This is a genomic window from Formosa sp. S-31 (assembly GCF_051172795.1).
Lineage (GTDB): Bacteria > Bacteroidota > Bacteroidia > Flavobacteriales > Flavobacteriaceae > Formosa.
In genome coordinates this window covers 922,744-980,414 of sequence record NZ_JAENDK010000002.1, presented here as the reverse complement: position 1 = coordinate 980,414, position 57,671 = coordinate 922,744, and the positions used below count along the sequence as shown (strand labels likewise).

The following is a 57,671-nucleotide window of genomic DNA, read 5'->3' as shown; positions in this document are numbered from 1 at the left end:
AATAAGCTGTTTTTTGATTTGACTTTGGTTTTATTTTTTTGAATTCTTTTAAGTCAATTATTTGTCCACCAATCAATTCAAAATTTTCAAACTCTGAATTTCCAACACGTTTTTTTAGATACTCAATAGTATTCTTTTGAATAAATTTGGGTAAATCTTGCAGGCTAGTTGGTTCTCTAGGAGTGTAACCAAAAAAACTATAAGTCCCGCATATCGATTTTAGTACTTCTTTAGAAGTGTCATAAAAGAATCTACTCCTTTCAAGGTATATTCTCAATGTGTCTTTTTTGTTTGGATTTAATTCTTTCCAAATTGGTTTATAATTCACATTGTCATTAAATTGTAAATAGTATTTTGATTGATAATCTAATTCTTTTATTCTTATTTTGAAAAAGCCTTTGTTATTTGAACCTCCACAATTTTCAAATGTGTCTTCATTTTTATAAATGGTTGAATAAATTCCACATATTGGTAATTTCGATTCCGAGTCAATAAATTCAATTACTGATTGAGAAAAACAACTTATTGAAAATAGAAATATTATTAAAGACGTAATCTTTTTCATAAGTATTTACATTATATTGTATAGTTATTCTTTCGATTAAATATAAACATTCAGCAGGAAAACTTGTATGAAAAAGCTGTCTTTTGATAATGTAACGCCATCCAATACAAGAAAAGCTGCCAAAGGCAGCTTTTCAAAGGTTTTACATATACTATTTATATCATTAAGAAGCCTTGGCAACTTCTACCGGTTCTTTAGCCTGAATCTCTTTCGCAACGTCCTGAACTTCGTCTAAAACGCGAAGTAAGTTTTCGCTCCATAGCTTAGAGATTTGTTCTTCGGTATAGCCACGTTTTACAAGCTCCATAGTTACATTAAAGGTTTCGGAAGCGTCATTCCAAAGGTAAATACCGCCACCGCCGTCAAAATCGGAACTGATGCCCACATGGTCTATGCCTATTTTTTCAACCAGATAATCGATGTGATCTACAAAGTCTACTACCGATACAGGATCTGAAATTGCTTTTAGCGAGTCAATTTCTGTAGCAGCCATATCTCGGATACTCATGTATTTCTGGTAGTATGCGGTTTTAAGAGAATCCGGCAGAGTTCTTACACTATCTCTAGGAATCATAGTAAACCCGATTTCCTTGGCTTTTTTCTCGTAAACCGATTTGGCAATCTCCTGAAAGGCTTCGTGTTTTTTCGTGTTCACATAAGAACTGAAGGCCACAGTCTGTACCACGCCGCCGTTGGCTTTCATCCATTCCAGCTGCTCGTCGTCCAGATTTCTGCTGTGATCGCATAAGCCACGTGCCGAAGAGTGAGATGCAATTATTGGCGCTTTAGACAGTTCGATAATCTGTTTCATGCTTTCTTTAGAGGGGTGAGACACATCGATCATCATGCCGTAACGGTTCATTTCCGCAATTACAGCTTTTCCCAGGTCGCTTAAGCCACCATGCAGCCATTCGCCTTCTGCTTCACCGGTATTGGAATCTGCCAGCTGACTGTGTCCCTGATGGGCTAGAGACATATAGCGTCCGCCTAAATCGTAGAATTTTTTCACATTGGAAATATCTGTACCAATAGGATAGCCGTTTTCAATACCTATCATGGCTACTTTTTTACCGGATTTCTGGATGCGTTTTACATCGTCCGAAGTCAGCGCCAGTTCAATCTCGTCAGGAGCAATATCTTCAGTAAGTTTATGGATGGCTTCAAATTTACTTATCGCATTCTCATAGGCCTTTTTATAACCGTCGTCGTCCAGTTCTCCCTGTCCGGTATATACAATAAACCAGGCGACATCCAAACCGCCTTCCTTCATTTTAGGCAGTGTAATCTGGGTGTTCAAATCCTGAGTGTAGTTTAAAGAATCGGTGAAATTACTAACGTTGATATCGCAATGGGTGTCCAGCGTAATCACACGTTCGTGAATGCCTTTTGCTTTGTCTAATAAAGATAATTCTTTTTTGGGCTCCTCCTTACAGGCAATAAGAAGTAAGCTGAGCATGGGGATGGTAAGCAGAGTTTTTCTCATAAAGTTAAGTTTTAGACTGGAAAATACGTATAAAATGCAAGATGAAAAAGAAATATTATTTTTCTGAAACTGAATTATTTGTTTGTAAAAATAACGGGGTTTAAACTGTAAAATTGAATTAAATCCTTAGTGGATTTTATGAAATGTGCAACCTGAGTTTTAAGGTGCACAATAGTGCCGGGTATGCTTTGAAATGTTTTACAGTTACCTGTGGTTTTCTGAAATAGCGGAACTACCTAGGAAAAAAACGGTAGTGAAATGTATAAGTTGATTTATATCAGTAATAAAGTGATGTGTAAATCTTAACTTTAATAGCAATTAAAGCTAATGAGACAATGAAAACTGAAAAGACAATGACGAATAGGTTTTACCAGAATCTGGGTAAGTTGTTTTATGCGGTAGCTGCTGCAGATAAAGCCGTTAAACCGGCAGAAATTAACAAATTAAGAGATATCGTGAAAACCGAATGGCTGGAAGTTGATGCCCTTGAAGATGAATTTCACACCGATGCCGCTTATCAGATAGAAATTGTTTTCGATTATTTAAATACTGAAGCGCCTTTAGATTCTGAGCTCTGTTATACCGCTTTTATGGATTATAGAAAGGAACAAGCGCATTTATTTACAGAAGACATCACGCAACTGATATTAAAAACAGCACGTGCTATAGCATCGGCTTTCTCAGGTTTAAATAAATCGGAACTGATTATGCTTGCTAAACTTGAAAAGGCGTTAAAAAATAAATAACTTAGTAAAGATGTAAGTGAGCAGTATTACGACTTTTAATCTGGAAAAGTCTCTGAAAATCTAACCATATATGAGTAAAATTAAAGTATTAAGTCTATTACTTGTAATTATTTCCTGCACAAAAAGCGAGGATAAGATATTGCCACAGACCAGGATGTTAACAGAATCTGTATACGCATCTGTTACCATTCAGCCGGATAGCCTGTATCAGGTTTATGCGATGGTTTCCGGAATTTTAGATAAAAATCTGGTGGAAGAGGGGCAGTTGGTGTCTAAAAATGAAGACCTGATTCAGATTATAAATAACACGCCCGAACTCAATACCCGCAATGCTAAACTGGCTCTGGAACAGGCTAAAGACAATTATTTCGGAGATGCCACGGCGCTTAGCGCCATTCAGGATCAGATTGGAGCAGCCCAACTTAAGTATCGGAACGATTCCATTAATTTTTTCAGACAAAAACGCTTGTGGGAACAACAGATCGGATCTCAGTCGGCTTACGATACCAAGAAACTGAATTACGAGCTGTCTTTAAATAATTTAAGAACGCTTCAGGATAATTATAACCGAACAAAGAACGAGCTGCAGACGGTTTTAAAACAGGCAGAGAATAATTATCAGATGGCGTTAATAAACACTAAAGATTTTACCGTTAAAAGTGCCATACAGGGTAAAGTCTATGCTTTGAATAAAAATCCCGGTGAGATTGTAACAACGATGGAGCCTTTGGCAAGTATAGGAAGTGCCGAAGTGTTTTTAATAAACATGCTGGTAGATGAGGTTGATATTGTTAAAGTGTCTTTAAATCAATCGGTAGTGGTGAGTCTGGACGCTTATAAAGAAGACGTGTTTACGGCCAAAGTGTCTAAGATTTACCCTAAAAAGGATGAGCGTAACCAGACCTTTGTGGTCGAAGCGGTGTTTGATACCGCACCGGCTACATTATATCCCGGACTTTCAGGAGAGGCCAATATTATAATTGCGGAAAAAGAAAACGCTTTAACCATTCCTAAAAGTTATTTGATACAGACCAACCAGGTAAAAACAGATAACGGGATAATAACCATACAAGCTGGGCTTCAAAGTATGGAATTTGTAGAAGTGCTGTCTGGGCTTTCTAAAGACACATATATTTATAAACCAGAGTAAATGTCTGCTTTAAACCTAATACTGCCCATTGCAAAAACACATCTGCTGTCTAAACTAAAGCAGACTTTTATTGCTGCTTTAGGGGTTACTTTTGGTATCGCGTCTTATATCACTCTGGTAAGTTTTATGACGGGCTTAAATAATATGCTGGACGATTTAATCTTAAATCAGACGCCGCATATTCATATTTATAACGAAATAGAACCCTCGAAAACTCAGCCTGTAGAGCGTTTTGATTTGTATAAAAACAATTTTAATGTGATACATTCGATAAAGCCTAAATTGAGTCAGAAGAAAATACATAACGCTTTTCCTGTTATCGATTATTTAAAACGAGATTCTAATGTGCTGGGCGCTTTGCCTCAGGTGAATGCTCAGATATTTTATATGGCAGGTTCTATAGAGTTGGGCGGAAATTTATCGGGCATCAATCCTCTGGATGAGGTTAAGTTCTTTCATTTTAACGATTATGTAATTAAAGGCAGTGCTCAGGCACTTAATACAACAGATAATGGTATTCTGTTAGGGGTTGGTCTGGCCGATAAAATGTCTTTGGATTTAGGTGACAGGCTGCAAGTAAGTACGATACACGGCGATGTGTTCTCTTTAAAAATTGTAGGTATTTATCAAAGTGGTGTTGCCGATATCGATAATATTCAGAGTTATGCAAATTTAAAAACGGTACAGCGTATTCTGGGAGAAACACAGAATTATGTTACGGATATTAAAGTGAAACTGCGGGATATTGATCAGGCGCTTCCAATGTCGAAAACCATCGAGAAACAGTTTAATCTTACTGCTGTCGATTTAAATACGGCCAATGCGCAGTTTGAAACAGGTACAACGATACGAAATTTAATAACCTATGCGGTTTCAATCACGTTGTTAATTGTTGCCGGCTTTGGCATATATAATATTTTAAACATGTTTATTTATGAAAAAATGAATGATATCGCTATTTTAAAAGCCACCGGATTTTCGGGTAGTGATGTGCAGCTTATTTTTATGTGCCAGGCTATGATTATTGGGATTGTAGGAGGCGTTTTGGGCTTGCTTATAGGCTATATCTTAACAAATATTATTAACCAGATACCGTTTAATACCGAAGCCTTACCAACGGTAAAAACCTATCCTATTAACTTTAATTACTGGTTCTATGTTATAGGAATTACATTTGCTTTGGTGTCTACGTTTATGGCGGGGTATTTACCGTCTCAAAAAGCAAAGAAAATAGATCCGATAAAAATTATAAGAGGTCAGTAATATGAGTGTCGTTCTGGAAGCCAGACATATCGATAAATATTTTAGAAAGCCTGTTTTGTTTCAGGTTTTAAAGGACATTAGCTTTCAGATAACGAAAGGTGAGTTTGTATCTATCATGGGGAAATCGGGCTGTGGTAAATCGACGCTGCTGTATATTCTTTCTACGATGGATACCGATTATGAGGGCAATTTGTTTTTAAATAATGAACTTTTAACCGGAAAAAGTAAAGATCAGCTTTCATACGTACGAAATAAACATATTGGTTTTGTTTTTCAGTTTCATTATTTGCTTCCGGAGTTTTCGGTTTTGGAAAACGTGATGTTGCCTGCAAAAAAGCTGGCAGAAAAATCGCTGCCTGAAATTGAGCACGATGCCTATGCGAAACTTAAAATGTTACGCATCGATCATCTGGCAAAAAAGCGGGCGTCTCAAATTTCAGGAGGAGAAAAGCAAAGAGTCGCTATTGCACGGGCGCTTATTAATAATCCGTTACTGGTAATGGGCGATGAGCCTACAGGAAATTTAGATAGCCATAATTCAGAAAATGTATTCGACATTTTTAAAACCCTGTGCGAAGATCAGGGGCTTTCACTGCTCATTGTAACTCACGATGAGGATTTTGCTAAACGCACGAATAGAATTATTACCATGGAGGACGGTAAAATTATTCTGTGATAGAGTATTCAGGTGTAAAACCAGTGCTTTAGATTTTGTTTTAAGTATGAAGTTGAAACATTCAAATTTGTGATTTTTTTGTGTTTTAAATTCAAAATAAATAACTAAATTAATGTATTGAAAATCATGTGTTAAATCACCGTGTTTTAGAGTTTTAAGATTGTTTTTTTTGAACGCCGGAATACAGTGGTTTTTTAGTTTTCAATATCTTCTTAATGGTTCTGCCGCCTTTTAGTTAATAGCAATAAAAAAGGTTTCAAGCTACGAACATAGCCATTACTTAATAAAATTAGGCAGGCCATGGGACAGGTGTTAATTAAGGCGGGATTACGTAAAGTAATTAAAAGAGGAGGATTGGTAATGCTTCTTTTTTTATATTCATTTCATTGTTTAAGTCAGAAAGAAACAGCCATCTGGTATTTTGGGGACAGGGTGGGACTGGATTTTAATTCAGGACGCCCGGTAGAATTACTTGACGGAAAAATGTTAGCGGTAGAAGGGTGTTCTGTTATTAGCGATAAGAAAGGAAATCTGTTGTTTTATACCAATGGGGTAACGGTATATAACAGGAACCATATGCCCATGTTAAATGGCGATGGACTATTTGGTCATATATCCAGTACACAGTCGGCTTTTATAGTTCCCGATGTTGAGGTAACGAGCCGGTATTATATTTTTACAGTAGATGGGATTACCGGTGGAGGAAAAGGCCTTCACTATTCTGTGGTTGATATGCGTTTAGATCAGGGGCTTGGTGCTGTATTATCTGATGAGAAAAATGTAGTTCTAAGAAAAGAAAGTCAGGAAAAAATAACAGCTGTACGTCATAAAAATAACAGGGATATCTGGGTTGTTACCTGTTCGTCATTAAAAGGTGTAAATCAGTTTTATACCTATTTGTTGACTGAAGACGGTGTGCAAAATCCGATTGTGTCAAGGGTTAATAAAATCAGTTCAGGGGTGGGGTACCTTAAAAGTTCCCCAAATGGTGAAAAACTGGTTGCTGCTAATTCGTCTCCTGATGGCTTTTATATTTTCGACTTTGATAGCGAATGGGGAAAGGTGTCTAATCAGCAAATTATAAGTGGTGGGCTCGTAGGAGGTTTTATAAGTTTAGATCAGGTTTATGGTGTCGAATTTTCTCCAGACAGCAGTTTGCTTTATGTTAGCAATTTTCCTGATGGCGTATATCAGTTCAACCTGACATCAGGAAATCAAACAGAAATATTTAATTCGGGAATACCGATTTATCAAGATCCGGAAGAAGGCCATTATTGGGGGGCATTGCAATTGGCGCTGGATGGTAAAATATATGTGTCTTTATATAATTCAGAAGCGCTTTCGGTTATTAATAATCCAAATGTTTATGGTCTGGGGTGTAATTTTAAACCCGATGCTGTAAAGCTGATTTCTGGTGTCTCTAAGCTGGGGTTGCCCCAGTTTGTACCAGGCTATTTTTATCCGGGAACGATCCAGGCCTCTCAGGTCTGTCTGGGAGCTGCAACTACTTTTACACAGGAAATCAGCACAGTTTATGATAAAGTGTTATGGGATTTTGGAGATGGAACCACGTCCGGTAAAATAAATCCTGAGCATGAGTATAAAGCGACCGGAGAATATGAAGTCAGTTTAACCATGCATATAGGCAGGGAGGTGGTGGTAGAATATACTAAAGCAGTCGTACATGCCACGCCGAATGTGAGGACTGAAATAAGCTATACCCAGTGTGATGACAATCAGGACGGATATGCCTTTTTTAATTTGAAAATATTGTCTCAGGATATCCGTCTGGACGAACAGGAGTTGAATATTTCGTATTACCATAACAGGTCTGATGCTGAAGCGAAACGTAATCCCATTGATAATACAGCTAGCTATGAAAATGCAATTGCCGGAGAAGAAGTTGTTTTTGCACGCTCGGAGAATGACGGAGGCTGTTTCCGGATAACTGAAATTAAATTGCAGGTAACAACAACTACCATTCCTGAAGACTTCGAAGTGGTATTGTATGGCTGTGATACAGGTGAAGGTTTTGGTGAGTTTGATCTTAATGCTTTAGATGCTGAATTTTTAGCCTTATTTCCAAAGAGTCAGGATTTAAAAATAAGGTATTTTACCAGTCAGGAGGATGCTTTTAAAGAACGGAATAGTATAGAAAATAAGACTTTGTATGTCAATACCAATGCCTATATACAGGAGCTTTGGGTGCGGGTTGATAGTAGGGCTAACAATTCGTGTTTTGGATTAGGGAAACATGTTAAACTTAGTGTGGCAGGAGAGAAGCGGTCACAACATGCAGCTGTTGTATTATGTGCGGGTGCGTCGGTGGTTCTGGATGCGGGTTCCGGTTATAATAGTTATTTGTGGTCTACAGGAGCACATACGCAAGCCATAGAAGTAACTGAGCCAGGATATTATACTATCGCGGTGACAAATTTGTATTGGAATTTAAGCTGCACAGATATTCTGGATTTTGAAGTGATAAGCTCCGAGCCCGCCAGGGTACAGGTAATTGCTGAAGGTTGGGGAGAAAATAATAATCTGGTTCGTATAGAAGCTACAGGAGAAGGTGAATATGAGTATTCTTTAAATGGTATTGATTTTCAAAGCGAACCGGAATTCAAAAATATTGATCCCAGTTTAACCCGAGTATATATCAGAGATAAAAATGGTTGTGGTATGGTGTCGAGAGATTTTTATGTGTTGTATTATCCTAAATTTTTTACGCCTAATGGCGATGGTGTTAATGATAGCTGGCAACTGGGGAATGCCAGTAAGGAAAGTGGTAATCAGCTGCAGGTTTTCGATCGGTTTGGAAAATTAATTTGCGATATAGGATCGAACGATCTGGGTTGGGATGGTACCTGTAAAGGCAAACCGATGCCAACGGATGATTACTGGTTTGTTTTAAAACGCCAGGACGGTAAAAGTTATAAAGGGCATTTTTCTCTAAAACGTTAGTATTGCTTGTGTATTTTAAGCCCGGTCCTTAAAAGGTACAACGCTTCCTTGTTCCACATAGATTTTCAGGTTGTTTAGCAGAATGGCCCAGCAAAAGGAAGACCGTTTAAAATGGGCATTACATTCCGGCCAGCCCGTATGCCAGAAATTTAACTGAATACCTTCTTTTACAGGTTCAAGGTCAAATCCGAATGCCGTTGGAGTCCAGTCGGCATCGGCATCTGTCATTTTTAAGTGAAAGGCCTGCTGTGGTTCTGCAGTTATAACACGGGCGTACCAGTTGTATTCCGGAGAAAAATAAAAGTTGTACGAAGCTTCCGGACTGGGTGTACCAGAACATGTTAACGGCCACCAGTTAACAAGGTGCTCCGGTTGTGTGATGGCATTGTAAAGTGTTTTAGCAGTTGTTTTAACCGGCAGACTATGGAAAATGGAATAACTCATACGGCATTGTTTTTAACCCTAAAAGCAGGTAGATAAAATATTTTAAGTTTAAAGATACTAAAACCTTTATTTTTAAAGAATTTTCTATTTGCAGGAACTTGAGCTTCTGTTTTCTCAAAAACAGAGAAATAGATTTATAGGTTATAAAATTGTTGTTACGAAATTGTCTAATTTTTGTTTAACGGTTTCAGGGATGTTTTCATTTTCAATCCAGCTATGAACATCTGATGTGTATGTCATCCCAAGATATTTCGCCGACTCGATAAAAGGCATATGAAAGCCTGCTTTTAGAATGTCATCCGATCCGCAGCTAATTACAGCCATATTTTTGCCTCTTAGTTTGCGTCCGGTATCTTTTTCAATTTTTAAACAATCAGATATTCTATCGAAGAAAGTTTTTAAAATACCGCTCATAGCATACCAGTATACTGGAGTTGCGAAAATTATCAGATTGTAGTTGTCTGCAATATCACGGATTATAGGAAGAAAATCGTCGTCTTTATTATTAAAATTATAATCGAATTCTGCTATATGTTTTGTTTTTAAATCAATTATAGGGTAATTCGTTTTTTCTGCGATATAAGAAACAATTTTATGGGTGTTGCCAAAGCTGTTGGAGCTTCCTAGAATTATAATTCCTTTCTTCATTGTTTTGTTGAAATCTTTAAACCAGTGTTTTTGGCTTTGCTGGGTTTAATATTTTTTGTTGTGCAAATAGAATAAAATTTAAATTTTAAAGCACAGCTTTCTTTATTTACATCTGGATATAATAACCTTAGAATTCTGAGACATGCTTATACACGGTTTTAGAAATCCTGGCAAGTTGCTCTGTGCCCTTATCGAAATCTTCAAGATTTTTAGAGAGTATGATCAAAACATACGATTGTCCATTGGGTAAATACACAATACCAGCATCGTGATGCACTCCGGATATCGAACCGGTTTTATGGGCTACTTCAACATCTTCAGGCAATTCGTAAGGAATGATGTCGTTAAACTGCTGACCTTTTAAAATGGAAATCATATTCTGGCAGTCTGCAGCACTTCCTGCTTGCTCTGTAGCAATAGCTTTAAAAATAATTAATAAATCTCGTGCTGTAGTCGTGTTGCTAAGTCCGAGATCGTAGGCTTTCTGGTCTTCCACACCGCGTAACACCTGTATGTTTTCTGCACCAAGGGCTCTCATAGTCGCGGTAACGTTTTTAGCATCTACGCGTTCAATAAGGGTATTGGTCGCCAGGTTACTGCTCACGGTAATCATGCTGTACAAGAGATCTTTTATCGCAGCTTTTTGCCCTATTTGGCTGTAAATAATATCATCACTGTCGTCTTTTATATTCATTTTGTACGTACTTCCATCCACGATACTTTTAAAGCTGTTTACCAGCGGTATGGAATCTTTAATATTGATAGTTCCTGCCTTTTGTTGTTTAAATAGTTCTATCATTACAGGGACTTTCATCGTGCTGGCGGCATGGAAAGTTTCATCGGCTTTAATGTAAAGGTAATCTGTGGTGTCTTTCAGGTTTAAAAAGGCGATGGCGACATCTCCGGAAACGGCATCGATTTGCGATTCGATTTTAGCTTTAAAAGCGTCTTTGTTTTTAAGTTTAGGTTGACAGGCTGTTAGTAGACAAAATAAAATTGCTATTCTTACTACTAATGTGTGAGATACTGTTTTCATGTGGTTTTTGGCTGGTCTGAGGGTGTTTATTTAGAAACTTTGCTTTTAATGTTATAGTCTTGAATTTACCTGCTATAAAAATCCGAAAGGGCAGAAGTAGTTCATAAATAAATTAATTTATACTGTTTTTTGAAAACAAGATACCCAATAAAATGTAAAAATCGGTTTTGTAACTACTAAAACCGATTTTTATACTTAACCTTTTTTATTCGTGTTTAAAAGAGTGTTGCCAAAAAGCTCCACTGATATCAGTAATTTTTATCGTGTAGATACCGGTGTTCAGATTTGACAACAGGGTATTGCTGATGTGAATTTTAGCTTTGGCTCCCAGCGGAACTTCCAGACTGTGTTTTCCGGGCCTGATTTTGGCAATATAATAGTTGGAAATATGTTCTGGAGCAAGTGTGGTCAAAGCGTTTTGCTGTAAAAACAGAATTGGATTTTTCTGCTGGTCCAGCAAGCTGATTTCAATTACCCAGGAACCGTAAACATCTACGCCTTCTGTCCTGAAAATGTCAAAAGATAACGTATCATTTTTAATAGTTGCTTCTGAAATTTCAAGCTTTGGTTTTACAGATTTGTTATGCAGCGGTCCCCATAAACCACCGTGAAATATCTGATTAGTACTTAAGGTTAAGGCTAAAATTAAGATTGAACCTGTTAAAACTATTTTATGAAGGAGAGGTGTTCTAACAGGAAGTGAGCCTGATCCTAGCCATGGAAACCAGCTTTTTTTTGAAATTGCATAACCAGATTTTATGAGGTAATAATCGGCGGAGTATTTCTCGCTTCCTGTAAGGAATAACACAAAGCCAGTAGCAACGCCCAGAACGCCTATTTGCCATTCGTCTAAGCAGGTCGTTCCTATCCATCCGGAACCCAGTAAAATACCCAGAGCTAAGCTTAGAACGCCAAGACTCATTATGCGGGTAAAAAATCCCAGCAATATAAAAAGACCAACAAGGCCTTCAATCATAGTAAATAGGATCATGTTAAATTGTAGTGCATCCGGATGTTCTACTAAATATTGAATAATGGGTTTTATGCCTAAAGCATGAGGTAAAAAGTGATTGAATTTGGCTCCGATATAACCGGTTAGCTCAGGATCCAGTTTATCTACTAAAATGGTTCTTCTCCAAAAGGCTGAAAAATAAGTCCAGCCCACAACCAGTCGTAATGCCAGGACCAATAGCCCTGCATCTTGTTTTATTTTATTCATTTTAAGTATTTGTAATTGATAATTAGCAGTTGTAAACCGCGATATTTTTTTGTCAGAAAATCAATTACGAATAAATTTTAAGGTTGAGATACAGAATGTATAGTGGTATTGGTACATTCTTTTTCTGAGGTGTAGGTTGAGTTATTTCAGGGGCTCCAACCAAGAGTAAAACCTGTGAGGTATAATTGTAAAGAGAGCCGGGGAAATGTGCCGGCTCTCCCGTTAGTATATCCAGAACAGGGAGTGCTTTTGTGTTTTCAAAAGACAGACAGCTAGAGGTACTATAGGTTGATTTGCTTTTGTTTAAGACTTCGGTCTTAGTAAGACCTAGTTCTTCCTGAATAAAATGTCGGATTTTACAAGGGGAAAGTAAAAGCAGCACAATCAGCACAATCAGACTGCATGTAAACAGAGAGCCGTAGATTTTATTTATGTGTAACTTTTCTTTCAAGAACACAAAAATATTAATTTGAATGTATTCTTGTGTAATATAAGTAACAGGAAATTAACTAAGATATGTTTATTGGTAGTTAATTAATCGTAAGACTTCTAATGTATATATTGATTTACCTGAGCTAATAGATCGTGGGTTTTTGTCTTTAACTCAGCATAAAATAAGGTTTGAATTTTAGCTACCATATACCTTCGCGTTATTAAATTAAATAAGAGTAGTTTGTTCTCTTCTTTCGAAATTAATGTTCTGGAGGTTTGTTTTAAAGGCTCATCGGGCAGAAATGCATTAGGTATACTAGTTATGCCAACCACGTCCAGAAAATTGGACGACATCATATCGAGGGAATAAAGGGTAATGGGAAGCAAATTCTTATTGTAGATATCATCAACAAAATTACTGTTATTACTGTTTACGATTTTTTCAATTCTTGAAGTGTATTGGTAATATTTAAGGATATCCGATCTTAAATTGCTGTCGTGAATCAAATCTAGATTTCCTGTTGAATTAAGTTCTGTAAATGTTGAATTGACTGATTTAAAGGTATAGCGGTTTGTTAATTCATTAATAAGAGGATAAATAGAATCCAGTTGATGATCTTCTCCTAAAACGGAGAATTTTTTCATAACGGTTTCAATATTCTGGCATTGTAGAATGTCATTGTCATACAGAATATCTAACTCTTTTATTTGGGTGTTTAGGTCTGTTTTTAACGCGGATAAATATGAGTGTTCTTTGGCGGTTCTTATTTTATTTTCGTTCCATTTGCCAATTTGAAGAGCAATGAGAATTCCAAGTACAATTAAAAAAATCTCTCCAAGAGCATATAAAATATATTTCTTCGTATTCTCCATTATGAATTTATTTCTGAATTGTCTGAATATTTTCATAGTTCTAAATTATATACGGTTTTCCTGGTTTAATATTGATATAGAGATACTGTTTCTGATACATTCCAGTTTAAAAGAATCATTGTAATTAGAATGTATTTTTATTGTCATACACGAATTTAAGTCGTTAGGTTTTTAATTCTTTATCTATTAATTCCAGAATAGTATTTAAATCGGACATTAAAGGAATATAATGGGCTTGCTCTGTGGCATAACTGGCCAGAATGAACATAAGTATATTGTTTTCGAAAGCGGTAGATTGTAATAATGATAAATTACTTAATGATTTGGAGTCTTCAGGTAAGTCAAGGGTGTTATAGACTCCGGCTTGTTTAAAAATGGTTTTCAGGCTGTTTTCGTCTGTCCTGAACATATCGATAACTTCTATGCGTTGTAAACCAAGTTCTTCTTCCTGTTTGGAAATATCGGTTAAAGTAGAAATCCAGTTGGTTAATTGTTTCCGTAATTGGGGATTGGAGAGGTTTTTAAGATTACCCGAATTTATCATTTCGAATAAGAGTGAATTGTTGGGGTTAAAGGCTATATCTGTAGAAAAACTAGTATATAATAATTCCGAAAAAGACGCTTCACTAGGGAGATTTGTTTCTGAGTTAATATATTCCAGAATCCGCTTAGAGGCACTGTAATTTTTTTGGTTTACAGTAATTAAGGCTTCCAGTTTTAATTTACTGATTTCAAACTCTTCCTTTAAGCCTTCTAAATAGATGATTTCAGTTTTGCGATTTAATCGGTTTTGATTCCAGTTGTTAATCTGCATGGCAATAAGAATGCCTATAACCACGAGAATTATTTCACCTAGGGCGTATTTTAAATATTTCGCTGTGTCGTTTCGGGAAATAAGCCTGCGTCTTAAAGTCTTAAAGAATGTAATCATGAGCCTGACATTTTCTGTAATTGTTTACCGCCTTTAATTAGTAGCCATATGGTAAAAGACAATTCTCCTATAATACTGGGTATGGCTACTAAGGCTAAAAATAAATCGCTGTAAGTTTTATAATCCGGTAGCATAAAATGGGCTACGGTATCAGTCACATACATTAGGCCGGCCAAGAAGAGAAATACAGCGATAATCTTAGGGCGTTTTAAAATATAGGCCAGTAAAATAAGGTGAATACCAAAAAAGAATAAGCCAATAAGCCAGATGGTATTAAAAATGTTAAGCTGATTTAGGATGTCCGTTTCCGTGGTGCAATCCAGGATACGGACCAGAGCAAACAGTCCTGTAGCCATGATGGCGGCATGCATCATTCTGAACAGGGTACTTAAGCCGGATAACAGATGGGATTTATATAAAATGAATAAGGCCCAGGCAATTATAACATCGAAAACTACAGTGGCGAGAAAAGCACATATTCCGAACCCTATAAGTATTTGGTGATTTTGTACAGTATCGAGTGGGTTTTTGTGGAGGGTTTCAAGCACTAAAAAATTAGCAAATATGGCTGTAAAGAAAATAATCAGATAACTTATTCCGGCAAGTATTGAAGTGCTTCTTGGTGTCATAGGCTTACAACTCAGGTTTTCAGTTCAGATTCCATTGTATGAAACCTCAAATGTTTTGAAGATGTTTAGTGTTTTAATGGTTTATGTATCAGTATTTTGTGATGCTTGCATTAAAGATAATTAAAGCAAATAAATTTTGTCTGCCTGAAAAGCAATTTATCAGGGAAAATAAAATTGAGAGTACTTTAGCCTGCGAAGACTTTTAATTTAAATGACTTTAAAAACATAATATGGGGTATTTATAACTGTGGTTTTACGGCCCGGGTTGCTATAAACGCAGGAAAATAGGCATCCAGTTTTTGTTCGCCACCCCAGTCGTCTTCGTACATATGGGTAAGATTAAAGCCCGCTTCCAGTTGGCCGCTAATCTGGTCGCTTAAACTATGACCGAATACCAGAGCCTCATTATTGTTTTTTAATGCCTCAAGTTTATCAGGTGGCAGAGAATGGAGATCAGAAAACGGTTGTTTGTAAATAAGCGACATACGTTCTTCATCGAGCTGAAAAGATAACGGGTTGATTAAGCCCGTCATTAAAATGCCATTGGGTTTCAAAACACGAAAACACTCTTTCCAGACTGGTAGTACATTGTCGACAAAAAGTACAGAGCAGGGATTAAAAATCAGGTCGAAGGTTTGGTTCTCAAAAACGGAGAGATCTTTCATGTCGCCCTGAACTGTTTTTATGTTCAGGTTAAACTGGTCGCTAAGGGTTTTATCCTGCAGTAGTTGTTTCTCGGAATTATCAAAAACGGTGACATGAGCTCCTAAAGTTGCCAAAACGGGACATTGCTGTCCGCCACCCGAAGCCAGACCTAAAATTTTTAAACCTTTCAGTTTTGGAAACCAATGATGAGGTACAGGCTTTTTTGGTGTTAAAACGATGTTCCAGTTGCCTTTTTTTGCTTGTTCCAGATCCTGTTTAGAAACGGGAATGGTCCAGCGGTTTTTCTTGTCAACGTATCCGTCCCACGCAGAGCTGTTATGTTTTACTATGTCCATGTTATTTGTAAAAATTAGGCTGGCAGTTAGTTTTATTTGCAAGCTAAGCTAATAATTATTTTGAGGAATTTGATGAACGCATTTTGTTTTCCCTTCCTTATAGATTTGCAGGAAAAATAACTTATAGCAGAGTAGTGGGGATAGATAGTATTTAACTTAAAGCTTTTAGGCTTAAAATTTAAGACAAGATGTGGGGGATTTTAATTATGACTAAAAAACGACTTTAAGGTTTAGCAGAATAAGCCAAAATCTTCATTGGTCGTGGCACAACAGGTTTTTGCGGTTTTTGTATTAAAATCGGCAGGAGAAAACTTGAAGGTTCCGAAAAATGAATCGCCTTCTTTTCCTATGGAAAATTTGTTTTTATCGAAGTTTACTTCCAATCGGCATACATGAAATCCACTAGGTTCAGAGTAATAACTTAGTTTATAACACTGGTATTGTGGCGTACTTTCGTCTTCTAGAAAGGTTATGGTGTCTAAACTTTTGAAGTTGCAGATTTTCGAAGTAATGTAATTCAAAAGGCCGGTTTGTAAAGATTTCATAACGCTTAGTTTAATTTAGGCCGCAAAAATAAGTCGATTTAATAAGATGGCAATGTTAAATTTACTCAGGTGCGATGGGAGTACACAAGGTTGTCCTTAAATAAAAGGAAACAGGTTGGGTTTAAGTGTTTGGTGTTGAGTGTTGTAGTGTCGTAATTTGGTTTGTGATTTCTGGCGTTTTTCCAATGTTAAGTTTTTAAAGCGGTGTTGTATTTTAAATACATCCGCTTTTTATCCTTATATACTTACTGTAAGATTGTCTTGGTTTTTTGCTGCTTGTTAAACTGGTATATATCACTTTCATCTTAATTGACATTAATTTATTGTTTAGTAATTTAAAAGTCGTAGGTTGATATTTTATTTTAAATAAGGAGTTTTTGTGTGATTTTTTGTGTTTTTATTTAAAAGTCACAGCTGATGCTTTTGATTTATTTTAGACACTTCGTTGATTATTTTTTTTATTTGTGAAACACTTAAAACTAATTTATGGTAGCAACCGATGACTGGGTAACATATATGTGGGTGCTTTTAGCCTGTTATGCTGTAGTAATTCTCTTTTTTGTAATTCGCGGAGCGCGAAAATCTAAAAGTATAGCAGACTATGCTGTTGGCAGTATAGGATTCTCACCCTGGGTAGTGGGCTTGTCATTAGCAGCGTCCATGACCAGTGCAGCTACCTTTATTATCAATCCGGGATTTATTGCCTTGTACGGTGTTTCCGGGGTGATTTCCTTTGCAATAGTCATGCCTGTGGCTATTTTCGGGTCTCTGATTATGTTTACAAAAGGCTTTGTAAAACAAGGTAATGTGGTTAAGGCTACAACCATGGCGCAATGGATAGGGCGGCGATACGAGAGTAAAAACTATGCGTTCTTTTTTGCGCTTGGGGCCATGTTACTCATTACATTTATTGTACTTATAAATGTCGGGGTTACGCAGGTTATTTCAAAATCTTTGAATGTGGAACCCTTTTATGTGCTCCTGGGTATTACAGTGTTTGTGTTTGGATATATGATGTTTGGAGGAGCGAATTCCATGGTGTATACAAATACCATTCAGGCCGTAATTATGTTTTTTGTTGCCATTATATTAATTAGTTCCGGCAGAGAATATTTTGAAGGCGGACTTAGTGGTATACTAAATGAACTTTCCAGTATAGATCCTAATTTATCTAAGCCTACAAACAGAACAAGTTTTTTATTTCGCGATTTTTTCGAAATCGTTGTAGTTCAGATTGTGATAGGAATTGCCATAGTGTGTCAGCCGCATATTATCACGAAATCTCTGCTTTTAAAAGATCAGACGAAAGTTAATTCCTATTTGTTTAGTGCTATAGCGGTCATGCTCGTGTTTTTTATGGTGGTTGTAGTTGGCTTGTATGCGCGCTTAACTTTTCCTGAATTGACAGTAATGGGGAAAACCCTTAAAATGGATGAAATTATTCCTACGTATGTGGTGACTAAATTTTCTGTGGGAGTCGGGATGATCATTGTGGTAGGATTAATTTCGGCCGGGTTGTCTACCCTGGAAAGTTTAATTCAGTCCTTGTCCATAACTGTAACCTCAGATATACTGGAGCCTATTTTTAAAGACAAGGTGTCTAATAACTCATTTTTCGTTAATAAAATTGTAATACTGGTATTGGCCGGAGTAAGTTTTGTGTTGAGCTGGCAGCAGATAAAAGCGCCGGATGTTAGCGTTGCTATTTTCGCACAAAATGGTGTGTATGCATATTTTGCAGCAGCTTTTGTGCCTGTCCTATTTGGAATTTTTCTAAAAGAAGTGCCTCTGAAAGCCGTGTTTACAGCCAGTATTACAGCAATACTAGTGCATTTTGGTATCTATTACGGACGATTAACACCTTATATGCAAGAGCCTGTAAATAATCCGGGTGTTTCTGCAGCCATTGCTATTGTTGTGTCTTTAATTGTGGGATATATTTTATATAAATTCAATAGAAAACCTGTATTAGTATGAATGTGTTAGACTGGATAGCGAAGTGGGCAGACTATACACCGGATAAGGTGGCTTTAACGGCTTACGATACAAATGAAAGATATACCTATGGGGATATTCATGTCTATGCAAATCGGTTAATTGAAGCATTCATTAAGGCAGGATACAGAGAAGGAGACAGGATTGCTGTGTTTGCAGAGAATAATCTGGCTTATATTGTTTTGTTTTGTGCCTGTCAGCGTTTGGGGTTAATTCTTGTACCGCTAAATTACAGAATGGCACCTAAGGAACTGGATAAACTGATTAAAGACTGTAATCCAAGAATTTTAATTTTCAGCGCTACATTATATTCGCAATTGCGGGAATTAACCTTGGAAGGCGTAGAAACTATAAGTGTTGATCGGGTGGTAAAGACTTATAAGAAAGCGTGTGTAGTTCAGGACCGTCAGTACGATATTAAAGAGGAGAATCCACTTTTCATTTTTTATACCTCAGGAACCACAGGATTACCTAAAGGCGTAATTTATACCAATAAAATGCTGTTCTGGAATAGTCTTAATACGTCTATGCAGCTGGGCATTACGTTCAGGGATTCTACCATAAATGTTTTGCCGCCATATCATACTTCAGGGTGGAATGTGTTTGTAACACCTATACTGCATAAGGGCGGACATATTGGTATGATGGAAAAATTCGATGCTCAAAAAACCTTATGTCTGCTCGAACTGGAAAAAACAACCTTGTTTCTTGCTTTGCCAACCATGTTGTTAATGATGCAGGAAACCGAGGTGTTTAAACATGTAAATTTAAGGAAACTCAGATATATTATTTCCGGTGGAGAAAAAGTGAATGCAGAACTGGTAAGGTTCTGGAAAGAGGAAAAGCATATCTATATCCGACCAGGTTATGGTTTAACCGAAGCCGGACCAAGTATTACCTCGCTTCATCATAAAATGGCGTTATTGAAGCCTAATTCTATAGGGAAATCAAACTTTTATCTGGATTTAAAAATTGTAAACCAGAAGGGTGAAACTCTAGGTGTTGGAGACATAGGGGAGCTTTGTATAAAAGGAGATATTGTAACACCGGGATACTGGAATAATTCCGTGGTTACGAAACGAAAGATTGTAAAAGGATGGTTACATACCGGTGATCTGGCACTAAAGGATAAAGAGGGGTATCTCTATTTAAAGGGGCGTATTGATGATATGTATATTTCTGGTGGCGAAAATATTTATCCGCAGGAAATAGAACTGTTACTGGAGAACTTTAAAGGCGTTTCCAAAGCGGCAATACTTAGTGTAGAAGACGAAAAATGGGGTGCCTGCGGCGTGGCCTTTGTGGAAAGCAGAGATAAAAATGTGACGCTTCAGGAACTCCGGAATTATTTAAAAGAAAATATAGCGGATTTTAAACAGCCTAAATATATTTTTATTCTGGAGGAAATTCCGCTTACCAGTTTAAGTAAGGTATCTCGTAAAAAGCTTTATAAATATTTTAATACATTAAAATTATAGTGATGAGATTGTTAGTTTTTTTGTCAGTTTTTTGTTTGTTGTCTATGGTAGGAAATTCTCAGAATGAAGCGAATAGTGTGAAAGATTTATTTTCAGATTATAAATTTGAAACGCGTTATATTACTCTGGATAGTATAGAGATTGCATATATTAAAGAAGGGAATAAGGCGACAACGCTTTTATTTGTGCATGGTTTGAGTAGTAATGCCGATGCCTGGTCTAAGAACATTGAGGGGCTTAAAGACAGGTATACTTGTGTTGCTATGGACTTGCCTGGTTTTGGTAAATCATCAAAAATTAACACAAGTTATACTCCAACTTTTTTTGCGGAAGTAATACATCAGTTCATTCAAAAATTAAAGCTTAAAAATGTAGTTGTTTTAGGACATTCTATGGGAGGACAGGCGGTTTTAAAGTTAGCCTTGAATCATGATGAAGATGTTACAAAACTGGTACTGGTGGCACCTGCAGGTATAGAACGTTTTACCGAAGCGGAAAGTAACATCATTAAAGGCGCTATGACAGCGGAAAGTGTAAAGGCAACAACAGAAGCTCAGATTTATAAAAATTATGCACTTAACTTTTTTGGACAGCCGGAAGGGGTCGATAAGATGATAGCAGATAGAAAACGTATTGCAGAGGCTGCAGATTTTGATTTGCATTGTCAGGCTATAGTGAGCAGTGTCTGGGGTATGTTGGACGATCCTGTATTTGAGGATTTAAAACAAATTAAACAGCCAACACTGGTTGTTTTTGGTAATAATGATAAATTAATTCCAAATGGTTATCTTCATCCTCAATTAACCACACAAGCTGTAGCGCAAGTTGCTAAAGAGGAAATAAAACATGCTGAGCTTAAAATGATTGATAACAGTGGGCATTTTGTACAGTTTGAAACGCCTGCAGAAGTTAATGCCTGCCTGATACAGTTTGTCGAGACGCCCTGAACATGAAAATTAAACTTAAAAAGTTTACAGAGTTTAGTAAAAGTATCCTGCCTAACGAAGCCAAATATCTGGCGTCTTTAAGTCACCAGATTCAGGATGATGAAAAAAAGAATATTCTTTCCGGAATTATAGAAAATGCTGTGCTTGAATCGGGGTTTGTACCTTTTGATGTTAGCATCGATAAGCGAAAATATACCTACATAAAAAACTGGGTCGATAAAAAGCTGGAAGCTATAGATGTCGATAAAAACATTGTATGGTTATTGCGCTTACGTAAATCCATCTTAACCGATGCGATTAGCTATGAAGATGAAAAGGAGTTTCTGCATTTTTTGTCGCATTACAGTCACATCGATTATTATTTTCAGAATTTATTTGAATTGGTTAAAGAGTATCAGTCCTACCTCCTTATAAGGATGCGATATCGGGACCATAAAGTAGTTGCCGATTTTTTACGGGTTTATCAATCACATTACGACAAAGCCATCCAAATTCATGAAAAACTTTATAGTGCTACTGAAGAGATTACGAGCCAATACACACTTAATAATAAGGAAACTAAATATTGGGAAGACTGGTTACTGGAGGTTTTTAGGTCTAATGTTGTAGATGGGAAAAACCGGTATCAGGCCTTTGTCTTACTAACCTTTATGTATACCAATTACAATGAGAAATTAAAATTACGGTCCCTGTTCGACGAAATAGATGTGTTTTTTAGTCAGGGTGAAATGTATTCCCGGCGTTTGCTTTCTAATTATTACGCCAATAGAGTGCTGATGCATTCTAAAGAAAATGAACTTCAAAAAGCGGAGTATTATGGGTTTTTGTCTATTCGGCAGAATAATGATGACACCCTTATGTATCTCAATAATCTGGTGGCAATTACGTTAAGAAGTAAGAAAAGCCGACTTGCCTTTTCGTTGTTGGAAGAGTATAAGCCCTTGTTTGATGCAACGCATAATAACCATCAAAAAAACAGTTATGTGTCGTATAAAGTAAGAGTGCTGACTGATTTGCAAAAATACGACGAGGCTGAAACTTTAGCGCGTCTTTTTTTAAAACACAATAAAACTGAGGTGTTTAATCACAGATGGCATCATTTCTTCACTTCGTATATCAATGTATTGATTATTCAGGAAAAATATGCTGAAGTTTTAAAATTAACCCGAAAATTCAATTTAAAGGAAAGGGAACTGGAGCGGAAGCGAAAAAGCAATTATGTACCTAATATTTCCTGGAGTATTTCTTTGTCCAGATATATGGAAGGAGAAATCAATTCCAATAAACTTCTGGAAGAGATTAAGATTCCGGTTCAGGGCATTGAAGCTACCGATAACCAGAAACTATTGATGACTCAGGTTATCGATAAGTTGTCTAAAAACCTTCCTGAGGCTTTTTTGTATTTAAAGTCGCACATGCAATTATAGTTGCTTTTTGTTTTAAAATTAGCCGATTTTTAGATGTTTTTTCAGTGTGTAGTATTAAAGTCGCAGTAAAAAGTTGAAATTATGAAAGTGTAGTTGAATTTTTTTCATGATAGATTGCGGTAAACTAATTGACTATTTATGAAAACAATGAAGAACTTATTTGCGCTTATTACTTTATTATTTTCTTTTTATGCTTCTGCTCAGAATTCAGGGAGTATAAAAGGTGTGACGCTCGATGAGAATAATGTTCCGGTTGCTGGAGCAACAGTTCATATTGCGAGTTTGTCTAAAGGGGAAGTTTCCGGATTTGATGGAACTTATCTTATACAGGATATTCCGGAAGGGACTTATAATATCGTGTTCTCTTATTTGGGATACGAAACAATTACAAAATCAGTTTCGGTAATTTCCGGACAAACCGTTGAGGTTAATGCGACTTTAATGGAGTCAGCGAGTATGCTGTCTCAGGTTGTGGTAACAGCTAATAAAAAACCTCAAAAAATGACGGATGTGCCTGCCACTGTAAATGTTATTTCTTCCAAAGATATTAAAGAGCATGTAGGGTTTAATGTTGGAGAGCTTGCTGCTCGTGAAAAAGGAGTTGACTTTGTGAGAACAGGGGTTCTTGGAACAGGAATAAACATTAGAGGCTTTAACTCAGCCTTTAACTCTAAAAATCTTCAGGTTACCGATGACAGGCTGTCAACATTAATAGCTACCGGATTACCACTTGGAACTTTTGCAACCGTTACAACGGATGATATAGAACAGGTGGAAATTCTGTTAGGGCCTAACGGAACGCTTTACGGACCTAATGCGCACAACGGATTAATTAGTACAAGAACTAAAAACCCGTTTACTTCCGAGGGAACAACACTGGCGCTGGGTGGAGGAAATCAGAAGGTGTTCACGGCGCGTTTACGTCATGCTCAGGTGGTAAGCGATAAGTTTGCTTTTAAATTTCATTTTGAACGGTCTCAGGGTGAGGATTTTGAATATGTAGATAGTGTGTATGTGGGGACTACAGCCTACAAGGAACTGGAATTGGATCGGGATTTCGATACTCAGAAATACGGAGCTGGTTTGTATTTCAGACCGACATCAAGTTCAGAACTTATAGGGTATTATGGGCACAGTAATAATAATAATCTGGCGGTTACCAATGCAGGTAGAAATCAGATTAAAGACTGGAGTATTGATGTGGCTCAGTTAAAATATATTTCAAAGCATTTCTTTGCGAATGTAAACTACACCTGGAGTAATACCGATGATACTTATGCCATCAACCAAAGAACGCAAAACTACGTGTCTTTTATCAATAATGGATTTTCTGAGGAAGAAGCTTTGGCAAGATCATATACGGAGCAATGGTTTCCAACCGGACCAGATACGGGGATTGTATTACCACGAGGTGCGGTGTTTAAAGATGCATCCCGACGTTTCAATTCTGAATTGCAATACAATAACAGCTGGGGGAATTTCGATTTAACTGTTGGTGCACAATATCAGTTAGATATGGCGGATTCTAAGGGAACATATCTTTTAGATGCAGGAGGAATAGATATTGGACAAACAGGTTTTTATGCACAAACCGAGTATAGTTTGCCGGATTCAGGATGGGGATTCCTTCTTGGCGCCAGACTGGATAAGCATGATTTATATGGTTCAAATTTTATTCCTAAAGCGGCCATTACCAAAGCAGTTGGAGAAGGGCAGTTTAGGTTGACTTATGGTAGGGGAATTGCGGTACCGTCTATTCTGAATTTAAAAGGAAATCTTTTCGGCGGTTTGGTTTTGGGTAACGGAGAGGGATTTACGCTGTCTAACGGAAATAAAGTGGCGCCACTGGAAGTTGAGTCTATAAATACCTATGAGGTTGGTTATAAAGGAAAAATTGCCAATAAATTATATATCGATGCCAATGCCTATTACAATCAGTCAGAAAACTTCATTAGTCCGCTTAGAACTATTACCGATGCAGCTAATGGTGTTGTTGTAACTCATGTGGGAGATAAGCCTATCGATGAAGTTGTTCCGGGATCTAACGGTGCTGTCATTTTAACCTATCAGAATTTTGGTAAAGTTGATACTTACGGATTTGATCTTGGTTTGAATTACTATTTTTCAAATGCCTTTAGAGCAACATTAAATTATTCTTATTTCGGAAGAGATTTGGATAAAAACGATCCTGCAAATGATGGAAATCTGGATGGCCAGGTGCTGGAGTCCGAATTACCGGTAAATACACCTGCAAACAAGTTGGCAGTTGGATTACATTATTCTAAAAACAAATTCTACGGTTCTATTTTTGGAAGATGGGTGCAGGATTATGATTTCTTCTCAGGAATTTATACGGCAGCCGAAACTCAGGATTTGAACGGGGATGGTGTGGATGACGTTATTGAGAATGCCAGAAATGGCAGGTCCTGGAACTACGGTCCTTTGGGTGGATTTACAGTTGATGCCAATGTGGGCTATTACATAACCGATGGGTTTTCTGTAGGGGCTAGTGTTACCAACTTGTTCAATGCTGAGGTTCGTGAATTTGTTGCTTCGCCGGTAATCGAAACTTTATTCTCTGTGGAGCTAAAATATCAGGTGAATTTCTTCAATAAAAAATCGGCTACTAACTAATCTATAGCAAATGCCTTTTTTAACTGTAAATAATATCAACCAAAGCTATGAGGTGACTGGGGAAGGAAATGCGCTTTTATTGCTTCATGGTTTAGGGTCAACAAAACAGGACTGGGACTTACAGGTTCCGGTTCTTTCGAAAGATTTTAAGGTTGTAACCGTGGATCTTAGAGGGCACGGAGATACATCGAAACCTGAAGAAGGTTATGGTGTTGAATATATGACCGAAGATATTCGGCAGCTTCTGGAGCAGCTGAATATTGATAAGGTTTCACTTGTTGGATTCTCGATGGGTGGAGCAGTTGCCTTCCAGTTTGCAAGTGACTTTCCGGAATGGGTAGATAAATTGGTGATTGTAAATAGTGGTCCGGATTTTAATGCTATGGGGGAAATCGGAGAGCAATTGGTTGCTGAGCGAACAAAATCTTTAAATGAATATGGTATGGGGCCCTTAGCAGAGCAGATAGCGACTAATATGTTTCCGGAGAAAGGTCAGGAAAGCATGCGGGAAGCTTTTGAAACACGCTGTAAAAAAAATGATCTTAATGCGTATTATCAGTCTTTTGTGACCTTAATGCAATGGGGGCTGGGGGATAACATTCGTAAAATTACGGCTAAAACTCTGGTTATTGCTTCAGATATGGATTATACGCCTGTAGCATTTAAAGAGGCCTATGTAAATAAACTTCAGGATGCAAAATTGGTAGTAATCGAAAATTCCAGGCATGGCGTAGTTATGGATCAGGCTGAGGTTTTTAATAATGAACTTTATAAATTTTTGATGTATGGGTAAAGTGGTCTTGATAACGGGAAGTACAAGTGGCATTGGTTTAGGAATAGCAAGGCAATTTGCTGCCAATGGATACGATATTATGTTCCACGGTCTGGAGGCTAATGGAGCAGAGATTGCTAAAGGTATTGCTGAGGAGTTTAATGTGAAAACGTCGTTTTCCAATGCAAATTTGTTAGAAGCAGATGAGGTAAAACAATTGGTTCGTGATACCATGGCTTATTTTGGTAGCATTCATGTGTTGATTAATAACGCAGGAATTCAATTTGTTTCGCCAATTGAGGATTTTCCCGATCAAAAATATTTGAATATTATGGCCATTAATCTTAATGCGGCTTTTTTTGCGAGTAAAGAAGCCTGGGGGCATATGAAGGCGCAGAAATTCGGTAGAATTATCAATGTGTCTTCAGTACATGGTCTAAGGGCGTCTGAATTCAAAGTAGCATATGTAGCTTCTAAACATGGGGTGATTGGAATGACCAAAGTTTTGGCTCTGGAAGGTGCCGATTGCAATATTACAGTGAATGCTATTTGTCCGGGATATGTTAAAACGCCTTTAGTAGAAGGTCAGATTCAGGATCAGGCTAAAGCTCATAATATGACAGCGGAAGAGGTAGTGACTAAAGTAATGCTGAAAAAACAGGCAGTAAAAGATTTTGTTCCTGTAGAGGCTATTGCAGATATGGCATTGCTTTTAGCTAAAGAATCTTCTACAACTATTACAGGTTCTGCCTTTACTTTAGATGGTGGATGGAGTGCGCAATAAATTGTATTTGAAGTATTGTTTAAAATACAAGGACCTGAAGGTAATTTCAGGTCTTTTTTTTGCTTATTTATTGAGATGTATTTGAATTTTGATTGTTATGTGAAAGTCTTATACTTCAAAATTAAAGCCTTTTTCAGTGAGGCTTTTATAGATGTCGTAATCAAAACTAAAGAGTTTAGCTGCGCGATGTGAAACATCCTTTTGTTTTTCGTCCAGGTCTTGGAGCAGTTTCATACGAAGAATTTTTCGCCTGAAATTAGATTTGTCAAGTGTAATCCCTAGTATTTCTTCATAGAGTTGCATGAGCTCCAGTAAAGTGAATTTTTCAGGCAGAAGATTAAAACCGATAGGGGCTTGTTTTACGCGCCTTCTCAGATGTTTTAAGCTGTAGTTTAGAATAATATTGTGGTCGTAAATCAAATCTGGTACTTCGTTTATAGTGTACCACTGGGCGTCCGATGCGGTAAACCCGGCTTTAATATCGAAGTCATCAATCTTAATTAAAGCGTAGTATCCAATGGTAAGAACGCGTCCCAAAGGAAAACGGTCCGGTTCGCCAAAAGCTTTTAATTGCTCTAGATAAATATTGTTTAAGCCGGTGAGTTCTCTTAACAGGCGTTGGGCGGCGCTGTCTATACTTTCTTCTTCCTTAATCCATCCTCCCGGAAGGGCCCATTTTCCTTTGCTTATCCCTTCGGCATGTTCAATTAAAAGAACTTTTAAATGGCCTTTGTCAAACCCGAAGACGACACAGTCTATGGTGATGGCGTTTACTACAGAGCTTTCAATTATTTTTCCAGACTCCTCATCTATAAATTTCTTAATCATAGTAATGAATTCAGGCAAATATACTGTTATTAAATGATTTTAAAAGAAATTCTGAAAACTGATACTACTAACAAATAAGACAAGTAAAGTTCAGTAAAAAAATAAATCTACGCAAGAAAATAGCGACATAAATAATCTTGTGTTTTAAGTGTAATTATTACATTTAAAATTAAAATATGATTTTTTAACGAATTATTAAAATTTAGGGTTAAAATATTGTTAATATGAAAAATACTTTGTAAACTTGTAGTCATTGATACCATAAGATGTGGTAAAACTGACACTAACTAATATGACAACCAATCAAAATTTAAAAACCACCTATTTAATAACTCTAGTTGCCAGTCTTGGCGGATTGTTATTTGGGTATGATACTGCTGTGATTTCAGGAGCTGTTGGAGCCTTGGAAACCTTTTTTGTAAAGGCTCTGGATGGCAGTCCCGAAATGGCGGTTCAATCCATTTTTCACTTTAAAATTATTTTAACCTTGTGTTTGTTAACTATTGTAGGGTTGCTGAGTTCTTTTGTGTTTAAATTTTATACGCGAAAAACAGCAACCCTTGCAGTAGTGTTATTTTTAGTAGTTAGCGGATTGCTTTACTATTACGGGTTTTTAAAGTCTACTACTGGTTTAACTGATAATCTTAAAAATTCCATTTTCGGATTTATGGTTAGCAGTGCGCTGGTGGGGTGTATTATTGGGGCTTCTATGGGAGATAAAATAGCAAATTCTATAGGGAGACGTAATGGCTTACTTATAGCTGCTGTGCTATTTATAATCTCGGCCTGTGGTTCCGGTTATCCCGATACCTTTAATGTGTTTGGAGGTAATGCGCTTACCTCTTTTATTATTTTCAGAATTATTGGGGGGATAGGTGTAGGATTGGCCAGTATGTTGTCTCCTTTGTATATAGCCGAAATGGCTCCGGCAAACATTCGTGGAAAACTAGTGTCTTTTAATCAGTTTGCTATAGTGGGCGGGATGTTAATTGTATATTTCGTTAACTATTTTATAGTAAAAGGGCAGTCGGCAGAATGGATTAATACTGTAGGCTGGCGTAATATGTTTTTATCAGAAAATGTGCCGGCTCTATTGTTTTTATTGTGCTTGTTTATAGTGCCTAAAACACCGCGTTTTCAGGTGATGAAAGGTCGGGATGCAGATGCTGAAAAGGTATTGACTCAGTTAAACGGAAAAGAAAAAGCGCTTCATATTATTAAAGAGATTAAAGCGTCTTTTAATCAGAAAAAAGCGCACTGGTTGTCTTTTGGCTGGGGAATTGTAATTGTGGGGATTTTATTGTCTGTATTTCAGCAATTCGTTGGTATAAATGTGGTGCTGTATTATGCTCCGGAAATTTTTAAAGGTATGGGCATGGAAACAGATGCTTCCATGTTGCAGACTATAATTGTCGGGGCTATAAATATGATCTTTACTGTGCTGGCGATTTTTACTGTCGATAATTTCGGGCGCAAAAAGCTGATGCTTATAGGAAGTGTGGTTATGGCGCTTAGTATGATTGGTCTGGGCTTTTCTTTGTATTTGCAAACTACCGGATTTGCTTCCTTACTGTTTATGCTTATGTATATCGCAGCTTTTGCGATGTCCTGGGGGCCGGTAACCTGGGTGTTACTTTCAGAAATTTTTCCAAACAGAATAAAAGGCGTGCTGGCTGTAGCAGTAGCAGCGCAATGGCTTGCTAATCTCGTGGTGTCCTGGACGTTTCCTATGATGAATAATAATACCGAATTAACCGAATTGTTTCACCACGGGTTCTCATACTGGATCTATGGTGTAATGGCAGTGTTGTCAGCGCTGTTTATCTGGAAATTCGTGCCGGAAACCAAAGGGAAAACACTGGAAGAAATGGAACAATTGTGGGACAAATCTAATACAAAATAATATGTATTTTTTAGGAATAGATTTAGGGAGCTCTTCAATAAAAATGTCGGTTTTTGATGCTGATAAACAACGTGTATTGAAGACGATTTCTGTACCTGATTTTGAAACTGAAATTTTAGCACCGCAATTAGGGTGGGCTGAACAGGACCCGAATCTTTGGTGGATTTATATTAAAGCGGGCATTGCTCAATTTAAAAATAAATACGAAATCGATATAAAACGGATTGAAGCCATAGGAATTGCCTACCAGATGCATGGACTGGTATTAGTGGATCAGAAATTGAATCCTGTGCGTCCTTCAATTATCTGGTGCGATGGAAGAGCTGCAGAAACCGGGAGAACATATTATGAGAGGATAGGAACTCAGTTTTGTCAGGAGCAGATTTTGGGTTCACCCGGAAATTTTACGGCTTCAAAACTTAAATGGGTACAGCAGAACGAACCTGAGGTGTTTAAAAAGGCAGCTTATATGATGTTGCCAGGCGATTTTATCGCTGCTAAGTTTTCCGGAATTCCACAGATAAGTACTTCCGGTTTATCAGAAGCAGCTTTGTGGAATTTTAAAGAAAATAGACTGGCAAGCGAGATTCTGGAAGGTATGGATTTACCTGAAAATAAGATTCCTGAAATCGTGCCGACTTTTGGAGAGCATGCTGTTATTGATACTACTATTGCTGCCGAGCTAGGCTTAAATTCCAAAGTGAAAATAACCTACAGAGCAGGCGATCAGCCTAATAACGCCATGTCGTTGAATGTGCTGAAACCAGGTGAAATAGCTACTACAGCAGGGACTTCTGCTGTGATGTACGCCGTTACCGATCAAAATTATATCGATGAGCAAAATCGGGTTAATACCTTTTTGCATGTTAATAATACTGTTGAAGATAAGCGAAACGGGGTTCTACTTTGTATAAATGGATCCGGAATATTATACCAGTGGTTAAGAAAACTGATGTCGCTTGGAAATAACACCCCGGTGTCTTACGAACTTTTAAATAATGCTGCAGCAAAAGCAGAGGCGGGAAGTAAAGGCTTAAGGTTTTATCCGTTTGGGAACGGGGTAGAACGCATTTTTGATAATAAGGCCGTGAACTCAGGTATTGAAAATCTCAATTTCAATATTCATAATCCCAATTATGTGGTAAGAGCTGCCTGCGAAGGTATTGTGTTTGCCATGAATTACGGGTTTGATGTTATGAAATCCATTGGTGTTTCTGGTAACATTGTTCGAGCATCAAAAGGAAATCTGTTTTTAAGTCCGGTATTCCGAGAGATTTTTGTTAACACCACCAAAACATCTCTGGAACTCTACGATACTTCAGGAGCAGAAGGAGCTGCAAGAGCTGCAGCTTATGGTTCAGGAGTTTATAAAACACTGGATGGCGCCTTTGCAAATTTGGAATGCATTGAACGTCTGGAACCCGAAACGACACTCGAAAAGCAATACGAAGACATATATTTTAACTGGAAACAACATATTAAACTACAAGACATGTAATTATGAGTACTATGAGTAAACAATCCTATTTTAAAGGGATAGATAAAATTAAATACGAAGGCAAAGGAAGTGATAATCCTTTGGCCTTTAAATGGTACGATGAGAACCGCCTGGTTAATGGCAAGCCTTTAAAGGAGCATTTGCGATTTGCCATGGCGTACTGGCATACGCTGTGTAATAAAGGGGATGACCCTTTTGGTAAACAAACAGAAGTATTCGCCTGGGATTCCAATGACAATGCTGTGCAACGGGCAAAAGATAAAATGGATGCTGGTTTTGAATTTATGACCAAACTGGGGATTCCGTTTTACTGTTTTCACGATGTCGATTTGGTAGACGAAGCGCCTACACTGGCAGCTTTTGAAGACCGTGTGCAGCAAATGGTAGAATACGCCAGACAAAAGCAAACGGAATCCGGAATTGAATTGCTCTGGGGGACTTCCAATTTGTTTTCAAATCCAAGGTACATGAACGGCGCTTCAACCAATCCAAATTTTGATGTGGTGGCGTATGCAGGTGCTCAGGCTAAAATAGCCATAGATGCTACCATAGCACTTGGCGGACATAATTATGTGTTCTGGGGTGGTCGCGAAGGTTATATGAGCCTTTTAAATACCGATATGAAACGCGAGCTGGATCATTTGGCCCAGTTTTTAACCATATGCAGAGATTATGCTCGTAAGGAAGGATTCAAAGGCAATTTCTTAATTGAGCCTAAACCTATGGAACCAACAAAGCATCAGTACGATTACGATGCGGCAACAACTATAGGCTTTATTAAAAAATACGGTCTGGAAAAAGATTTTAAACTGAATCTGGAAGTGAACCACGCTACATTGGCAGGGCATACCTTCGAACATGAACTTCAGGTGGCCGTCGATGCCGGATTGTTAGGAAGTATCGATGCTAACCGCGGCGATTACCAGAATGGCTGGGATACCGATCAATTCCCGATAGATGTATACGAAATTACTCAGGCTATGCTGGTATTATTAGAAGGCGGAGGAATTAATGGTGGAGGCATAAACTTCGACGCGAAAGTAAGAAGAAACTCCACAGATCTAGAGGATAAATTTATAGCACACATTGCCGGAATGGATGCCTTTGCACGAGGGTTAATCTGTGCAGAGCATGTGTTAAAAAATACAAACTATAAAAAATTAAGAACAGAGCGCTACCAGTCTTTCGATTCTGGTAACGGAGCAAAGTTTGAAAAAGGAGGGTTAACTCTGGAAGATCTTAGTACTATAGGAAGAACTAAGGGAGAACCACAGCAAATAAGCGGAAAGCAGGAACTCTTTGAACAGATTATTGCTAATGCATACTAACTAATTGTTGAACACACATTTTTTAACAAACTATAAATCATTATGAGAAGTAAATTTTATGACTCGTCTGGAGTGTTAGCCATTTTGGTGGCGATTTTACTTTGCGCATTTAGTACACAAACCTTGTACGCTCAAAGTGAAATTGCTGTCTCGGGAACACTAACAGATATTGAAACTGGTATGCCAATACCGGGAGCAACGATTATTGTGAAGGACAATCCTGGACAAGGAACCGCCACAGATTTCGATGGGCAATTTGTGATTTCAGTAGCATCAGATGCTGTATTGCAAATTAGCTATATTGGGTACACCTCTTTAGAAGTACCTGTACAGAACAGAACAACCTTAAATTTGCAGATGCAAGCCAGTGTAGAAGAACTGGGAGAAATCATTGTTGTGGGGTACGGTGTTCAGAAAAAAGAACTGACCACAGGCGCAAATCTACAGGTTGAGGGAGAAGCATTACAAAAACAAAGTACAACCAATGCCTTACAGGCCTTGCAGGGACAGGCAGCAGGGGTGCAGATCACTTCTACTTCAGGGCAACCTGGAGAGTCCATGAATGTTGTAATTCGTGGTTTGGGATCTGCCGGTAGTAACTCGCCTTTGTATATTGTAGATGGCGTGCAAACCGGAGATATTTCGTATCTGAATAATGCCGATATCGAAAATATTTCGATTTTAAAAGATGCGGCTTCAGCGGCTATCTACGGGTCGCAGGCAGCCAATGGAGTAGTACTGGTAACGACTAAAAAAGGTAAGGCCGGAAAAGCGCAGATAACTTTCGATCAGTTTTACGGGATTCAGACACTGGCTAAAAAAATGGATATGTTAAATGCTTCAGAGTATATGACCATTATGAATGAAGCACGCATCAATTCAGGTATGAGCCGACAGTTTTCTGATGAGGATATTGCCAATGCAGGTACTGGAACCGACTGGATGGATGAAATGTTTCAAACAGCTCCAACCGAAAATTATACCTTAGGTGTTTCGGGAGGGTCTGAAACGTCCACCTATTCATCATCTTTATCTTATCTCAATCAGGCAGGTATTGTAGGGGGCGAGGATTATTCGTATTACGAACGCTATAATTTCCGCTTTAATTCCGAGCATAAACTGTATAACGACAGAATAAAGTTTGGAGAGAATTTTAGTTATGCCTGGATTAATAATAATGGTATAGGTGTAGGAAACCAGTATAACAATGCTTTAAGAGGTGCATTCCAGACTAACCCTTTATTTCCAATGTACGACGAAAACGGTGAGTTTTTTAATTCTTCCGGATATAGTGAGCCTTGGTTGCAAGGCGTATCTAATCCATATGCACAAATGGTGTATTCTAACCAGAATGAAAACGATACTCAAAAGTTAGTAGGGAATGTGTATTTTAATTTCGAACTGGCTAAAAATCTGAATTTCCGTACCAATTTAGGTATCGATTACTTTGCCAGTCAAGGACATAGCTTTACGCCTATTTACGAGTTGTCTATTTACGCTTTTAGTGATTTCAGAAAAGTCAACCAGAGTATGAGTAAAGGCAAAAGTTTAATCTGGAGTAATTTACTGACTTATGATTTTGACCTGGGAGAAAATCACCATTTCGAAACCATGTTAGGGACAGAGTCGTTTAAATACGACGGTCATTCTATGTATGGTGAAAATGTAGATTTAATTTACGACGATTTATCGCATTCCTGGTTAAGTAATGCTACAAATACAGATGGTTCTTTTATCACCCTAACGGGAGGGCCAGATGCTATTGCTAAAAGGATGTCGTATTTCGGTCGTGTAAATTATAACTACAAAGGGAAGTATTTATTGAATGCTACTTTTAGAGCAGATGGATCTTCGCAGTTTGCTAGTGGTAATCGCTGGGGGTATTTCCCATCGGTATCTGCCGGTTGGATTATAAGTAAGGAAGATTTTATGGAGAACGGCGAGATGTTTATGAATTACTTTAAACTAAGAGGTAGCTGGGGTCAGGTTGGAAATCAGAACGTAGGAAACTTCCAGTTCTTAGGTTTGGTAAGAACCAGTAACACCAATTATATTTTTGGTGATTCAGAAGGAGCGTTAACGCCAGGGGCTTATCCATACAGATTAGGAAACGAGAATTTACAGTGGGAAGCCGCAGAAGAACTGGATTTTGGTTTTGATGCCCGTTTCTTCGATTCTAAATTAACACTGGCTTTCGACTGGTATCGTAAAGAACAAAAAGACTGGCTGGTACTTGCACCAATTCCGGCAACGGCAGGAGCAGATGCACCTTACATTAATGGAGGAAGTGTTGTAAATACTGGTGTTGAATTTGTTTTAGGGTATAACAACCGTGTAAACGACGATTTCAGTTATAATTTTAATGTAAATGGTGCCTACAATAAAAATGAAGTAGGTAGTATTCCTACTGAAGATGGAATTATTCACGGGTTGAGCAATCAGCTTTGGGACAATTCAGGTGAGTTTTATCGTGCAGAAGAAGGACATCCGCTAGGATATTTCTGGGGTTACGAGACTGCCGGGGTGTTCCAGACCGAAGAGGAGGTTAGAAATCATGTTTCAAGTAATGGTGTTGTACTTCAGCCAAATGCGAAACCGGGAGATTTAATTTACGTGAATAAAAATGGAGACAATGTGATCGATGCAAACGATAAGACTGAAATAGGAAACCCGAATCCGGATTTTACTTATGGATTCTCATTAGGACTTAATTATAAAGGATTCGATTTTTCAATGCAGGCCAATGGTGTTGCAGGAAATCAGATTGTACAGTCTTATAGAAATAATTCAGTAAATCAGAACTGGTATGGGGAAATAGTAAATCGCTGGCACGGGCCGGGATCTTCTAATTCCATGCCTAGAGTGACTGTTGACAACCGAAACTACAGTACGTTTTCAGACATTTTTGTTAAAGATGCCGATTTCTTAAGAATAAGTACGGTAACCTTAGGTTACGATATTGCAAAGGGCTATAAAAATAAAGGCTTTTTTGCAGAGCAATGCCGTTTATATTTCTCTGTGTTAAACCTGTATACGTTTACAGAGTATAGCGGAATGGATCCGGAAGTTGGATTTGGAGTTTCAGATGGAAATTACAATTTCGCATCAGGGGTAGATATTGGGTATTACCCAAGACCAAGGACATATATGTTAGGGTTAAACGTTAAATTTTAAAAATTAAACCATGAAAAGAATTAATAAATATATTGTTGTTTTAGGACTGCTTGCCATGGTAGGGTGTTCCGATGACTTTCTGGATACCGCGCCCATAACAGATACAACAGATGAGAGTTTTTACCAGATTCCAGAGCATGCTTATTCTGCATTGATAGGATGTTATGACGGGTTACAGGTAGTAACAGGAGCTTCAGGAAGAACATTTTACACAGCATCAGAAGTCATGTCTGATGATTGTTTTAGCGGTTTAGGTTATTCAGATGGATTTGATTATCTAGCTATTGATGAGTTTGATATTAGTAAAGCTCCCGGATATCAGGATTTATATAACGATACCTGGATTAAATATTATCAGGCACTATATCGTTGTAATGTATTATTACAGCGTATAGATCAAATAGACTGGACAGATAATGAAACCTTAAGAAACCGTTATGCAGGAGAAGCGCGTTTTATAAGAGCCTATCTGTATTTTGATATGGTACGTCTTTGGGGACATATTCCGTTATTGACCGAGCCGTCTACAGAAAACATTCCACAGGCAGATCCGGCAGAGGTGTATAAGGTTATTGCTGAAGATTTAGTTTATGCTGCTGATAATATACCGGAAGAGGCTTATAATGCCGTGCCGAATGGACGCATAACACGTTGGGCGGCTAAGGCTATGTTAGGTCGTGTGTATCTGTATTATACAGGGTACTACGGAGCCTCTGATTTAGTTGGTGTAGTATCCAAATCAGAGGCATTGGCGCATATGGAAGATGTTATTGCCATGAGTGGCCATGCTTTGGTATCCGATTTTGCTAACCTGTGGCCTGCGGCTTCAGGAGATGCTTATGCGGGTGAAGCTAATGAGGAAATCGTGTTCTCTGTTAAGTATACACATACCAGCGATTATAATGGGAATACCGATGGTAACCACTGGATGGTACTGTTTGGAATGCGTGAATTCATGTATTTTCCTTATGGTAATGGCTGGGGTATCAGTGCAACTAAAAAATTATACGATTTGTATAAAGACGGAGATTCCAGACGCTTTGCAACTGTAATAGGTGTTAATGAGGAAGAAATTCCGTTCGATAATTTTGAAGGTCAGAGAGAGTATACCGGTTACTACAATAAAAAGTATACGCCAATGTCTGAATATAATGAAGATGGTGAACTGGTAAGTTCTGCCGTTGCTGCCGGGAATGAAAGTTTTCAAATTGGGCAGTTCCAGGATTACTTTGCCATTCGTTATTCCGATGTGTTGTTAATGGCTGCAGAACTTGGAAGTGGTAGTGCACAAAGTTATTTCGATCAGGTAAGACAACGGGCATACGGTAACAATTTTACGCCTTTAACACTTACAGCAGATAATCTGCTTAAAGAACGCCATTTAGAGTTTGCACTGGAAGGGATCAGATATTGGGATCTTATGCGTCAGGGTTTAAGTGTTGCAGCCAGTGAGCTTGAAGCCAACGCCTCTGTTTTAAGTGGAAATATAGAGGATACTAAAACCGTTTCCGGAGCTAATTTTCAGGCAATACAGGGCTTGTCTCAAATTCCTAATACACAAATTACTTTATCGGGTGGTGTGTTACAACAAAACACCGGCTGGTAACTAACTAATTAATAGAAGATGATGAAAAATATTATTAAGATTTTTATGTTAATTGGGGTACTGGCAACCTTTTTTACCTGTAGCGAAGACGATTATTCGCTAGGGAGAAAGCTGGACCCTTCAGAACTTGACTTCTCTGTAGTTCAGGATTATGCTGTAGATGAAGGTGGAAATACGGTTATTTTAATCAATAATACCCCCGAGACCGTTCCGGTTTGGGATTACGGTACAGGAACTTCAACCAGAGCGGTAGATACGATTCGATTTGCCTTTGCAGGAGACTATACTATAAAATTTTCAGCGGTTACAGATGGAGGAATTGTAGACGCCGAACCGGTTACTATTTCTGTTACTCAGGATAACTTTAGTTATATAAACAATGATATCTGGAATATGATTTCAGGAGGGGTAGGTAACTCTAAAAGATGGTATCTGGACCTTGATTCAGAAGGGCAATCTAAATATTTCGCAGGGCCAATGTATTTCTATGGTACCGATAACGGCTGGCTGGAAGGCGGAGGGCCTTCGGCAGACGGTGGACAGTCTTCTGGTTGTTACGGAGACGATTGCTGGAATTGGAATCCAGATTGGCCAGGTAATACTTGGCTTATGGATGCAGCTGATTATGGGTATATGGAATTTAGTCTGGAAGGTGGGCCTTTTGTAACAGTAGACCACTTAACCTTACCAGAATTAGGTACGCAAAACGGGACCTACAATATAGATTTGAATAATTATAAATTATCCATGTCTAACGCGCAAATGATACATAATGTTGGGTATGATACCTGTTCTTCGAATTGGGGTGATATTACTATCTTTTCGATTACAGAAGATGCCATGCAGCTTGGTGTGCTTCGAGAACAAATAGGTTCATGTTCAGGCGAAGGTCTGGCAATGATAGTGTATAATTTCATTTCACAGGAGTATAGTGAAAACTGGGTGCCGGAAGAAACAGAACCAGAACCAGAAGAACCAACATTACCAGAGGGCTGGGAAGATACTATTTCTGCAATTACAACTAAGGCTATAGAATGGAAACTGTCTGAAAGCAACCCGTTGAATTGGGCAACGTTAGGAGGAACCTTGATGAACGATTGGCAAACACCAGAAGATTACCCTACGGATTGGTTAGGAACTCCAGATCCTGCTGTATATGGCGATTTTTCTATGACTATGAATTCTGCAGATAACTCAGTGGTGTTCGTAACACCTGATGGAATAACAACAGAAGGAACATACTCAATAGATGGTTCGGGAATTTACTCTTTCAATGTGCCTGTGCCTACTTTCCAATTGATTAATACTGTAAATTTTGAACCTGATACAAACAACCAATTACGCCTTTTGAAAATTGACACAGATGCAAACGGAAATGTTACTGATATGTGGCTAGGTGCAGTAGATGATGTTAATAAGCCTACTGAGTATAAGGCATTCCATTTGGTGCCAAATGTTGGAGGTTCCGGTGGAGAAGGTGGCAATGAAGGAACCGAAGTGGCCTTTGACAATTCAAAATTGGTATATGGCGATTTGGAAGGAAATGGAAACCTAAGATTGGAACTTTATAACGAATACGGTTCAACCGTAGCTGATCCAGGGGTAAACACTGAAGATTTAGCGTCTTTTGAATCGATAGAAGTGACATTTACTCTTAGTGGTGTTACTTTGAATGAAGGAGCTGTAGGGACATATAACGCTTCCATGTACTATGCAGATTCTGATTGGAATCCAAATGGAAACGGTGAAATCATTACCGTAAACGGTGATGGTACCTATACTGTTTCTTATAATCCTGGAGCAGTGGTAGAAGGTGTTATTGTATTTGTAATAGATGTAGCAGGATTGGCTACAGATGTTACAGATCTTGAAGCGGTTACTGCTACGATAGACAGTATCGTGATTAATTAGTATAACCATTAGTTTTTACTTATATAAAAAAGAATTTCGATGATAATTGTAATTGTCATATCAGATTGAAATTATGGTAAGAAGCGGTAGGTTTTACTGCTTCTTACCTATTATTAATAGTAACACAAACAAAATCCAATAACAGTAATGCGCAATTTTTTTTCGCTTAAATCGATACCTGTATTTTTAACAATTTTGGTTGTCTGCGCTTCTTGTCAATCGCCAAAAGTTTCTGGTGAAACCTCCGCAAGAGAAGTGAATTTTAGCAATAATTGGCAGTTTTATTTAGCCGCGCATGCATCCGATTCTATTTCGGAACACACCAATTGGCGTATTCTAAATGTACCGCACGATTGGAGCATTGAAGGCGAGTTCAAAAAAGACCATCCTGCCGATTTAGGTGGCGGGTATTTACCAGGAGGTTTAGGTTGGTACAAGAAAACATTTACAGTTGAAGATGCCAACAAAATAACGATTATCCATTTCGACGGTGTGTATATGGACAGCGATGTATGGATTAATGGTCATCATGTAGGAAATCGTCCCAACGGTTATATTGGGTTCGAGTACGACCTTACACCTTACTTAAAATACGATGGTCAGGAGAACGAAATTTTAGTAAAAGTTGATAATTCCAAACAACCTAATTCCCGTTGGTATTCCGGATCTGGAATTTACCGAAATGTCTGGTTGAAGACCATAGACAAATTGCATGTAGATACTTGGGGAACCTTTATTACGACTCCTAACGTGTCAACAGAGCGGGCTGAAACCGTTTTGGAAATCAATCTTAAAAATGAGGATGCCGAAGCAAAAGAGGCTACTGTAATTACAAGCATTTATAAAGGCAATGTACAAGAGGGGACAGCTACTGCTTCGGCAAGTATCAATGCCAATGACAGCAAAACGATTACTCAAAATATCACAGTGGAAAATCCGCAATTATGGTCTGTGGAACATCCCGAAATGTACACCGCCAAAACCGAAGTTCAGGTCGCAGGGCAAACTGTAGACGTGTATACAACACCTTTTGGAATCAGAACTTTTGAGTTTGATTTGAACAAAGGCTTTTTGCTGAATGGCGAACAAGTAAAAATTAAAGGGGTTTGTAACCACCATGATTTAGGGCCTTTGGGTTCTGCTGTAAATATTCGTGCTTTAGAGCGCCAATTACAGATCATGAAGGAGATGGGGGTGAACGGCATTAGAACTGCCCATAACCCACCAACACCTGAGCTATTGGAATTGTGTGATACCATGGGCTTCATTGTGATGGATGAAATGTTCGACATGTGGAACAACACTAAATCGCCTCATGATTATGCCAATTACTGGAAAGAATGGCATCAAAAGGATTTGGAAGACTTCATTATTCGTGATCGTAACCACCCGAGTATTTTTATGTGGAGTGTAGGTAACGAAATTCAGGAGCAATGGAATGAGCAAGGTGTTACAACGGCTAAGGAATTAAAGGCTATCGTTAGAAAATTGGATACTACTAGACCAATTACCGTGGCGATGAACCCACCGGTAAACATGCCAAATACCGATGTAACGACACAATTCGATGTAGAAAAAGCGAGTTTAAATCCTGTAGCTGCTTCAGGTGTATTGGACTTGATAGGTTACAACTACGCACATAATACATTTCCTTTTCACCAACAGAATTTTTCAGAGACACCGTTTATTGCAACAGAGACAACTTCGGGATTACAAACTAGAGGGTATTACGATAAAAAATCAGATACTTTAAAGCGTTGGCCAGTGCGTTGGGATTTGCCTTTCGATGGTGGGAATCCTGGAAACACCGTGTCGGCTTATGACCAGGTGAGCACTCCTTGGGGCTCCACCCATGAGGAAACTTGGAAGATCATTAAAAAATACGATTTCCTTTCTGGAATGTACATCTGGACAGGTTTCGATTATATAGGTGAGCCTACACCGTATGTGTGGCCGTCCAGAAGTTCTTACTTCGGAATTGTGGATTTGGCAGGTTTTCCAAAAGATGTCTACTATATGTATCAAAGTGAATGGACCGATAAAGATGTGCTTCACATTTTTCCTCATTGGAATTGGACAGAAGGGGAAACCGTAGATGTTTGGGCCTATTACAACAATGCCGATGAAGTGGAATTGTTCGTCAATGGCAAATCACAGGGCATTAAGAAAAAGGAAGGAGACGATTTGCACGTGATGTGGCGTATACCTTTTGAAGCAGGAACAGTGAAAGCTGTTTCCAGAAAAGATGGTCAGGTAGTCCTTGAAAAAGAACTAAAAACTTCAGGAGAAGCTGCAACAGTGAAATTAACGGCTGATAGACAAACCATAACCGCAGATGGCAAAGACCTGTCATTTATAACGGTAGATGTGGTGGATGCCGATGGGAATTTTGTGGCAACAGCGCAAAATCAATTGCATTTTTCAATAGAAGGAAACGGGGAAATCTTTGCTGTGGGCAATGGAGACCCAACCAATCATGAATCGTTCAAAGGGAAGACTCACAAAGCTCTTAACGGAAAATGTTTGGTAGTAGTGAAATCTACAGATAAGGCCGGAATTGCCACACTGAAAGTGACTTCGGAAGGCTTGCAGGAAGCGACTATTGCGGTGACAACTAAGTAGAATTTAAATGTATTTCAAATCATAAATTAAAGGAAGAAAACACAATCACAATGAAAAGAAACAAAATATACCTGGGTTTATTAACGGGTTTGCTTTTTGCCTCTTGTGCTAAGGAGGAACAACTGTATCAGAAAACGACTGATGGTATTGTTGTTAATTTGAAGCAGGCCAACAACACCGATGTACATAAACTACGACTGCAAGTTTTTGGGGATGAATTGATTCATGTATCGGCAACTCCCGATCAGGAATTTCCAAAAGATTCTAGTTTAATTATTCTTCCAAATATTAACACGGTTCCGTTTGACGTTGCGCAAACGGGTGATTCCATTACGCTTTCCACAAAAGCCTTAAATGTCTTTGTGTCTAGCATTGATGGAGGAATTACATTTAAGGATAAAACTGGAAAGGTAGTTCTGTCAGAACAAGCTGGAGGCGGAAAAACCTTTGAGCCTATTGAGGTTGAAGGGACCAAAGGTTACAGTGTTCGTCAAATTTTTGATTCACCAGCAGATGAGGCGTTCTATGGTTTAGGACAGCACCAATCCGATGAATACAATTACAAAGATAAAAGCGAAGAGTTATTTCAATATAACACTAAGGTTTCCGTGCCATTTATTGTGTCCAACAAAAACTACGGATTGCTTTGGGACAGTTATGCCTTGAGTCGTTTTGGAGACAGCCGTCCGTATCTGCAATTGAATGAAGTGTTTAAACTTTATAATAAAGAAGGCAAGGAAAATGCGTTAACGGGAACTTACAAAACTGCTGATAATGGCGGGCAAACGATTGTAAGGGATGAACCTTCAATTTTCTTTGAAGACGTTAAGAGTATTAAAAACTTACCGGCCAACTTCCCATTAAAAAATGCTGAAGTATTGTATGAAGGGGACATTGAAGCTGCTGAAAGTGGTGAGTTCAACTTTATCTTGTACTACGCAGGATACATAAAAGTATTCTTGAATGACGAGCTTTTGGTACCGGAGCGTTGGAGAACGGCTTGGAACCCTAATAGCTATAAGTTTACCTTCAACATGGAAGCTGGTAAGCGTGTGCCATTGCGTATAGAATGGCAACCAAACGGAGGAAGTTCTTACTGTGGTTTACGTGTAAGAACGCCGCAACCGGAAGTTGAAAAAGGCAACCAGGTTTGGTGGAGTGAAATGAACAAAAAAATGGATTATTACTTTGTTCACGGAAACTCAATGGACGAGATTATTAAAGGTTACCGTACCCTTACAGGAAAATCCCAGGTGATGCCAAAATGGGCTATGGGGTACTGGCAAAGCCGTGAGCGCTACAAAACCCAGGATGAGATTTTGAGTACTTTGAGAGAGTTTAGAGCACGTCAAATTCCTATCGACAATATTGTATTGGACTGGAACCACTGGGAAGAAGATCAATGGGGAAGTCATGAGTTTGATAAAGCTCGTTTTCCAGATCCAAAAGGCATGTTGGATTCTATCCATGCCATGAACGGGAAAATTATGATTTCTGTATGGCCTAAGTTCTATCAAAATACAGAACACTTTAAGGAATTCGATCAAAAAGGATGGATGTACAGACAGGCTATCAAGGATAGCATTCGCGATTGGGTAGGTCCTGGATATATTGGATCCTTCTACGATGCCTATTCTGCAGATGCAAGAAAACTGTTCTGGAACCAAATTTATGAGCATTACTATCCATTGAACATTGATGCTTGGTGGATGGATGCCAGTGAGCCAAATGTTTTAGATTGTACCGATATGGAGTATCGTAAGGCTCTGCAAGGGCCAACTGCTTTAGGACCTTCAACAGAATACTTCAATACTTATGCCTTGATGAATGCTGAGGCTATTTACAACGGACAACGAGATGTTGAACCGAATAAGCGTGTGTTCTTGTTGACAAGATCTGGTTTTGCTGGATTACAACGTTATTCAACCGCTACTTGGAGTGGTGATATCGCAACCCGTTGGGAAGATATGAAAGCACAGATTTCTGCGGGACTTAACTTCGCGGTAAGCGGAATTCCTTACTGGACCATGGATATTGGTGGGTTCTGTGTGGAAGATCGTTATGTAGCGGCTCAATTGGATTATAACAAATCTGGACAAGAGACTGAAGATTATAAAGAATGGAGAGAGTTGAATGCGCGTTGGTACCAATTTGGTGCTTTTGCACCATTGTACAGAGCACATGGTCAGTATCCATTCCGTGAAGCTTGGCATATTGCTCCGGAAGGCCATCCAGCTTACGAGTCAATTTTGTACTACACCAATTTGCGTTACCGTTTGATGCCTTACATCTACACCTTGGCAGGGAAAACTTATTTCGATGATTATACCATCATGCGTCCATTGGTAATGGATTTTGCTTCGGATAAGAAAGTTGAAAACATCAGCGATCAGTTCATGTTTGGACCATCCTTAATGGTAAACCCAGTTTACGAATATGGCGCACGCAGTCGTGAGGTGTATTTCCCAAGCACTTCTGGCTGGTATGATTTCTACACAGGAGCATTTATCAATGGCGGACAGTCAAAAACAGTAGAGGCTCCTTATGGTCGTATTCCATTGTTCATTCCTGAAGGTTCTATTATTCCTGTAGGTCCAGAGATTCAGTATACAGATCAAAAACCAGCCGAAACTATCGTATTGTATGTATACCAAGGAAAAGACGGAAGCTTCAATTTATATGAAGACGAAGGTGTAAACTACAACTACGAAAAAGGTAAGTATGCTCATATTCCATTCCAATACAACGAGGCCGAAGGGACTTTAACCATTGGTGAACGTCAAGGAGCGTTTGAAGGCATGCTTGAAAACAGAACATTCGTGATTGTACCTGTTAACAAAGACAATCCAAAGGCATTTACTTATGATGCCGAAGGACAAACTGTAGAGTACAACGGACAGGCACAGACTATCAACTTGAAATAAGTTGCAGAGAATTAAAAAAAACATTGTCAGTTTAAAAAGACTAATTGATATAACCTATGAAACATAAATTAATATATACCACTGTAGTTGCAGCAGCATTATTGACAACTTCATGTAAGGAAGAAAAGAAATCTGAGGTGGTAGTCGCTGAGACACCCATCGCAGAGACCACGTATAAAGGGAACCCAATCACCCACGAATTTGATGCTAAAATCGATTCGTTGATGGCACAAATGACCTTGGAAGATAAGGTAGGCATGCTGCACGGAAGCACCATGTTTGCAACTGCTGCCGTGGAGCGTTTGGGAGTTCCAGAATTGACCATGGCCGATGGGCCGTTGGGGGTTCGAGAAGAAATCTCACTAGATTCATGGGCTCCTGCGGGATGGGACAATGACTTCGCGACGTACTACCCAGCGGGTGGAGGGGTAGCAGCAACCTGGAATCCTGAGTTGAGTTATGTTTTTGGAAACAGTGTAGGGGAAGAGGCCATCGCAAGAGATAAGGATGTGTTGTTGTCGCCTGCCATTAACATTATTCGTACACCGCTTGGAGGAAGAACTTACGAATACTTCACCGAGGATCCGTTTTTGAATAAAAAAATGACGGTACCGTTTATCGTTGGGCTTCAGGAAAATGATGTAGCAGCTTGTGTTAAACACTATGCGGCCAATAACCAAGAAACCCATCGTGATTTTGTAGACGTTCAAATTGATGAGCGTAGCCTTCGTGAAATTTACTTGCCGGCTTTTAAAGCGGCGGTGGAAGAAGCCCATGCTTATAGTTTTATGGGAGCCTACAATAAATTCAGAGGTGATTACCTATGCGAAAATGACTATATGTTGAACAAAGTCCTTCGTGATGAATGGGGCTTTGAAGGAATCGTAATTTCCGATTGGGCTGCCGTTCACGATACCAAAAAAGCTTTGGAAAATGGAACTGATATTGAAATGGGAACACCAAAACCATTCAATGAATTTTACTTTGCAGATGCCTTGATTGAAGCAGTTAAATCAGGAAAAGTTGCCGAAGCTCAGGTAGACAAATCCGTACGCAGAATCATGCAGGTAATGTACACACTTAAGAGCATGGACGATAAGGGGCGTGCTACCGGAAGCATCAATACCGAAGCACATTTTGAAGATGCTTATAAAATAGCATCGGAGTCTGTGGTACTCCTTAAAAACGATGCCAATATGTTGCCAATTAAAACCGAAGGTTTGAAAAGCATTGCGGTTATTGGAAACAACGCTACCAAGAAAAATGCTTTGGGTGGATTTGGAGCCGGTGTAAAAACCAAGCGTGAGGTAACACCTTTGGAAGGATTGAAAAACAGATTGCCAGAAGGTATTGAAATCAACTATGCGGAAGGGTATTTGGAGCGTTACTCCAATAACGAAAAAGCAAAACTAGGAGATATCACGCTTAACGGTCCGGTAACGATTAATGAGCTGGATCAAAAGCTAGTGGATGAAGCGGTGGCTGCAGCCAAAGCTTCAGACTTGGTGATTTTCTTTGGAGGATCGAACAGAGATTATGAAACTGAAGCTTCCGACAGAGCTACTTTAGCTTTACCATTTGGTCAGGAAGCATTGATTAAAAAAGTTATGGAGGTAAATCCTAACACCATTATAGTGATGATTGCCGGAGCGCCTTTCGATATTAAAAATGTGAGCGAAAGTAGCAAAGCTTTGGTATGGAGCTGGTTTAACGGTTCAGAAGGTGGAAATGCCTTGGCAGATGTGTTGTTGGGCAATATCAACCCTTCGGGTAAATTACCTTGGACGATGCCAGTAGCTTTAAAAGATTCTCCGGCGCATGCCACTAACAGCTTCCCTGGGGATGATGTGGTAAAATACGAAGAAGGGATTTTGGTAGGCTACCGTTGGTTCGATACTAAAAATGTGGCGCCGCTTTATCCGTTTGGATATGGATTGTCTTATACAGACTTTTCAATATCTGATGTAAAAACAAATGCAGAGACTTACACAGAAAATGAAACGATTTCTGTTCAAGTAGCTGTAAATAATACCGGTGCGGTTGATGGTAAGGAAGTGGTGCAGATTTATATTTCTAAACCAGAATCTAAAGTAGAGCGTGCAGCCCAAGAATTGAAAGCCTTCGCCAAAGTAGAGGTTAAGGCAGGGGCTTCACAGGTGGTAACTCTTCAAATACCTGTAAAAGAGTTGGCATTTTATAATGTTGAGGCCAAATCATGGGAAGTAGAAAAAGGGAATTACCAGATTCGAGTGGGAAATTCTTCCAGAAATATTTTAGCAACGAAAAATATTAAAATTCAATAATTTCAAATTACAACAGCTATGAAAGCATTTAATCTATTACTTCGAATTAAGGTGTTTCTCTTTATAACCATTGGATTTGTAGCATGTAGCAGTGGAGATGATGGTGATGATGATATAGGAAAAAGTGTGTTTTCAGTAAGTACGACTGAACTCAATTTTGAATCGGCAGGAGGGGAAGAAACGTTTTCCGTTTCGGCGGCACCAAATATTGCATGGGGCGTAAGTACGGAAGCAGATTGGTTGACCTTGTCAAAAACTACGAATCTGGGAAATGGTAGTGTTACTGTTAGTTCTAAAGCTTGTCATCACGATAATGAGCGTACTGCTGTAATAAAAGTGAAATCTGCTGATAAAATTACTGAGGTAAAAGTTTTTCAGTTAGGAACTGTAATGACTTTAGAACCAGATTCCAGAGGAATGAGTAATTATACTTCAGTAGAATTAACCGATTTTATGGGCTTAGGTTGGAATGTTGGAAATGCTTTGGATGCCGTAGGAGGAGAGACCGCCTGGGGTAACCCAGTAATCAATAAGGATCTTATCGATGCTGTTAAAGCAGCAGGATTCAATACTGTTAGAATTCCTATAGCGTGGAGTAATTATATCCAAGAGGGTGATGATGATTATACTATAAATGCTACTGGTTTGGCACGGGTGGAAGAAGTCGTGAATTATGTGTTGGATAATGATATGTTTGCAATCATTAATATCCATTGGGATGGAGGCTGGATGCAACCTACCTATGGAGAACAAGATTATGTAAACGATCGATTGGCAAAAATGTGGCAGCAGATTGCCATTCATTTTAGAGATTATGATTATCATTTGATATTTGCAGGGACTAACGAAGTAATGGTGGAAGGGGATTACGGAACCCCAACGGAAGAATATTACACCGTTCAAAATAGTTTTAACCAAACTTTTATTTCTACAGTTCGGGCTACTGGTGGTAAAAATGCTTACCGTTACTTAACGGTTCAGGGATTTAATACAAACATTGACCACACGGTTAATTTTGCAACGATTCCTAATGACACTGTTGAAAACAGAATGTTGATGGAAGTGCACTATTATGACCCGTACCAATTCACATTAGATGTAAGCAATGATAACGCTTGGCAATGGGGAGCCATTGCTACAGATCTTTCTGCAACTTCTGGATGGGGTGATGAAGATTGGTTGGAAACTCAATTTTCTAAAATGCAGACTAGTTTTGTGGATAAGGGTATTGGCGTAATTCTGGGAGAATATGGTGCGAGTTACAGAGGTGAAGTTGAAGGTGCAGAAACATATAGGGCCTACTATTACCAAAAAACAACAGAAGCAGCTTTAAATCACGGATTGGTACCAGTAATCTGGGATAATGGATATCCTGATAATCACCAGATGGGATTATTTAACAGATCTACAGGAGAAGAATATTTCCCGGATATCATTGATGCGATAACAAAGAACTAAGAAATGAAAACATATAATATTAGATTAACAAAGATAAGCATCAGCCTTTTGGTGCTTATCTTTGTGTTTACAGCATGTAACAACAGTAAAAAGGAACCTCAAAAAGAGGACCTTTCAACATCTCATTATGCCGCCAATTGGGATTCCTTGGCGAAATATCAGGAAGCTCCGGAATGGTTCCGTGAGGCGAAGTTTGGAATCTATGCCCATTGGGGAGTATTGTCTGTACCGGCATTTGCCAACGATTGGTATCCTAGGTTGATGCACGTTGAAGGCAGCGTTGAAAACAAACATCACGTGGAAACCTATGGAGAACCATCAGAATTTGGGTATCATGATTTCGTGCCAATGTTCAAGGCCGAAAACTTTGACGCCAAAGCTTGGGCCGATTTATTTCAAAAATCCGGAGCAAAGTTCGCAGGAATCGTAGCCGAACATCACGATGGATGGTCCAATTGGGATAGTGAAACCAATCCGTGGAATTCTATGGATAAAGGTCCACATCGTGATATTGTTGGAGAATTGGGTAAAGCTATTCACGGAAAGGGGATGAAGTTTGTTACCTCATTCCACAAGGCCAGAAACCTTCAGATTTTTCAGCAGGATTCTACAAAATGGTTGGATGACACTTCGTACTTTCCATACAATCCAAACATGCCAACATCCTCTAAAGATCCTGAATTGAGCATTCTATATGGAAATATTGAAAAAGAGGTGTTTTACAGCAATTGGTTGGCAGAATTAAAAGAAGTAATTGACAACTACCATCCGGATTTAATTTATTTTGACGGCAAGCTTGATAAAATTCCGGACTCCTATAAAGAAGAATTTGCCGCCTATTATATCAATCAATCGTTAGCGCGTAACCAAGAAGTGGTCATTACGCATAAAGAAGGAGAATTACCAAAATCGGTGAGTGTAGAGGACTTCGAAAAAGGCCGCATGAACAAGATTACGGAAGATTATTGGTTAACCGATGAAACGGTGTCTGTAGGAAGTTGGAGCTACACACATGATTTAGGTTTGAAAACAGCCGATGAGATCATTGATCTGTTAGCGGATATTGTGAGTAAAAATGGAGCAATGATGTTGAACGTTTCACCTATGGAAAACGGCATCATTCCAGAAAACCAACAACAAATTTTATTGACTATTGGGGATTGGCTGAACACCAACGGAGAGGCTATTTATGGGTCTTCAACGTGGAAAGTGTTCGGGGAAGGACCAACCAAGCAGGAGAAATCAGGGATGTTTTTGGATAAATTAACCTATACAGCTCAGGATGTGAGGTACACCAAAAAAGGAAATACTATCTATGCCATTGTACTGGGCTGGCCCGGTAATGATACGCCAATTACCTTATCGTCTGTAACGTCAAACGTGTTAGGTGAAGATGGACTTTCCATTGAAAAAGTGAGCATTTTAGGATCGGACCAAGATCTTTCTTTTTCACTTGAAGAAGAAGGACTGAAGTTGACCACACCAAGTGAAACGATCGATGATAAAGCATTTGTAATTAAAATTGAAACTAAAAAATAACCAAGGAACATGAAAAAGTTTGTATTGCCATTTATTTTGTTGTTGAGCATTTTTGGCTATGCCAAGGTTGAAATGCCTTTACTGTTTGCAGATGACATGGTCTTGCAACGCAACAAACCTATTCCTGTTTGGGGATGGGCCGATGCCAACGAAAAAATAGAAGTATCCTTTAACGGACAAAAAGTTAAAACCAAAGCGGACAAGGATGGAAAATGGTCTTTGGAATTAAAAGCGGAAAAAGCTGGAGGGCCATTCACCATGACTATTAAGGGTAAGAATACCATTCAAATTAAAAATATTTTGGTTGGAGAAGTATGGATTTGCAGTGGGCAGTCCAATATGGAGTTTGCTGTGAGTGGTGTTACCAATGCCGAACAGGAAATGAATGACGCCGACTATCCTCAAATCAGACAGTTTTTGGTGGCACAGGATATGGGTGCCATGCCAAAGGCGCATTTAAAACAAGGAAATTGGACGGTTTCCAATCGTGATAATGTTGGGGATTTTACGGCCGTGGGCTTCTTCTTTGCTAAAAAGCTGTATAAAGAATTGAATATTCCAATTGGATTGATCAATACCACTTGGGGAGGAACCTGTGTGGAAACATGGACTAGTAAGGAAGGGTTGTCAAAAAGTGATGAATTTGGAGAGTATATTTCCAATCTACCAGACCTTGATTTGGAAGGTGTCATTAAAGAGCAAAAGGCAGTTATTGCCAAGAAAATTGAAAGCATCCAAGGCAAAATATTAAATGAAGAAGAGTTGGGCAAAGTGACTACTCTAGAGTTTAACGACAGTTCTTGGCCAACAATGATGCTTCCAGATGCATGGGAAAACCAACAATTGCCAAATATGGATGGAATTGTTTGGTTTAGAAAAACCTTTGAAGTACCAGCTCATTTGGCCGGTAAGCCTTTTATTTTGAATTTGGCAAAAGTTGATGATGTTGATGTTACGTATGTAAATGGCGTAGAAGTGGGGAGCAACAGTCAATATGACGTAAGTAGAAAGTACAGTGTAGATAAAGGTGTTTTAAAGGCAGGAACCAATGTGGTGGCTGTAAAAGTAACCGATTATGTTGGGGGTGGTGGAATTTATGGAGACCCTGCAGATTTGAAAGTTACGGTTGGTGATATTGATATTTCTTTGGCTGGGGCATGGAAGTTTAACGTAATTGATGTACGTTATGAATTTTCACCTAATAATTATCCTTCATTATTGTACAACGCGATGTTGAATCCGTTAATGCCTTATAGTTTCCAGGGTGTTATTTGGTATCAAGGGGAGGCAAATGTTCATAGAGCTGAACAGTACAAAACCAGTTTTCCTTTAATGATCAACGATTGGAGACAGCATTGGGGACAAGGTGAGTTTCCTTTTTATTTTGTGCAATTATCGAGCTTTAACGAGTTTAATGGAAACAGCAATAGCGGAAGTCGTTGGGCCGAGTTAAGGGAAGCTCAGTCTTACACGGCTCAAACCGTTTCAAATACAGCGATGTGTGTCACAACAGATATTGGTAACGCCAAGGATATTCACCCAACAAATAAACAAGATGTTGGTAAACGATTATCGGCAATTGCTCTTCACAATGTATACGGTGAAAATATAGTATGTGAAAGTCCTATTTATAAATCAATGACAGTGAACGGTAATCAGGTTACCGTTACTTTTGAGCATACGGGCAGTGGTTTGATGACTCCAGACCGATATGGCTATGTAAAAGGATTTGAGCTTGCAGGACAAGATCAAAAGTTTTATTATGCCAAAGCTTATATCAAGGATAATAAGGTGGTTGTTTACTGTGATAATGTAACAAATCCTGTTGCCATTAGGTATGGATGGGCCGACGATGCTGGCGATTGCAATTTGTATAATGAAGAAGGATTTCCAGCATCCCCTTTTAGGTCCGATACTTGGAAAACCATTACAGAAGATGGCGCATATGAGGTGATGAACTAAGGTTCATCAGTTGACCATAATGAATACATTTAAAACCCGCTTCAATATAGGTTGAAGCGGGTTTTTTGTTACTAATTTAAAGCATTGTTAAGAAAAAACGATATTGTTAAACCTTGGTTAATATCGGAAAGGCTGTTTGAATTTCTTCTGTTTTCAGTATTTAAATTGTTAACTTTATGAAAATCATATTTGTAAAGTGATTTTTGTTTAAATAAAGTATTTTAAATTTTTAATCTTATTTAGTTATGAAACAGACAAACCCTTCCGGAATATTTCATGATATTCATGACATTCGTGTGGTAGATAAGGATATGCCAGAGTTAACTCCAGATAGTGTTATTATAAAGGTTGAAATGACAGGGATTTGTGGTACCGATTTGCATATTTATCATGAAGGTCTTATTCCTAAAGGCTCGGTAATAGGTCATGAATTTTGTGGCGAACTCATTGAAGTAGGTGATAAGGTCGAAGGTTTAGAGGTTGGAAATCGCGTAGTTGTTAATCCTATGTATCAGGGGATTGGCCTGGGGCTTAAACCCGGCGGTTTTGCTAAGTTTGTAAAAATAGAACATCCTAAATTAAACCATAATGTGTACCGTATTCCGGATACTATAAATAGTGAGAAAGGCGCTTTAATAGAGCCTTTCTCCGTTGGGCTGGCTGCCATTAATAAATCGGGTGTCACTCCGGAAGATAAGGTTTTAGTGTCTGGCTGTGGTACTATTGGTTTAGTTACTATTGCCGGACTTAAAAGCAAAGGGGTGGAGCATATCATAGCATCAGATATTAGTGATAAACGTCTGGAACTCGCAAAAACTTTGGGGGCTAAATATACCTTTAATCCGAAAACAGATGGAGATTTAAAGGAAATGGTAACGAAAACTTATGGCCGTGTTATGGCTTTGGATTATTCGGGGAAATTACCGCACTTAACTGCGGCTTTTGAATGCACCGGAGTGAGTGCCTTACTGGCGCAATGTATGGAACTTCTCGCTCCCGATGGTAAATTAACCATCCTGGCAATTTACCGAAATGAAGTGACTTTAAATCCTAATCTTATGGTGTACAAAAGACTTCAAATTAAAGGCTCACTATTTTATAAGAATGAAGATTTTCTGGAAGCTATAAGCTTAATGGATTCAGGTAAAGTGGATTTGTCGCCTATAGTAAGTCATCATTTTCCATTGAAAGAATTACAAAAAGCATTCGAAATGCAGGCAGACAGCAGTAAGTCGGTTAAAGTGATTGTGGATGGGGAGTAGGATATTCATTTTTTAGTATATTTTGGCTGTCTATAAAAAATAAAAATGTTCGAAATAAAAACATACAATCTGCGTATAGTACCACCAAGTCCAGTTTATGAAGACGTTCTTGATTTTAAAAAACAATTTATAGATGTTTTTGGTGTTCAGAAATATTCAAAATCCAAACCGCATCTTACTTTGGTTGAGTTTAAAATGGATGTGCAATATGAACCTTTTTTAATAAAGTACTTTTCATCTTTATCTGATAACTTGAAATTTAAAATGTTCTTAGAGGGATTAGGTAGTTTTGACAAAGCTTTAGTTGTTCTCCTTAAGGTTAGGTCATCTAAAGCGTTCGAACAGTTGCTAACTCAAATTAAGATATTGTGGGTGCGGGATTTTCATAGAAAATTAAAGTCTTTAAAAGTTTCAGGAACACCACATATTACAATTTCTTTAGCAAAGGATACTGATATGCTTTTCAAAAGTATGAATATGTTTCAAGATAAGGTTTACTTCGGGGAGTTTGAGGTGAATGAACTTGTTCTGGTTTCAAGGCCAGATAGTAAGACCTGGGATTGGGAGCATCGCATTCCGCTGTCTTAAAGTATTTGATTCTTCTTTTATCTCTAGTTTATTATATTTAGTTTAATTTAGCTCCTTTTTTATAATGGAAGTAAGGTATTTATGTTAATTATGTAAGGTATTTTTTGTTTTTTAAGATAACATGTTAATATAATCCCATAATTAGCTAATATTAACTTTCTGTTACGATATTATTTAGGATAGGTTTACAGTGTGTTTTTTACACAAAAAAATAAACAAACCAAAATATCGTATTATGAAATTAATTAAAAACTGTTTTTGTTATTACAGGAAGGGATTGCTAACAAAGAGGCAATTTTTTTCATTAACATTCTTCTTTTTAGGACTTACATTATTTGCCCAAGGGCCGATAAAAGGTAAAGTTGTAGATGTAAACAATATCCCTTTAGGTGGTGTGTCTGTTCAGGAAAAAAGCACATCAAACGGGGTTATTACAGATTTTGATGGTAATTTTGAAATTAATCCCAACACTTCAACTCCAATTTTTATATTTTCATATATGGGGTTTGAAACCTTGGAAATGACTGTTCAAAATGAAACAGATTTAACTGTTGTATTAAAAGAAGATCTTGAGGAGTTAAATGAAATTGTAGTAATAGGTTACGGGACTCAGAAGAAGGGAGATGTTACAAGTGCCGTTGCTACAGTTAAATCGGAAGATTTTGTACAGGGGAATGTAAAAGATGCTGCCCAGTTAGTGCAAGGAAAAGTCGCAGGACTTACAGTATCTACTCCATCTGGTGATCCAACAGGTAATTCTCAAATTAAATTAAGAGGAATTTCTTCTATTTTGGGAGGTTCTGATCCATTAGTTTTAGTAGACGGAGTGCCAGGAAGTTTAAATACCGTTGCTCCCGAAGATATAGCTTCTATTGATGTGTTAAAAGATGGATCTGCTACTGCAATTTATGGAACACGAGGAACAAATGGGGTAATTATTATTACAACAAAAAGTGGAAATTATACAACTAAGCCAACAATAGAGTATAATGGATTTGGAGCTATTTCTACCATTGCGAATACCTTAGATTTTTTAAATGCTTCAGAGTTAAGAGAAAAATTTGATGAAGGTTATTCTTTTAATGGAGCAAATCTTGATGATTTTGGAGCTGATACCGATTGGGTAGACGAAATTACACGTAATGCCTACAGCCAAATGCATAATGTTATTTTTAGAGGAGGTAGCGATGCCACCAATATAACAGCATCTGTAAATTATAGAAATGCAGAAGGAATCTTTTTAAAATCTGATAATGAAAGAATAACCGGAAGAGTTGATGTTAATCATGCAATGTTCGACAATAAACTGAAAACCAATATGGGGTTTGTTGCGAGTGAGCAGACATATAATGCATTGGGAGATGGGACTAGTTTTAATACATATATTTATAGACAAGCACTTATAAGAAACCCAACTGAACCTGTAAAAGATGAAAACGGAAATTGGTTTGAACGTGATGTGTATTTTTATGATAACCCTGTTGGATATATTCAGGAAACCATAGGGGAAAATAGATATAGAAACCTTCGTTTTAATGCAAGTGTGAGTTATGATTTTAATGATAATTTTAATATAAAAGGGTTATATACCAGAAAAGCTAATTCTAATATTAGAGGGTTTTATCAGACCAAGAACCATGTGTCAACAGTTAAATATGGACAAGATGGTTTTGCTTCCAGAGGAACAGATGATTATAGAGGGAATTATGGTCAGTTTACCTTAGATTATAATCAAGATTTTGGAAATCATAAAGTAACAGGCTTATTAGGTTATAATTATGAAGATAATGTAAATGAAGGTTTTTGGGCAACTAACAGACGTTTCCCAACAGATGGTTTTACTTACAATAATATAGGTTCAGGTGTTGGTTTAGCTGAGGGAGAAGCCGGTATGGGGAGTTATAAGAATTCTAGTAAATTAATAGCCTTTTTTAGCCGGGTAACTTATAATTATGACGATAAGTATTTATTAATGGCAAGTTTAAGGCGAGAAGGGTCTTCCCGATTTGGAGAGGATTATAAATGGGGATATTTTCCAGGTGTTTCTTTAGGTTGGCGTATTAATAACGAATCGTTCATGGACGATGTGGATTGGCTTGATAATTTAAAGTTAAGAGCTGGATTTGGTATTACAGGTATAAACGCTGGTAATAATTATCAGTCTTTGAGTGGATTGACATACGAAGATTATTTCTTATATAACGGACAATGGATTAGAGAGCTTGTTCCAACAAGAAATGCGAATCCAAATCTAAAATGGGAAAAGAAGGAGGAATTTAATTTTGGTTTAGATTTCGGTTTTCTTGAAAATCGTATAAGTGGTTCCTTAGATTATTATATTAGAACGACTAGAGATGCTTTAATGAATTATAGCGTTCCTACACCACCATATTTTTATGGGTCTATTGTTGCGAATGCTGCTGAAATTAAAAATTCAGGTTTAGAAGTTTTACTTAATGTAACTCCTGTACAAACAGAAAATTTTAACTGGACGGCAAATCTTACCTATTCTACAAATACAAATGAGATAGTTTCCTTATCTAATGATGAGTTTCAATTAACTAATGATTTTTTTGATGAAGGTTATGCGAGTGAACCAATACAGGTTTCGACACACCGCGTTCAGGAAGGTCAGCCTATAGGTAATTTCTACGGATTAAAAAGTGTAGATATTACTGAAGATGGAATTTGGATTATTGAGACTCCTGATGGTAGATTAATTCCAGCTACAGAATCTACCACCGAAGATAGACAGGTATTGGGTAATGGGTTACCTAAGTCTTACTTTAGTTGGAACAATACCTTCCGCTATAAAAACTGGGATATGAATGTTAATCTTAGAGGAGCTTTCGATTATCAGATTTTAAACTTTTCCAGAATGTATTATGAAAATCCTACTATAGGCTATAATACCTTAGATTCAGCATATGATTTAGTATATGGTAAAGCAGTGTTAAATGATGTGCAACGTTATGTTAGTTACTACGTGGAAGATGGCGATTTCTTAAAAATTGATAATGTAACTATTGGCTATACACTTCCAAAATCTACCTTTAAGTTCGCAGATAGTTTTAGAATTTATGCTTCAGGTTTAAACCTGGCAACATTTACAGGGTATAAAGGTATAGATCCTGAAGTAAACAGAGATGGTTTATCTCCGGGAAACGATGAAAGGGATAAGTATCCTTCTACGAGAACATTTTCAATCGGTATTAATTTCACACTTTAAAATTAAAAGAAATGAAAAAAATAGTTAATAAATTATCTTTCTTTAAAATAAAGATTTTATATATAGGTTTAATTGCAATAAGTAATAGTTTACTTTTTAACTGTACAAAACTAGACGAGGAAGTTTTTTCGGAAGTAACTGAAGAGTCTTTTGTTCCGGCTGATTCTGATATAGTAGCTGTAATGGCATCAGCTTATACGCCTTTACGCTATGTTATGGATTGGCAAGGCTATTTTGATTTGCAGGAGGAACCTGCAGACATGATAATCACTCCAACCAGGCCAAATGGATGGGATGATGGTGGTACTTATAAAAGAATGCATTTTCATACCTGGGATAAAACGCAATGGCAACCCAGAAATACTTGGATTACCTGTTTTAATGGAATAAACAGTGTAAACCGAGTGATTTTACAAATTGAGTCAGGTCAATTACCTGTAAGCGAAGAACAGTCTATTTCTATAATTTCTGAAATGCGAGCATTGAGAGCTTTATATTATTCTATGCTTATAGATACTCATGGTAATGTACCAATAATATCAAATTATGGATCAGAGTTACCTGTACAAAACACGAGAGGAGAAGTATATGATTTTATAGTAAGTGAACTAACAGAAGTTATTCCGCTATTACCAGAAAATGTTGATCAATCAACTTATGGTAGAATGACAAGCTGGGCGGCAAACCATGTTTTAGCAAAGGTTTATTTAAATGCTGAAGTCTATAAAGGGACTGCAGAATGGGCGAAATGTATTGAAGTTTGCGACAGAATAATAGATAGCGGTCTATTTAGTTTGTCTGAAAGTTATAGTGATATTTTTAGTGCGCATAATGAAAATAACAGTGAAATGGTATTTGCTATTCCATACGATCAGATATACGCAAGACAATTTAGTG

The 57,671-nt window shown here is 38.0% G+C and carries 41 protein-coding genes (2 of these 41 only partly in view); 28 read left to right on the top strand and 13 right to left on the bottom strand.

All coding sequences use genetic code 11. The annotated features are described in order from the left end of the window. On the bottom strand, window positions 1-565 hold the 5' portion of the coding sequence (locus I3217_RS04450; protein WP_435048529.1) for a hypothetical protein. 365 nt of this gene lie to the left of the window's left edge; only the first 565 of its 930 coding nucleotides appear in the window; it begins with the start codon at window positions 563-565; its stop codon lies off the left edge, out of view. Window positions 566-728: 163 nt separating this feature from the next. Beyond that, a complete protein-coding gene (locus I3217_RS04445; RefSeq protein ID WP_435048528.1) occupies window positions 729-2,048 on the bottom strand; it encodes a dipeptidase in 1,320 nt (439 codons plus the stop codon). A 335-nt stretch (window positions 2,049-2,383) separates the two neighbouring features. Here I3217_RS04445 and I3217_RS04440 point away from each other — a divergent pair, with 335 nt between their 5' ends. The 5 genes from I3217_RS04440 (at window position 2,384) to I3217_RS04420 (ending at window position 8,844) form a co-directional block, all read left to right on the top strand. Continuing rightward, window positions 2,384-2,794: a hypothetical protein gene (locus tag I3217_RS04440; protein ID WP_435048527.1), complete on the top strand. Its 411-nt coding sequence runs from the start codon at window positions 2,384-2,386 to the stop codon at window positions 2,792-2,794. Window positions 2,795-2,864: 70 nt separating this feature from the next. Continuing rightward, the gene (locus tag I3217_RS04435; RefSeq protein WP_435048526.1) at window positions 2,865-3,944 is read left to right on the top strand and encodes an efflux RND transporter periplasmic adaptor subunit; all 1,080 of its coding nucleotides are present in this window, start codon (window positions 2,865-2,867) and stop codon (window positions 3,942-3,944) included. Beyond that, window positions 3,945-5,207 (top strand): ABC transporter permease, encoded by a 1,263-nt coding sequence (locus I3217_RS04430; RefSeq protein ID WP_435048525.1) that lies wholly within the window; start codon window positions 3,945-3,947, stop codon window positions 5,205-5,207. It begins immediately after the preceding gene. 1 nt (window position 5,208) lies between these two features. Beyond that, on the top strand, window positions 5,209-5,883 hold the full coding sequence (locus I3217_RS04425) for an ABC transporter ATP-binding protein (RefSeq protein WP_435048524.1): 675 nt from the start codon (window positions 5,209-5,211) through the stop codon (window positions 5,881-5,883). 300 nt (window positions 5,884-6,183) lie between these two features. Beyond that, entirely contained in the window at window positions 6,184-8,844 is a 2,661-nt protein-coding gene (locus I3217_RS04420; protein ID WP_435048523.1) for a T9SS type B sorting domain-containing protein, read from the top strand. Between the two features lie 15 nt (window positions 8,845-8,859). Here the strand turns inward: I3217_RS04420 and I3217_RS04415 are convergent, their stop codons facing one another. The 10 genes from I3217_RS04415 to I3217_RS04370 form a co-directional block, all read right to left on the bottom strand. Further along, on the bottom strand, window positions 8,860-9,288 hold the full coding sequence (locus I3217_RS04415) for an SRPBCC family protein (protein ID WP_435048522.1): 429 nt from the start codon (window positions 9,286-9,288) through the stop codon (window positions 8,860-8,862). A gap of 141 nt (window positions 9,289-9,429) precedes the next feature. Next, the gene (locus I3217_RS04410; RefSeq protein ID WP_435048521.1) at window positions 9,430-9,936 is read right to left on the bottom strand and encodes a flavodoxin family protein; all 507 of its coding nucleotides are present in this window, start codon (window positions 9,934-9,936) and stop codon (window positions 9,430-9,432) included. Between the two features lie 127 nt (window positions 9,937-10,063). Beyond that, window positions 10,064-10,972 carry a serine hydrolase gene (locus tag I3217_RS04405; RefSeq protein WP_435048520.1) on the bottom strand — a complete coding sequence of 303 codons (909 nt, stop codon included), beginning with the start codon at window positions 10,970-10,972 and terminating at the stop codon, window positions 10,064-10,066. A gap of 205 nt (window positions 10,973-11,177) precedes the next feature. Continuing rightward, a complete protein-coding gene (locus I3217_RS04400; RefSeq protein WP_435048519.1) occupies window positions 11,178-12,191 on the bottom strand; it encodes a TQO small subunit DoxD in 1,014 nt (337 codons plus the stop codon). A 64-nt stretch (window positions 12,192-12,255) separates the two neighbouring features. Continuing rightward, the gene (locus I3217_RS04395; RefSeq protein ID WP_435048518.1) at window positions 12,256-12,642 is read right to left on the bottom strand and encodes a hypothetical protein; all 387 of its coding nucleotides are present in this window, start codon (window positions 12,640-12,642) and stop codon (window positions 12,256-12,258) included. A 98-nt stretch (window positions 12,643-12,740) separates the two neighbouring features. After that, entirely contained in the window at window positions 12,741-13,532 is a 792-nt protein-coding gene (locus I3217_RS04390) for a DUF6090 family protein (RefSeq protein ID WP_435048517.1), read from the bottom strand. Between the two features lie 127 nt (window positions 13,533-13,659). Then, entirely contained in the window at window positions 13,660-14,427 is a 768-nt protein-coding gene (locus I3217_RS04385) for a DUF6090 family protein (protein ID WP_435048516.1), read from the bottom strand. Next, complete coding sequence (locus I3217_RS04380) at window positions 14,424-15,056, bottom strand: DUF4386 domain-containing protein (protein ID WP_435048515.1); 633 nt, start codon at window positions 15,054-15,056, stop codon at window positions 14,424-14,426. The genes I3217_RS04385 and I3217_RS04380 overlap by 4 nt, the downstream gene beginning before the upstream one ends. Window positions 15,057-15,295: 239 nt before the next feature. After that, window positions 15,296-16,057 (bottom strand): class I SAM-dependent methyltransferase, encoded by a 762-nt coding sequence (locus I3217_RS04375; protein ID WP_435048514.1) that lies wholly within the window; start codon window positions 16,055-16,057, stop codon window positions 15,296-15,298. A gap of 230 nt (window positions 16,058-16,287) precedes the next feature. After that, a complete protein-coding gene (locus I3217_RS04370; RefSeq protein WP_435048513.1) occupies window positions 16,288-16,602 on the bottom strand; it encodes a hypothetical protein in 315 nt (104 codons plus the stop codon). A gap of 486 nt (window positions 16,603-17,088) precedes the next feature. On the opposite strand from I3217_RS04370, the gene I3217_RS04365 reads away from it, so the two are divergent. The 7 genes from I3217_RS04365 to I3217_RS04335 all read left to right on the top strand — a co-directional run bounded on the left by I3217_RS04365 (window position 17,089) and on the right by I3217_RS04335 (window position 26,639). Then, a complete protein-coding gene (locus tag I3217_RS04365) occupies window positions 17,089-18,579 on the top strand; it encodes a sodium:solute symporter family transporter (RefSeq protein WP_435048512.1) in 1,491 nt (496 codons plus the stop codon). Then, window positions 18,576-20,075, top strand: coding sequence for a class I adenylate-forming enzyme family protein (locus tag I3217_RS04360; RefSeq protein ID WP_435048511.1), 1,500 nt, complete (start codon window positions 18,576-18,578; stop codon window positions 20,073-20,075). The genes I3217_RS04365 and I3217_RS04360 overlap by 4 nt, the downstream gene beginning before the upstream one ends. Before the next feature lie 2 nt (window positions 20,076-20,077). Continuing rightward, window positions 20,078-21,022, top strand: coding sequence for an alpha/beta fold hydrolase (locus I3217_RS04355; protein ID WP_435048510.1), 945 nt, complete (start codon window positions 20,078-20,080; stop codon window positions 21,020-21,022). 2 nt (window positions 21,023-21,024) lie between these two features. After that, window positions 21,025-22,449: a hypothetical protein gene (locus I3217_RS04350; RefSeq protein WP_435048509.1), complete on the top strand. Its 1,425-nt coding sequence runs from the start codon at window positions 21,025-21,027 to the stop codon at window positions 22,447-22,449. A 147-nt stretch (window positions 22,450-22,596) separates the two neighbouring features. Then, complete coding sequence (locus I3217_RS04345; RefSeq protein WP_435048508.1) at window positions 22,597-25,083, top strand: TonB-dependent receptor; 2,487 nt, start codon at window positions 22,597-22,599, stop codon at window positions 25,081-25,083. 10 nt (window positions 25,084-25,093) lie between these two features. Beyond that, complete coding sequence (locus I3217_RS04340) at window positions 25,094-25,876, top strand: alpha/beta fold hydrolase (protein WP_435048507.1); 783 nt, start codon at window positions 25,094-25,096, stop codon at window positions 25,874-25,876. Further along, on the top strand, window positions 25,869-26,639 hold the full coding sequence (locus I3217_RS04335) for a 3-hydroxybutyrate dehydrogenase (protein ID WP_435048506.1): 771 nt from the start codon (window positions 25,869-25,871) through the stop codon (window positions 26,637-26,639). The genes I3217_RS04340 and I3217_RS04335 overlap by 8 nt, the downstream gene beginning before the upstream one ends. A 108-nt stretch (window positions 26,640-26,747) precedes the next feature. Here I3217_RS04335 and I3217_RS04330 read toward each other — a convergent pair whose 3' ends face one another. After that, window positions 26,748-27,467 (bottom strand): NUDIX hydrolase, encoded by a 720-nt coding sequence (locus I3217_RS04330; protein WP_435048505.1) that lies wholly within the window; start codon window positions 27,465-27,467, stop codon window positions 26,748-26,750. Window positions 27,468-27,759: 292 nt separating this feature from the next. On the opposite strand from I3217_RS04330, the gene xylE reads away from it, so the two are divergent. The 16 genes from xylE to I3217_RS04250 form a co-directional block, all read left to right on the top strand. After that, window positions 27,760-29,370, top strand: a complete 1,611-nt coding sequence (xylE, locus tag I3217_RS04325) for a D-xylose transporter XylE (RefSeq protein WP_435048504.1) — start codon at window positions 27,760-27,762, stop codon at window positions 29,368-29,370. A gap of 1 nt (window position 29,371) precedes the next feature. After that, window positions 29,372-30,868, top strand: coding sequence for a xylulokinase (locus I3217_RS04320; RefSeq protein WP_435048503.1), 1,497 nt, complete (start codon window positions 29,372-29,374; stop codon window positions 30,866-30,868). A 2-nt stretch (window positions 30,869-30,870) separates the two neighbouring features. Continuing rightward, complete coding sequence (gene xylA, locus I3217_RS04315) at window positions 30,871-32,196, top strand: xylose isomerase (RefSeq protein WP_435048502.1); 1,326 nt, start codon at window positions 30,871-30,873, stop codon at window positions 32,194-32,196. A gap of 42 nt (window positions 32,197-32,238) precedes the next feature. Next, complete coding sequence (locus tag I3217_RS04310) at window positions 32,239-35,370, top strand: SusC/RagA family TonB-linked outer membrane protein (RefSeq protein WP_435048501.1); 3,132 nt, start codon at window positions 32,239-32,241, stop codon at window positions 35,368-35,370. A gap of 10 nt (window positions 35,371-35,380) precedes the next feature. Further along, window positions 35,381-36,976 carry a RagB/SusD family nutrient uptake outer membrane protein gene (locus tag I3217_RS04305; RefSeq protein ID WP_435048500.1) on the top strand — a complete coding sequence of 532 codons (1,596 nt, stop codon included), beginning with the start codon at window positions 35,381-35,383 and terminating at the stop codon, window positions 36,974-36,976. An 18-nt stretch (window positions 36,977-36,994) separates the two neighbouring features. Continuing rightward, the gene (locus I3217_RS04300; RefSeq protein WP_435048499.1) at window positions 36,995-38,887 is read left to right on the top strand and encodes a hypothetical protein; all 1,893 of its coding nucleotides are present in this window, start codon (window positions 36,995-36,997) and stop codon (window positions 38,885-38,887) included. A gap of 147 nt (window positions 38,888-39,034) precedes the next feature. Further along, complete coding sequence (locus I3217_RS04295; protein ID WP_435048498.1) at window positions 39,035-41,509, top strand: glycoside hydrolase family 2 TIM barrel-domain containing protein; 2,475 nt, start codon at window positions 39,035-39,037, stop codon at window positions 41,507-41,509. Between the two features lie 50 nt (window positions 41,510-41,559). Continuing rightward, window positions 41,560-44,433 carry a TIM-barrel domain-containing protein gene (locus I3217_RS04290; RefSeq protein ID WP_435048497.1) on the top strand — a complete coding sequence of 958 codons (2,874 nt, stop codon included), beginning with the start codon at window positions 41,560-41,562 and terminating at the stop codon, window positions 44,431-44,433. Window positions 44,434-44,489: 56 nt separating this feature from the next. Then, entirely contained in the window at window positions 44,490-46,736 is a 2,247-nt protein-coding gene (locus I3217_RS04285) for a glycoside hydrolase family 3 C-terminal domain-containing protein (RefSeq protein WP_435048496.1), read from the top strand. Between the two features lie 18 nt (window positions 46,737-46,754). Then, window positions 46,755-48,194 carry a cellulase family glycosylhydrolase gene (locus tag I3217_RS04280; protein WP_435048495.1) on the top strand — a complete coding sequence of 480 codons (1,440 nt, stop codon included), beginning with the start codon at window positions 46,755-46,757 and terminating at the stop codon, window positions 48,192-48,194. Window positions 48,195-48,197: 3 nt separating this feature from the next. Beyond that, window positions 48,198-49,733, top strand: coding sequence for an alpha-L-fucosidase (locus I3217_RS04275; RefSeq protein ID WP_435048494.1), 1,536 nt, complete (start codon window positions 48,198-48,200; stop codon window positions 49,731-49,733). A gap of 9 nt (window positions 49,734-49,742) precedes the next feature. Beyond that, the gene (locus I3217_RS04270) at window positions 49,743-51,695 is read left to right on the top strand and encodes a sialate O-acetylesterase (protein WP_435048493.1); all 1,953 of its coding nucleotides are present in this window, start codon (window positions 49,743-49,745) and stop codon (window positions 51,693-51,695) included. A 245-nt stretch (window positions 51,696-51,940) separates the two neighbouring features. After that, window positions 51,941-52,957 (top strand): zinc-dependent alcohol dehydrogenase, encoded by a 1,017-nt coding sequence (locus I3217_RS04265; RefSeq protein WP_435048492.1) that lies wholly within the window; start codon window positions 51,941-51,943, stop codon window positions 52,955-52,957. Between the two features lie 45 nt (window positions 52,958-53,002). After that, complete coding sequence (locus tag I3217_RS04260) at window positions 53,003-53,545, top strand: 2'-5' RNA ligase family protein (protein ID WP_435048491.1); 543 nt, start codon at window positions 53,003-53,005, stop codon at window positions 53,543-53,545. A 235-nt stretch (window positions 53,546-53,780) separates the two neighbouring features. Further along, the gene (locus tag I3217_RS04255; protein WP_435048490.1) at window positions 53,781-56,774 is read left to right on the top strand and encodes a SusC/RagA family TonB-linked outer membrane protein; all 2,994 of its coding nucleotides are present in this window, start codon (window positions 53,781-53,783) and stop codon (window positions 56,772-56,774) included. A 182-nt stretch (window positions 56,775-56,956) separates the two neighbouring features. Then, window positions 56,957-57,671: the 5' end (the start) of a RagB/SusD family nutrient uptake outer membrane protein gene (locus I3217_RS04250; protein ID WP_435048489.1), read on the top strand. It continues 719 nt past the right edge of the window; only the first 715 of its 1,434 coding nucleotides appear in the window; it begins with the start codon at window positions 56,957-56,959; the stop codon falls past the right edge of the window.

Excerpts from the sequence above, each read along its gene's own strand:
- I3217_RS04390 (WP_435048517.1), bottom strand. The coding sequence starts at position 13,532 with ATGAAAATATTCAGACAATTCAGAAATAAATTCATAATGGAGAATACG.
- I3217_RS04365 (WP_435048512.1), top strand. The coding sequence starts at position 17,089 with ATGGTAGCAACCGATGACTGGGTAACATATATGTGGGTGCTTTTAGCC.
- I3217_RS04310 (WP_435048501.1), top strand. The coding sequence starts at position 32,239 with ATGAGAAGTAAATTTTATGACTCGTCTGGAGTGTTAGCCATTTTGGTG.
- I3217_RS04320 (WP_435048503.1), top strand. The coding sequence starts at position 29,372 with ATGTATTTTTTAGGAATAGATTTAGGGAGCTCTTCAATAAAAATGTCG.
- I3217_RS04345 (WP_435048508.1), top strand. The coding sequence starts at position 22,597 with ATGAAGAACTTATTTGCGCTTATTACTTTATTATTTTCTTTTTATGCT.
- I3217_RS04400 (WP_435048519.1), bottom strand. The coding sequence starts at position 12,191 with ATGAATAAAATAAAACAAGATGCAGGGCTATTGGTCCTGGCATTACGA.
- I3217_RS04300 (WP_435048499.1), top strand. The coding sequence starts at position 36,995 with ATGATGAAAAATATTATTAAGATTTTTATGTTAATTGGGGTACTGGCA.
- I3217_RS04375 (WP_435048514.1), bottom strand. The coding sequence starts at position 16,057 with ATGGACATAGTAAAACATAACAGCTCTGCGTGGGACGGATACGTTGAC.
- I3217_RS04360 (WP_435048511.1), top strand. The coding sequence starts at position 18,576 with ATGAATGTGTTAGACTGGATAGCGAAGTGGGCAGACTATACACCGGAT.
- I3217_RS04290 (WP_435048497.1), top strand. The coding sequence starts at position 41,560 with ATGAAAAGAAACAAAATATACCTGGGTTTATTAACGGGTTTGCTTTTT.
- I3217_RS04355 (WP_435048510.1), top strand. The coding sequence starts at position 20,078 with ATGAGATTGTTAGTTTTTTTGTCAGTTTTTTGTTTGTTGTCTATGGTA.
- I3217_RS04305 (WP_435048500.1), top strand. The coding sequence starts at position 35,381 with ATGAAAAGAATTAATAAATATATTGTTGTTTTAGGACTGCTTGCCATG.
- I3217_RS04425 (WP_435048524.1), top strand. The coding sequence starts at position 5,209 with ATGAGTGTCGTTCTGGAAGCCAGACATATCGATAAATATTTTAGAAAG.
- I3217_RS04445 (WP_435048528.1), bottom strand. The coding sequence starts at position 2,048 with ATGAGAAAAACTCTGCTTACCATCCCCATGCTCAGCTTACTTCTTATT.
- I3217_RS04255 (WP_435048490.1), top strand. The coding sequence starts at position 53,781 with ATGAAATTAATTAAAAACTGTTTTTGTTATTACAGGAAGGGATTGCTA.
- xylA (WP_435048502.1), top strand. The coding sequence starts at position 30,871 with ATGAGTACTATGAGTAAACAATCCTATTTTAAAGGGATAGATAAAATT.
- I3217_RS04335 (WP_435048506.1), top strand. The coding sequence starts at position 25,869 with ATGGGTAAAGTGGTCTTGATAACGGGAAGTACAAGTGGCATTGGTTTA.
- I3217_RS04265 (WP_435048492.1), top strand. The coding sequence starts at position 51,941 with ATGAAACAGACAAACCCTTCCGGAATATTTCATGATATTCATGACATT.
- I3217_RS04410 (WP_435048521.1), bottom strand. The coding sequence starts at position 9,936 with ATGAAGAAAGGAATTATAATTCTAGGAAGCTCCAACAGCTTTGGCAAC.
- I3217_RS04435 (WP_435048526.1), top strand. The coding sequence starts at position 2,865 with ATGAGTAAAATTAAAGTATTAAGTCTATTACTTGTAATTATTTCCTGC.
- I3217_RS04380 (WP_435048515.1), bottom strand. The coding sequence starts at position 15,056 with ATGACACCAAGAAGCACTTCAATACTTGCCGGAATAAGTTATCTGATT.
- I3217_RS04370 (WP_435048513.1), bottom strand. The coding sequence starts at position 16,602 with ATGAAATCTTTACAAACCGGCCTTTTGAATTACATTACTTCGAAAATC.
- I3217_RS04440 (WP_435048527.1), top strand. The coding sequence starts at position 2,384 with ATGAAAACTGAAAAGACAATGACGAATAGGTTTTACCAGAATCTGGGT.
- I3217_RS04295 (WP_435048498.1), top strand. The coding sequence starts at position 39,035 with ATGCGCAATTTTTTTTCGCTTAAATCGATACCTGTATTTTTAACAATT.
- I3217_RS04260 (WP_435048491.1), top strand. The coding sequence starts at position 53,003 with ATGTTCGAAATAAAAACATACAATCTGCGTATAGTACCACCAAGTCCA.
- I3217_RS04270 (WP_435048493.1), top strand. The coding sequence starts at position 49,743 with ATGAAAAAGTTTGTATTGCCATTTATTTTGTTGTTGAGCATTTTTGGC.
- I3217_RS04385 (WP_435048516.1), bottom strand. The coding sequence starts at position 14,427 with ATGATTACATTCTTTAAGACTTTAAGACGCAGGCTTATTTCCCGAAAC.
- I3217_RS04430 (WP_435048525.1), top strand. The coding sequence starts at position 3,945 with ATGTCTGCTTTAAACCTAATACTGCCCATTGCAAAAACACATCTGCTG.
- I3217_RS04350 (WP_435048509.1), top strand. The coding sequence starts at position 21,025 with ATGAAAATTAAACTTAAAAAGTTTACAGAGTTTAGTAAAAGTATCCTG.
- I3217_RS04340 (WP_435048507.1), top strand. The coding sequence starts at position 25,094 with ATGCCTTTTTTAACTGTAAATAATATCAACCAAAGCTATGAGGTGACT.
- I3217_RS04275 (WP_435048494.1), top strand. The coding sequence starts at position 48,198 with ATGAAAACATATAATATTAGATTAACAAAGATAAGCATCAGCCTTTTG.
- I3217_RS04330 (WP_435048505.1), bottom strand. The coding sequence starts at position 27,467 with ATGATTAAGAAATTTATAGATGAGGAGTCTGGAAAAATAATTGAAAGC.
- I3217_RS04415 (WP_435048522.1), bottom strand. The coding sequence starts at position 9,288 with ATGAGTTATTCCATTTTCCATAGTCTGCCGGTTAAAACAACTGCTAAA.
- I3217_RS04420 (WP_435048523.1), top strand. The coding sequence starts at position 6,184 with ATGGGACAGGTGTTAATTAAGGCGGGATTACGTAAAGTAATTAAAAGA.
- I3217_RS04405 (WP_435048520.1), bottom strand. The coding sequence starts at position 10,972 with ATGAAAACAGTATCTCACACATTAGTAGTAAGAATAGCAATTTTATTT.
- I3217_RS04285 (WP_435048496.1), top strand. The coding sequence starts at position 44,490 with ATGAAACATAAATTAATATATACCACTGTAGTTGCAGCAGCATTATTG.
- xylE (WP_435048504.1), top strand. The coding sequence starts at position 27,760 with ATGACAACCAATCAAAATTTAAAAACCACCTATTTAATAACTCTAGTT.
- I3217_RS04280 (WP_435048495.1), top strand. The coding sequence starts at position 46,755 with ATGAAAGCATTTAATCTATTACTTCGAATTAAGGTGTTTCTCTTTATA.